The sequence below is a fragment of the Erythrobacter aurantius genome (assembly GCF_023823125.1).
GTDB lineage: Bacteria > Pseudomonadota > Alphaproteobacteria > Sphingomonadales > Sphingomonadaceae > Erythrobacter > Erythrobacter aurantius.
In genome coordinates this window covers 2,214,123-2,270,604 of record NZ_CP090949.1, presented here as the reverse complement: position 1 = coordinate 2,270,604, position 56,482 = coordinate 2,214,123, and the positions used below count along the sequence as shown (strand labels likewise).

Here is a 56,482-nt window from a genome sequence, read left to right as displayed (position 1 = left end):
GCCCCGTAGGTGCGCTCACCTCGCGCCCCTATGCGTTCGAGGCGCGTCCGTGGGAATTGAAGCGCACGCTGAGCATCGACGTTTCGGACGCCGTGGGCGCGAATATCTCGCTGCATTCCAAGGGCCGCGAAGTCATGCGCGCACTGCCGCGCATCAATGACGACGTGAACGAGGAGTGGCTGAGCGACAAGGGCCGCTATCAGGTCGATGGCCTGACCAAACGGCGTCTGGACAAGGTTTTCATCCGCAAGGGCGGAAAACTGCAACCTGCAGGCTGGAGCGAGGCGTTCGACACGATCGCCACGCATCTGGGGGCGGACACCACCTCCATTGCGGCGGTTGCAGGCGACATGGTCGATTGCGAGACCATGTTCGCGGCCAAGGCGCTGCTCAATTCGTGTGGTTCGACCAAGCTGGAAGCGCGTCAGACCGGCATGACCTATGACGTGTCGAACCTTGCGGCGGTGAATTTCAATTCGACGCTCGCCGGGATCGAAACCGCCGATTGCATCCTGATCGTGGGCAGCCACATCCGCTGGGAAGCCGCACTGGTGAATGCACGCATTCGCAAGGCTGTGAAGCACGGCGCGAAGGTCTACATCATCGGCCCCGCATGGGAGACAACCTATCCGGCGACCTTCCTCGGCGAAGATCTGAAGGTTCTGAACCGCATTCCCAAGGATCTGGGCGACGCCATGAAGGCGGCCGAGCGTCCCGCGGTGATCCTCGGCGGTGCGGCGCTGGCCAAGGGCGCATTGGCCCCGGCGCTCAAGCTGGTGGACAAGTTCGGCCTCGTTAGGGATGGCTGGAACGGCTTCAACGTGCTGCACATGAGCGCGGCACGCATGGGTTCGCTGATGCTCGATTTCACCGTGCCGGGCGGCATGGCCGAAATCGCCTCCGCCAAGCCCAAGGTGCTGATCAGCCTTGGCGCGGACGAGATGGATTACGAACCCTTCGCCGACAGCCTCAAGGTCTACATCGGCCACCACGGCGACAAGGGCGCGCATGCGGCGGACGTGATCCTGCCCGCAGCTTCCTATGCCGAGAAAGACGGCACCTACGTCAACACCGAAGGCCGGGTGCAATTCGCGGAGAAAGCCGTGTTCGCGCCGGGTGACGCGCGCGAAGACTGGACGATCCTGCGCGCGCTGGCCGATGCGCTGGGCGTTGCAGTCGGCTTCGACAGCTTTGGCGAGCTTCAGGCCGCGATGATCAAGGCGGTTCCCGCGCTGGGTGAAGAAGGCCTCGCGGATTACGGCGCGCTGCCCAAGGCGGACAACAAGGCCAAGGCGGACGGCGAAATCACCACCTATCCAGTCAAGGATTTCTACCTCACCAACCCGATCGCCCGCGCAAGCGCCGTAATGCAGCAATGTTCGGCCGAATTGCTGCACGGCGACGAGATGAAGGAGGCTGCGGAATGACCGCGTTCTTCCAAGGCTTTGGAATGCCCTATGAATGGGCTTGGACTGTCTCGACGCTGGTCGGGATCATCGTGATTTCGCTGCTCGTGATGTTCAGCGTCGCGATGGTGATCTATGTCGACCGCAAGGTGCTGGGCGCGATCATGCTGCGTCGCGGACCCAACGTGGTCGGGCCGTTCGGGCTGCTCCAGTCATTCGCGGATGGCCTCAAGGTCTTCCTGCAGGAAACGATCATCCCGAGCGCTGCGAACAAGGGCATCTTCCTGCTCGCGCCGATCATCACCTTTACCGTCGCGCTCGCGGCCTGGGCGGTGATCCCGTTCGATGAGGGCGTGCTGGTCTCGGACATCAATCTTGGCCTGCTGTACATCCTCGCGATCAGCTCACTGGGTGTTTACGGCGTGGTGATGTCCGGTTGGGCGTCGAACTCGAAATACCCGTTCTTCTCCGCAATGCGCGCCGCTGCACAGATGATCTCTTACGAGGTCTCGATCGGCTTTATTCTCGTTTGCGTCGTGCTGTGGACCAAGAGCTTCAACATGACGGACATCGTCATGGCTCAAAAGGGGCACGGTCTCGGCTTCGTGAACGGGTTTTACTTCAATCTGCTGCTGTTCCCGATGTTCGTGGTATTCTTCATTTCGGCACTGGCCGAGACGGCCCGCGCGCCGTTCGACCTGACCGAGGCGGAATCGGAGCTCGTTGCCGGTTATCAGACCGAATATTCGAGCATGGCCTTCGCGCTGTTCTGGCTGGGTGAATATGCCAATATCCTGCTGATGTGCTCGCTGTGCACGCTGCTGTTCTTCGGCGGATGGCTGCCCCCGGTCGAATGGGCACCCCTCTATTATGTGCCGGGGATCGTGTGGTTCCTGCTCAAGACCTTCGGTTTCTTCCTGATCTTCAGCTGGATCTGGGCGACCGTGCCGCGGTATCGCTATGACCAGCTGATGCGGCTTGGCTGGAAGGTGTTCCTGCCGATGAGCCTGATCTTCGTTGCTGCAATTTCCGGCTACCTGATGGCCACGGGACATTTCGCATGACCTCCGCAACCCAGCTCTTGAAATCGTTCACCCTGTGGGAATTCCTCAAGGCGCACGCGCTGACCTTGAAGTATTTCTTCAAGCCCAAGGTGACGATCAACTACCCCTTCGAGAAGTCGCCGCTTTCGCCGCGTTTCCGTGGTGAACACGCGCTGCGCCGTTATCCCAACGGTGAGGAACGCTGCATCGCGTGCAAGCTGTGCGAGGCTGTGTGCCCGGCACAGGCGATCACGATCGAGGCCGAACCGCGCGAAGACGGCAGCCGCCGCACGACGCGCTACGACATCGACATGACGAAGTGCATCTATTGCGGCTTCTGTCAGGAAGCCTGCCCGGTCGACGCCATCGTCGAAGGGCCGAATTTCGAATACGCCACCGAAACCCGCGAAGAGCTGCTTTACGACAAGGCCAAGCTGCTCGCGAACGGTGACAAGTGGGAACGGGCCATCGCGGCCAATCTTGAAGCTGACGCACCCTATCGTTAAGGGCGCGCGGCAAGGGATACCGGGGACGGATAAACAGGGATCATGATACAGACACTCGCCTTCTACCTGTTCGCAGGGCTGGTCATCGCGAGCGCCGTGATGGTCATCATGTCGCGCAACCCGGTGCACAGCGTGCTGTGGTTGATCCTCGCATTTTTCAACGCTGCCGGGCTGATGGTGCTGGTGGGCGCGGAATTCATCGCGATGCTGCTGGTGATCGTTTACGTCGGCGCAGTCGCCGTGCTGTTCCTGTTCGTGGTGATGATGCTCGATATCGATTTCGCCGCCATGCGCGCTTCCTTCATCAAGAATTTCCCACTGGGGATTGCGATTGCGCTGATCCTTCTGGCTGAACTGCTGCTGGGCCACGGTGCCTATAACGCAGGCGGTCTGGCGCTGGGTACGCCCGACGCAATGGGCGCTGCGCGCACCGACGTTAGCAATATCGAGGCGATCGGCGCGCTGCTTTACGGCCCTTATATCGTGCTGTTCGAAATCGCGGGGATCATCCTGCTGGTCGCCATGATTGGCGCGATCGTCCTCACCTTCCAGCCGCCGCCACCGGGTATCCGCGCGCGTCAGGACGTGGGCAAGCAGATCAGCCGCCGCCCGGAAGAAGCAACCGTCATGAAGAACCCGCCAGTCGGGCAAGGGGTCGAACTGTGACCATCGGCATCGAACATTACCTTACCGTAGGCGCGATCCTGTTCGTGCTGGGCGTGCTGGGGATTTTCCTCAACCGCAAGAATGTGATCGTGATCCTGATGGCGGTCGAACTCATTCTGCTGTCGGTGAACATCAATCTGGTCGCCTTCAGCGCCTTTATGCAGGATCTGGTGGGTCAGGTTTTCGCAATGATGGTGCTTACCGTCGCGGCGGCAGAGGCGGCCATCGGGCTTGCCATCCTCGTCATCTATTATCGTGGCCGCGGCACCATCGCGGTCGATGATGTCAACCGGATGAAGGGATAAGCATCCGTGGACCCGATACTCATCATCGTTTTCGCGCCCTTGGTGGCGTCGATCATCGCCGGGCTGGGCAACCGTGCGCTTGGCAACACCGTTACCAAGTCGATCACGACCGGAGCGCTGTTCCTGTCTGCCGCACTTGGCTGGCCGATCTTCTGGGGTTTCCTCACGGGGACCGAGAGCGAGCGTGTTGTGCAGGTGCTGCAATGGGTGCAGTCAGGCTCGCTGACGTTCGATTGGGAATTGCGCGTTGATGCGCTTACCGCCGTGATGCTGGTGGTGATCAACACGGTTTCGGCGCTCGTGCACCTGTATTCCTGGGGGTACATGGAAGAAGACCCGGATCAGCCGCGCTTCTTCGCTTACCTGTCGCTTTTCACCTTCGCGATGCTGATGCTGGTGACGGCGGAAAACCTCGTCCAGATGTTCTTTGGCTGGGAAGGCGTGGGCCTCGCGTCTTACCTGCTGATCGGTTTCTGGTTCAAAAAGCCGAGCGCGGGTGCCGCAGCGATCAAGGCTTTCGTGGTCAACCGCGTGGGCGACCTCGGCTTCATGCTCGGTATCTTCGGCACCTATCTGGTGTTCCAGACGACTTCGATCCCGGAAATCCTTGCCGCTGCGCCGGGGATGAGCGGATCGACGATCACATTCCTCGGCATGCGCCTCTACACCATGGATATCCTGTGCATTCTGCTGTTCATCGGCGCGATGGGCAAATCGGCGCAGCTGGGCCTGCACACCTGGCTGCCTGACGCGATGGAAGGCCCGACGCCGGTGTCCGCGCTGATCCACGCGGCAACGATGGTGACGGCGGGCGTGTTCATGGTCTGCCGTCTTTCGCCCATGTTCGAAACCGCGCCGACCGCGCTGATGATTGTCACTATCGTCGGGGCATCGACCTGCTTCTTCGCCGCGACCATCGGCACGACGCAGTGGGACATCAAGCGTGTGATCGCCTATTCGACCTGCTCGCAGCTCGGCTACATGTTCTTTGCAGCCGGTGTGGGTGCCTATGGCGTTGCCATGTTCCACCTGTTCACGCACGCCTTCTTCAAGGCGCTGCTGTTCCTTGGCGCGGGTTCCGTCATTCACGCCATGCACCACGAACAGGACATGCGGTATTACGGCGGCCTGCGTAAGGAAATCCCGATCACATTCTGGGCGATGATGGCGGGTACGCTGGCTATCACCGGCGTCGGCGTTCTTTATGTCTTCGGCTTTGCCGGCTTCTACTCGAAGGACGCGATCCTCGAAGCGGCCTGGGCGCGGGGCACCGGTACGGCGCATTTCGCTTTCTGGGCTGGCGCTATCGCCGCTTTGCTCACGAGCTTTTACAGCTGGCGCCTGATGTTCCTTACCTTCTGGGGCAAGCCGCGCTGGATCGAGAGCGAACATATTCAACACAGCGTCCACAAGACGCCTGAGGAAGCGGGCGAGGACACCACCGGCGGCTATCACCCGCACGAAAGCCCGGTTTCGATGCTGATCCCGCTGGGTGTGCTGACGCTGGGCGCTGTTTTCGCCGGTTTCGTGTTCAAGGGCCCGTTCGTGGACAGCTTCCTGATGGGTAGCGACGCACAAGCCTTCTGGGGCAATTCGCTCTACTTCAACGAAAACCTCGTCCATGCGCTGCACGTCGTGCCGTACTGGGTGAAGCTGACCGCGACATTCGTGATGCTGGTGGGGCTTGCAGGGGCGATCTACGCCTACATTCTCAAGCCCGAAGTCCCGGCCAGGTTCGTTTCCAGCTTCGGTGCGCTTCACAACTTTGTGTACCGCAAATGGTATTTCGACGAGCTCTACGATCGTATTTTCGTCAAGCCTGCCTTCTGGTTCGGACGCCAGTTCTGGAAACTGGGCGACATCGGCACGATTGACCGCTTCGGCCCGAACGGGGTTGCCTGGGCAGTCGTGCGCGGTTCCGTCGCGGCCAAGACCATCCAGTCGGGCTATCTATACACCTATGCGCTGATCATGCTTCTCGGCCTGATTGCCGCTGTCACTTACGTGCTGCTCTAGGGGGCTGGCAGAGCAATGGACTTTCCCATCCTCACAACCATGATGCTGGTTCCGCTCACAGGGGCGGTGCTGTGCCTGTTCACCGGGGCAGGGGCTGCCCGCGGCATTGCGCTGGCAAGCACGCTTGCGACCTTTGCTCTCGGCGTACTGCTGTGGAGCAATTACGAAATCGGCGGCGCGCAGTGGCAGTTTACCGAGCGCTATGATCTGTTCGCGGGCTTCAATTATGCCTTGGGCATCGACGGTATCGCCCTGATGCTGATCATGCTCAGCGTGTTCCTGATGCCGATCTGCATTCTCGCCAGCTGGGACGCTATCCAGAAGCGCGTGGGCGAATACATGGCGGCCTTCCTGTTCATGGAAGTGCTGATGATCGGTACCTTTGCGGCGCAGGACATCTTCCTGTTCTACATCTTCTTCGAAGCCGGCCTGATCCCGATGTACCTCATCATCGGCGTTTGGGGCGGGGACAACCGCATCTACGCGAGCTACAAGTTCTTCCTGTACACGCTAATCGGTTCGGTGCTGATGCTGATCGCGATGTTCTGGATGGTGGCAACCGCCGGCACGTCGGACATTCCGACGCTGATGCAGTACGATTTCCCCGTCGGAGCCCAGACCTGGCTATGGCTTGCCTTCTTTGCGAGCTTCGCAGTCAAGGTGCCGATGTGGCCGTTCCACACTTGGCTGCCCGATGCGCACGTGCAGGCACCGACGGCAGGCTCGGTCATTCTGGCCGGCGTCCTGCTGAAGCTGGGCGGCTATGGCTTCATCCGTTTCAGCCTGCCGATGTTCCCCGAAGCAAGCGCCGATTTCGCATGGTTCGTCTTCATCCTGTCGATGGTCGCCGTGGTCTACACCTCGCTCGTCGCGCTGGTGCAGGCCGACATGAAGAAGCTGATTGCCTATTCCTCGGTCGCGCACATGGCGATTGTGACGGTCGGGCTGTTCGCTTTCAATGTGCAGGGCCTCGAAGGCGCGATGATTGTCATGCTGAGCCACGGCCTCGTTTCGGGCGCTTTGTTCCTCTGCGTCGGCGTGATCTACGATCGCCTGCATACCCGCGAGATCGAGCGTTACGGCGGCCTGTCGATAAACATGCCCTATTACGCGATCTTCTTCCTGCTGTTCACGATGGCCTCCATCGGCCTTCCGGGAACCAGCGGCTTCGTCGGCGAGTTCCTCTCGCTTGCCGGCATCTACCAGTCATCCAGCCTCGTGGCGCTGATTTGCACCACCGGGATCATTCTTGGCGCTGCCTACATGCTTTACCTCTATCGCCGCGTTGCCTTTGGCGACCAGAAGAACGCCGATGCCGCTGCGATGGCGGATATCACCCCGCGTGAATGGGCGATGATGGCCCCGATTGCGGCCGTGGTGCTGTGGATGGGTGTTTACCCCGAAAGCTTCCTTGCACCGATGCGCGCCGATATCGCGGTGCTCGACGCTCAGCTGGCCGCCGCTGCGCCTGCGGGTGATGCCGAGTTGGCAGCGGGTGCCCCGCGCGAAGAAATCGCCAATGCGATGGAGCATCAGGCGGAGGGAGAGCACTGATGGATTTCACGGCTTCCCTCGCGCTCATCATGCCTGAGCTTATTCTGACCGTCGCAGGCCTTGCCCTGCTGCTGGTTTGCGCTTGGGGTGGAGACAAACTGGCTCGTCCGGTTGCCATTCTTGCCGTCGCTGCGCTGTTCGGCGCAGGTTTCGTGATTATGCCCGGCGTCCATTTCGGAACCGGCCCGGTGGTCGATGCCTTTGGCGGGCTGATGAAGATGGACGGCTTTGCGCTCTTCGCGAAGGCGTTGATCTATCTCAGCGCGATTGCCTGTCTGATTGTCGCCCCGGCATTCTTCAACAGCGAGGCTGCAGGCAGCGAAAAGGGTATGCGCGCCGAATATCCGGTGCTGATCCTTTTTGCGACACTGGGCATGAGCATCATGGTTTCGGCTGCCGATTTCATGACACTTTATCTCGGGCTAGAACTGAACTCGCTGTCGGCTTACGTACTCGCCGCGATCCTGCGCAAGGATCAGCGGTCTGCCGAAGCGGGGCTCAAGTACTTCGTGCTGGGCGCGCTCGCCTCGGGCATTCTGCTCTACGGCATGAGCCTGCTCTACGGCTTTACCGGCGCGACCGACTTTGCCAGCGTGCGTAGCGCGCTTTCGGGTGAACTCAGCACCGGGCAGTTGTTCGGCCTGATCTTCGTACTCTCGGGTCTGGCTTTCAAGATCGCCGCTGTGCCGTTCCACATGTGGACGCCGGACGTTTACGAAGGCGCGCCAACCCCGGTGACTGCGTTCTTCTCGACCGCGCCCAAGGTGGCTGCCGTCGCCTTGACGGCGCGCGTCGTTTTCGAGGTCTTTGGGGGTCAGGTCGACGCATGGCAGCAGATCGTCATGTTCACCGCGCTTGCTTCGATCGTGTTCGGCGCGCTGGGCGCGATCGGGCAGGAAAACCTCAAGCGGCTGCTGGCCTACTCGTCGATCAACAACGTCGGCTTCATCCTGCTGGGTCTGGCCGTCGGTACGGCTGCGGGTGCGAGCGCGATGCTGGTTTACCTGTTCATCTATGTCGCCATGAGCCTCGGCAGCTTTGTTGCTCTGCTGATGCTGCGCAGCGAAGACGGCAATCTCTACGAAACCTTCGCCGACATTCGCGGCCTTGCCGTGACCCGTCCTGCGATTGCATGGGCGTTGCTTTTGTTGATGTTCAGCCTTGCTGGCATCCCGCCGCTGCTCGGCTTCTACAGCAAGTTCGTGGTGTTCCAGGCAACCGTCGAAGCGGGGCTGGTGGCGTTTGCCGCCATCGCCATCGCAGCCAGCGTGATTGGCGCGTTCTACTACATCAAGTTCGTCAAGGTGATGTTCTTTGACGAGCCTGCCGGTGTGGTGACGGGCAAGAGCGGTGCGGCACACTGGGTGCTGCTGGCATTGACCGCAGCCATCATTTCGCCGCTTGGCTATCTGATGACGCGCTCGCTGACGGATCTCGCTGACAAGGCGGCGTCATCTCTGTTCCTGCTGCCTTGATAGAGATCTTCGCCGAAACCGGTTCGACCAACGCAGATATCGCCGCGCGGTTGCGCGCAGCAGAAAGCATTGCCGAAGGGTACTGGCTCGTTGCGCGTCGACAGACTGCCGGGCGCGGACGCCAAGGCCGGACATGGTTTGACGGGGCAGGCAATTTCATGGGTTCGACGGCCGTCGCCATTCGCGCGGGTGATCCGCCGCCAGCCAGCCTGAGCTTCGTGGCGGCGCTGGCGGTGGCAGATGCTGCTGCGGAGGCTTTGCCCGTGCCCAGTCAGCTGAAGCTGAAATGGCCGAACGACGTCATGCTCGACGGAGGAAAGCTTTCGGGCATCCTCCTCGAAATGGTGGGGCATCACGTGGTGGTAGGGATTGGCGTTAATCTCAAACGCGCTCCGGAGCTTTCTGATCGCAAGACTTCGGCGATTTCCGAGCATGGCCCAGCGCCGGAGCTTGAATGGTTTGCCGACATACTGGCACGAAATTTCGAAAACCGGGTGCGCGATTGGCGCGAGCGAGGACTTGGTTCGATCCTTGCTGATTTCCTGGCAAGCTCGATCCATGCGCCGGGATCTCCGGTTAAGGTCCACGATACCGATGGAACCGTGCTCGAGGGCACCTTTGCCGGGCTTGAAGAAACCGATGGCGCGCTGCGCTTGCGCTTGGCGGATGGCTCGGAACGTGTCATTCGGGCGGGCGATATCTCTTGAGGAGCGAACACATGCTGCTGGCCGCAGATGTCGGAAACACCAATGTCGTCTTTGCCCTGTTCGAACCGGATGGGGAGGGCGGATACACGACGCGTGCGCGCTGGCGCATCGCCACCGATCCGCGCCGCACCGGCGATGAATACGCCGTCTGGCTGCTGCAACTTCTCAATATCGAAGGCGTCGCGCGCGAGGAAATCACGCAGATCATCTTCGCATCTGTTGTCCCCCGTGCCGATCACAATCTGACGGTTCTCAGCCAGAAGTATTTCGGCATCACTCCGCTTAGGGCGGGTCACGGTGAAGCAGCATGGCGCTTTACAATCGACGTTGATCAGCCGAGTTCGCTTGGGGCTGACAGGGCTCTCAATATTCTCGCCGCGCATCACAAATATGGCGGCGATCTGATCGTGATCGATTTTGGCACCGCCACCAAGTTCGAAGCAATCGACTTTAACGGCACTTACAAGGGCGGTTCGATTGCTCCGGGGATCAACCTTTCGCTTGATGCATTGGTGGGCAAGACGGCCAAGCTTCCGCGCATCGCGATCCGTGCGCCGGAAAGCACCAGCGTTATCGGGCGCAACACCGAAGACCAGATGCTGATCGGCGTATTCTGGGGCTATGTCGCGATGATGGAAGGGATCGTCGCGCGGATGAAGGCTGAAATAGGTCGTCCGGCGAAAGTTGTCGCAACGGGTGGTCTCGCCATCCTTTTCGACGATGCCACCGATATCTTCGATGTCGTTGACGCCGATCTGACCATCGAAGGGCTGGCGATCCTTGCCCAGCAGGCGGCAGGCTGAACGGGCCCGTTTCCAGACCACAAGAGATTGCGTGAAAAAGAATTACACTCCTGAAGACGAGTTGCTGTTCCTTGCCTTGGGCGGGTCCGGCGAAATCGGCATGAACGTCAACCTGTACGGTTGCGACGGGAAATGGCTGATGGTTGACCTCGGCATGACATTTTCAGGCGGGGAATATCCCGGCGTCGATCTGGTGTTTGCCGATCTCGAATTCATTGAAGAGCGCACGCGGGATTTGCTCGGGATCGTGCTAACGCACGCGCATGAAGATCACATCGGTGCCGTCCCCTATTTTGCCGGGGAGCTTGGGGTCCCGCTCTATGCAACGCCGTTCACGGCCGATCTGGTCGCGCGCAAGCTGGAAGAGGCCGGCCTGCTCGGGCAGGTGGAACTGAACATTATCGAGGATGATCACGGCCAGATCGACATCGGCCCGTTCAGCGTGACCTATCTGCCGCTGGCGCACTCTATCGCCGAAGGCAACGCGCTGCTTATCGACACGCCGTATGGGCGGGTATTCCACACCGGCGACTGGAAGCTGGACGAAGACCCGATCATCGGCGAGCCCACCACGGAAGAGGAACTGCGCGCCATTGGTGATGATGGCGTGCTGGCGCTGGTGTGTGACAGCACCAATGTCTTCAATCCCAATCCGTCGGGTTCCGAAGGTGCGGTTCACAAGGGATTGATGGAGGAGATCAGCCGGCATGCCGGCAAACGGGTGTTGGTGACGACTTTCGCCAGCAATGTCGCACGGCTCCAGACCCTTGGCGAGGTTGCACGGGAAACCGGGCGGCAGATTTGCGTTGCCGGACGCTCGCTCGATCGCATTATCGAGGTCGCGCAGGACAATGGCTATCTCGAAGACTTCCCTACACCCGTCGATTTCGACACTGCGATGCGGCTGCCTCGCGGTGAAGTCCTGATCCTTGCGACAGGCGGGCAGGGTGAACCTCGTGCGGCGCTGGCGCGGATAGCGGAAGAGAACCATCCGCTTGAACTCGTCAGTGGGGACGTCGTGCTGTTTTCCTCGCGCCAGATCCCTGGAAACGAGATAGCGATTGGCAAGATGCAGAACCAGCTCGCCCGTCGCGGGATCGAAATGGTGACTGATCGCCAGAGCCTGATTCATGTCTCCGGCCATCCCGGTCGGCCAGAGCTTGAAGCGCTATACAGCTGGCTGCGGCCGGACATTCTGGTGCCTGTCCATGGCGAGATGCGTCATATGGCGGAGCAGGCACGGCTTGGTAAATCCTGCGGCATTCCCGCCAATGTCGTGCAGGCAAATGGCGATATTGTCAGGCTTGCACCGGGTGAGCCGGGCAAGATTGCCGAGGTCCTCAGCGGACGCCTCGTTCTCGACGGCGACATCATTGCGCCTGCGGACGGGGAAGCTGTCACCATGCGCCGTCGGATCGCTCAGGAGGGCATCGTCCTTGTCGTGCTCGCCCGCGCAGAGGCTCCGGTGATCGAGGCCATCGGCCTGCCATTGGATGAGGACATGGCAGACTTCGTCGCGGAAACGCGCGATGACATATTGAAGGCCATTGGAAAGCTGCGGGGCCGCGATGCGAAGGACCCGGCATCTGTCCATGAGGCCGCTCGACTCGCAGCACGAAGGGCTGCGCGGCGCTGGTCAGGCAAAAACCCGCAAGTCAGGGTCATAATGCCCGGCTTGACCAACCGGAGCGACGATTGATGAAAGTCACCTCGATTCTGGCGATCTATTTCCTGTTCTGGGTCATGTCGGCATTCATCATGCTGCCATTTGGCGTGCGCACGGCCGATGAAGCCGGGGTGGCGAAGGTGCCCGGTCAGGCGGACAGCGCACCGGTCAATTTCCGTCCGGGCAAGATCGTGATCCGCGCGACCATCGTCGCCAGCCTGCTGACCGCGCTTTTCGTGGCGAATTTCGAATTCGGGTGGGTCACTGCGGAGGACATCAATGTCTTCCCAAAACCGCCGTCCCCGCTGGCGCCGCGTTGATCCCGCTTACTGCCGGAATCGTTCGATCGCCTGGGCCAGCACGACGTAAAGTTTGCCCATGTCCGAACCGAGTATGGTCACGCCCAGAGCATTGCCGTCCCGTGTCGACAGCATGGCGCGCAGCATGGCTTCGAAATCGTGGATGTAGCGGCTGACATTGGCTTTGAAGGTTTCGTCGCTCTGATACAGATCGGCGATCTCTCGCGCTTCGGTGTTATCCAGGAGTCGCACCGCGCGCCGGGTGAAAATGCCGCGATCACCTTTGAGGTAGGCATCCCAGGATGTATCTGTAACCTCGGTTGAAAGCGCGCTGGCGATGTCGATGGCGTTTGAATTCAGGCTGTCGGTAATCAGCGCCATCCGCCGGGCGAAATCATTGCTGACCTGCTCTTCTGCCAGTTCGCGCGCCCGTGCAATGCGTCGTTCGAGATTGACGGTCAGTTCGTTGACCTTGGCAAGCTGGTCTCGCAACTGCGCGGTTGCATCGCGGCCAGCGTCCGATGCCTTCGCCGCCGCGGTATCCAGTCGGTCAATCGCCTCCGAGGTATCATTGCGCAAAGAGTCTTCGAGCGTGCTCACCGCCTCCTTCGAGAGATCGGTTGCGATTGCCCCGATCCGCTCGCGAGCACCGCTTTCGAGAGTCGCGAAGGCATTTTGAGTTGCTGTCTCCAACTGCTCCAGCGCGCTCCGCAGGTTGCCTTGCGTGTCTTCGGCAAAGGCCTCGCTTTGCTTGGCGAGCCGGCTGAAGCTGCCCCGCAACCCTTGTAGTTTGGCCAACGCCTCTTCGGTTTGGCTTTCCAGCTTGGAATGCAGCGCCTCGATCGAATTGTCGGCGGTTTCGATCCGGTTCTGCGTCTCGATCAGATATTCGCCAAGACCTTCTGCCTGCTTGTTCGCGGTGAACATTGCCCCTGAAAGCTGCGCAGCGCGCTGTTCGACTGAGAGGAGTGCGTCCGATGCAGTCGTGATCGATTTCGGCAAGTCTTCTCGGCTGAACTTGGCGCCCGACTGGATGATCTCGAGCAAGCGAATGCCCGATTCGGTCAGGTCGCTGATCTGCTTTTCCGTCTCCGCCAGTTCCTTGCGCTTTTGGGCCAGATGTTCGCCAAGTGCCCCAAGGCCTGTTTCGAGAGTGCCTTGAGCCTTTTCGCTTTGCGCGGAAATGTCCGCAATCAACGAAGACAACTGGTCAAGCTGGGCGGAAATTGTCTTGCCGTGTTCAACCAGCTTTTCGGTTTCTCGCGTTTGCGCTTCACGCCGTTCGGCCAACGCATCATCGAGGTCGGCAAGCCTTTGCGCCAAAACTTCGCTTGCCTGGGCTTCACGCGTGGAGAATTCTTCCTGCCGCCGGTTGATTTCCTCGATGAATTTGCGGTCGCGCACTTCCAGCTTTTCGTCAAAACGCGCCGCTTCCTCGTGCAGTTCTTTGATCCGCTTCTGCGAGGTGGCGATGGCGTGAGCGTCAAGACGATCGAGCGATTTGACAGTGCTGGTCACGTCAGCTTCGAAGCGTTCGCGCGACAGGCGGAGTTGTTCCATCGCTCCCGCTTCGGCTTCGCGCAGCTTGCCGCCGATCGCCTTGGCCTCGGTCTGGAGCATCGCCATCCGTTCGCCCAAAGCGGCCAGAGCCTTGGATTCGGCGTCGTCGACAGCGCTACGGTATTGATCGGCCTTCTGCTCAACTTGATCGAGGCGCGTGGCAATCACATCGCCGACGCGGGCAAGCTGCGATTCAAACCCGCTGAGGATTTCGCCTACCCGTTTGTCGAGCATTGAAACCTGATTTTCGCTCGCCTTGCCGAACTGGTTGAGGCGCTCAAAGCCGCTCACCAGCTTTTCGAGCTGTTCATGCGCTGTGCGACCAGCGTTACCCACCTGATTGGAAACATCGCGGGCAGAGGTCGCAATCACCGGCAGATCGTCGCGCAGGTGCTTCATGTTTTCGAGAGCGGTTGTACTGGCCGAGCCGATGGCTTCGACTTGCGCTCCATTGTTCTGGATGAGAGCCTGTAGCTCCGTCGCATGGCTGGACAGACGCTCACTCGCTATCCGCCCGAGCGATTCCAGTTCGCGCGACTGAGCGCCCAGAAATTCGCGCGCAAGGCTCAATTCCCGGTTCACCACGGTCAGCCGGGATTCCAATTCTCGGCTTTCGTGCGAAAGCAGGGATGCAGTCTGAGCGAAGCGTTTTGCTTCCGCACGCGAATGCCGCATGGTGAGCAGCCATCCGACGCATACCAGCAACACCGGTACAGACCAATCGATGATCCAGCGCACCCATTCGCTTGGTGCGGCATTGGCTGCATTGATCAGCGAAGCGCGCATGGCGTAGATGTAAAGGGCGCTCCAACCAAGGATCAGTGCCACCGCAATTGTCGGGGCGACAAAGCCAAACCTGTCGGAAGCAGGGGCGTATTCGTCCTCCGGCGTGTATTCGGTAAGGTCGAGTTCCTCTTCGAATTCCACGGCTGCGCTCAAGTCGTCGACGGCATCGGGCTGATCGCTCCCGGCCTTTGCAGCGGTTTCCCCTTGCGCATCCTGCGCGGCGCCTTGGCCCACGGCCCTGATATGGTGTCCACCCGACATGGAGCATAGATACCACAGCCCCGCTCCGGATAAACCCTGCTTTAACCTTGCGTGGTGTATCGCGCCTTCATGGCTTTTGAGAATGGTGCCCTTGACGCGACTTTGGCCGCAGCAGCGGGGAATGATCCCGCGCTTGTGACAGAGCTTCGTGGCGCCTTCATCGAAAGCGCATCACGGCAGCTGGATCTGCTCAAACGCTCGCGTTGCGACGGCAACTGGAACGTGGCGGCTATGCGCCTCAAAGGGTTGGCAGCCAGCTTTCATGCCGAAGACTTGTTGATCGCAGCCGAAGTGGCGCTTGAGTCAGCTCCGGGCGAACCCGCCGCAATCCGCGGGATCGAGACAGTGCTGGCACGCTTTTCGGGCAACGTTCCGCACCGCTTTTAGACCTTATAGTCGATAATCAAGGGATTTGCCTTGCGGAGCGCTTGAAGAAGCGGACGCTCCGGCCTTAGCTATCATTTGCGCAAGAAAGGCGCAGTTGATTGCGACGGATTTTCGACATTTGCTAACCGCGCTTATTTCATCTCTCCGCTCGACCGAGACGGGCGATTTGCGCGCAAGCCTGTCGCTTGCCGGTCGATCAGTGCTTTCCTGGCAGGTTGACACGGCCCTTTCACTTGGTTGTGAACGGATCATCTGCCTGTGCGAGGGACCTGCCGAACACATTCTCGCGGCTCAACGAGAAGTTGAACGAGCAGGCCAAGAATTCCATGCCATACGCAGCAACATCCAGATCGCGGCTTTGGTCAGGGCCGACGATGAGATTGTATTGCTTTCCGACGGACTTCTGATTTCGAAACAGGCCGCTGGAGAATTCGTGCTGGAATCGGGCAAGCGTCAACGCGGAATTGCGACCCTGCCAGCGAACCATGCACTTGCAGAACGTCACCCGGAAGACTTCGAGAGGATCGATCGTGACCGGCACTGGGCAGGTCTGGCGCTAATCCGCGCGCGGCAGGTGAAGGAACTGGCTGAATTGCCTCCTGATGGCGACGCGATTTCGCTGTTGCTTCGCCTGGCCTTGCAAGCGCAGGAGCCGTGCCGTCCGGTCAAGGAAAGCTGGCTGCAAGGCGATGATTGGCTGCTTGCCGTCGATGCCGCTGATCTTGCAAACGCAGAACGGACACTGGTTGGTGGGAGTCTTCCGGCACTTTCGCCATTTGCGCCAACTGGTGCGCTTGCGATCTTCGCCGCAAGAGCAATCCCGCCGGGAAATATCGGTTTGTCCGGCAAACTTGCCGGGGCAGCGGCAATGGTCTTGTGGTTGGGCGCAATGGCCCTTGCGCTGGCTGGCTGGCCTACGAGCGCGCTCGCATGCGGCGCAGTCGCTGTCCTTGCTGCAGACGTTTTTGTCATGATGCACCATCTGCATTCGCGATTGGCTTCGGTTGAGCCTGCCCGGATGTGGCTCTCGGCGGTGTTCGGGGTGGTGTTTGCAGGAACGACCGGGTTGCTGATGCTCGCACCCGGCATCGGATCGGTTGCCGCCAGTCAATTGGGCTTGCCGGTTATTGCCTTGGGCCTCGCCATTGTTTGTTCGCGGGCTGGCAAATTGCGCCACGCCGCCGTCTGGAATGACAGGGCGCTGCATCTGGCGTTCTTTGCCGTCGCCGCCGGACTGGGGCTCCTGAACGAAGCATTGGTTGCTTTTTCCCTTGCGGCGACGCTGCAATTGCTGCTGCAGCGTGGCGATTAATGGGCTAACCCGGGCTTAACCATGGCTCGGATAAAGGGTATTCCATGGCCGACTTGGCATTGGACCGTACCGAAACTACCTCGGTGGAAGCCATCCTGCGGGATGAGCTGACGCGCGCAAACCGCGCGCTGTCCGGTGTTGCCCCGGTTATTTCGCACCTGCTTGAAAGTTCTGGGCAAACGCTCGTCAGCGATGCGACCATGGCGCGACTGCGCGGGATGCTGCACGATCTTTCACGGCAATTGTCAGAAGCCGTTCTGGGTGTGCAGGCGGCGCACGAAATCGATCCGTTTGTGATTGATGATCTGGCCGATGCCCTCGCATTGAATGCCGAGTTGCTCCATCATCTTTATGCTCTGGCGATCGAAGGCCAACTGACCGAACGACTGGGGCAGCAAAGTTCCATCGACCCTGTCCTTTCGCCGCTGGTTCAAGAGCTCGTCGCATCCGATCAACCCGATGTTGCCGAGCTGGCCATGGCTGCGCTTGCGGCCCAATCGCGCTTTATCCAGCATCAGCGGCGCATGAGCTTGCCTATCGGGGAATTGCCGGCAGAACTGTTTTTGTCCGCGCTTCAGGCAATGCGCAAATCCGCGCTTTTCGATGATGACGAGGCCAAGCGCGCGGCAAAGGCACTCAAGAAGGCCTTTGACGAAGCGAACGGCAGGTTGGCTCTTCATGCCCGGCTTGTGACATCCATGCGCTCAGGCGCAATTGCCGCGCTAAACCTCGAACATTCCGGCTTTTGCCTGTTTGCGACGGCCCTTGCCAGCTTGACCGGCCAATCTCGCGAGATTGCCGTTGTTGCATGCCACGAGCGTCAGGCAGCCCGTTTGGCGCTTAGCTTGAGAGCGGGAGGGCTGGCTGCTGAAAGTCTGGAGCGCCAGTTCGGCATACTTCAACCCGGTTATCTGCTGCCGGAGGGTGTCAGCACCCTTCCGCAAGAGCGTGCCACAGCACTTCTGGCCAATTGCGCGATGGCCGGTTTCGGTGCGGATCACGGAGGGCGGGGGGCGTGAACCGTCAGCAAACCCTGCTGGCCGCACAGGGCATTACCGATGACAATGATCGGTTGTTGAGTGCCGACGGTCCGCTTGCTCAGTTGCAGGAAAGCTGCGGCGGGATCATTCCTGGCGTGCTGGCAATTCCGGAGTTGCTGGCTCTGGTGCGGCAGGCCCGCCACAGCGGCCTTCGGATCGCACGGGAATTCAGCGCTTTTGACGGCGAAGACATGGTCAGCGGATTTGCCCGAATTCACCCGCTTGAAGACGAGGCAGGTGGGGGTTGCGAGGTGCTGGTTGAGAACTGGCATCGCGCGCTCAAACCCCCGGCCAGTTCGCATGAGCAGTCCGAATGGCAGGATGCCGTCGACCGCGCGACTTGCGAGGTTTCCGCAAGGCTCGACGCGGCGCAGCGGGTGCAGATCCTTTCGAGCGCGGCGGCCGATGCGTCAGAGCTGCAGGAACTGTTCGACGCCTCTCCGGGCAAGGTCTGGAGCGAATATGTGGAATTGCAGGATCTGGCGCATAAGCAGCCTCTCCACTGGCGTTTGCTTGACGGCTGCAAGTGCATGATCCCCGGTTCGCACCGCCACTGGCGGGCGCGGCTGATCCCTATCGGAGTTGCAGGGGCAAACCCGCGCGGCTTTGAACTGCTGCTTGTCGCTGATGAGCCTCTGGTCGCGGGTGTTGCTCCGCCGGTCGAGGTGGAGGAAGCGGCGCATTCCCGTCTGATCGGCAGTGCACTCACTCCGGTTCTGCGCCAACCCATTGCCCGGATCATTGCAAACGCAGAAACGATCCGCACGCGTCTGGCAGGGCCGATCAAGGCCGAATACAGCGACTATGCCGGCAGCATCGCCGCAGCGGGACAGCATCTTTCGAGCATGCTCGACGATCTGGCCGATCTTGAAGTGGTTGAGGCCCCCGGCTTCAAGACCGCCAGGGATCATGTCGATCTGGCGGACGCTGCGCGTCGTGCGGCGGGTATTCTGGGCGTGCGTGCACAGAACCGCGGGATTTCCATCACTCTGCCCAATCCGGACAAGCCCGTTATTGCGGACGGCGAATTCCGGCGTGTCCTCCAGATCCTGATCAACCTGATCGGCAATGCGATTGCCTATTCGCCAGAGAACAGCACAGTCACGGTCGTGATCGACGAAAACCTTGGGGATTTGGCCTCGATCAGCGTCCGAGACGAAGGTCACGGCGTTGATGCAGATCAGGCGAAACGCATTTTTGAGAAATTCGAACGGCTTGGCCGCGATAGCGACGGCGGCAATGACAGTGGTTCGGGCCTCGGCCTCTACATCTCGCGCAAGCTTGCACTGGCGATGGGCGGGGACCTTGAAGTCGTGGCGGCCAGTGACAAGGGCGAGGGGGCTGAATTCCGCCTGACGCTGGCCCGGATTAACGATTGATCCGCGTCGACACCAGCATCAGTACCAGTCCGATTGCAGCCGTGACCGCGCCGTAAAGCGTCCAGCTCCGGTCTGCCAGCATGAAGCTGCCGGCGGGCCAGTTCAGTATTCCGGCACCCTGCAACGCCCAGATTGCCCCCAAAATGAAAAGCGCGACCCCAAAGCCGCCTAGCAACAGCTTCAGGATCGCGCTCATTCGGTGAATGCCCGATCAGCGATTGGCGATCGGAACGTAATCGCGTTCAGTGGGGCCGGTGTAGAGCTGACGCGGACGTCCGATTTTCTGGCCGGGATCGCTGATCATCTCGTTCCACTGTGCCACCCAGCCAACGGTGCGGGCCAGAGCGAACAGCGCGGTAAACATGGTGGTGGGGAAACCGATCGCCGAAAGGATGATGCCCGAATAGAAATCGACGTTCGGGAACAGCTTCTTCTCGATGAAGTAGGGATCGTTCAGTGCGATCTCTTCCAGCTGAAGCGCGGTTTCGAACAGCGGATCGTTGACCTTCAGCGCATCGAAAACCTCGCGCACGGTCTTCTGCATCACGGTCGCACGCGGATCGTAGTTCTTGTAGACGCGGTGACCGAAGCCCATCAGGCGGAACGGATCGTTCTTGTCCTTAGCACGCTCGATATAGTGCGGAATCTTGTCGGGCGTGCCGATTTCCTTGAGCATGTTGAGCGCAGCTTCGTTCGCACCGCCATGCGCCGGACCCCAGAGACAGGCGATCCCAGCTGCGATGCAGGCAAACGGATTGGCGCCCGAAGAACCGGCAAGACGCACGGTCGAAGTCGAGGCATTCTGTTCGTGGTCTGCGTGGAGGATGAAGATCCGGTCCATTGCGCGTTCCACTGCCGGAATGACTTCGTATTCTTCAGCCGGAACGCCAAAGGTCATGCGAAGGAAGTTGCCGGTGTAGGACAGGCGGTTGTCCGGATACATGAACGGCTGCCCGACCGAATATTTGTACGCCATTGCCGCAATCGTGGGCATCTTGGCGATCAGGCGGTGTGAGCTGATCTTGCGGTGTTCCGGATCGGAAATGTCGGTGCTGTCGTGATAGAACGCTGACAGCGCGCCGACGACGCCGCACATGATTGCCATCGGGTGCGCGTCGCGGCGGAAACCGCGATACAGCACCGAAAGTTGTTCGTGCAGCATGGTGTGCCGGGTGATGGTGTAGGTGAAGTCGTCGAGCTCTTCCTGGCTCGGCAGTTCGCCATTCAGAAGCAGGTAGGACACTTCCATGAAGCTGGAATGCTCTGCCAGCTGGCCGATCGGATAACCGCGGTGCAGCAGAACGCCTTCGTCGCCGTCGATATAGGTCAGCGCGCTTTCGCAGCTTGCCGTCGACGTAAAGCCGGGATCGAAGGTGAAAGCGCCGGTCTGCCCGTAAAGCTTGCGAATATCGACCACATCCGGGCCGGTGCTTCCTGAGAGAACGGGAAACTCGTAGGATTCGCCGTTCAGTTCGAGTTTCGCCTGCTTGTCTGCCAAGGTCTGTCTCCTGCCCAATTGTTGATCTGGCTTGGCCGCTTACGCCGCTTGTGCGTCGAGCCGCGCCAGGGATTCTTCCCGTCCCAGAAGGACCAGAACATCGAAAATTCCTGGGGACGTTGTCGTCCCGGTAAGCGCCGCACGCATCGGCTGCGCCAGCTTGCCAAGGCCCAACCCCAGTTCCTCCGCAAGCGCCTTCGTAGTGGCTTCGAGTGCCTCGCTTGTCCAGTCATTTTCCTGCGAAAACCGGTCCGACAATAGTCGCAGATTCGAGCGACTGTCCGGATCGAGCAGCTGAGCTGCCTTTTCGGTCATTTCAAGGGGTCGCTGCGCGAACAAAAACCCTGCGCCATCAGCAAGTTCGTTCAAATTCTTTGCGCGCGGTTTCAACACAGGAATAGCCTGCGTCAGCAATTCGATATCGACATTGCCGCCAATCCGGGGAGCAACCAGCATTGCAAGTTTCGCATCATCGCTTTCGCGAATGTAATGTCCGTTCAGATTTTCGAGCTTTTTCAGGTCGAAACGCGACGGGCTCTTGCCCACGCCGCCCAGGTCGAACAGCTCGATTGCTTCAGTGCGGGTAATCTCTTCGCGATCACCATGGCCCCAGCCAAGGCGCAGCAGGTAATTGAACAGTGCCTCTGAAAGGATGCCCATTTCATCACGATAGGCCTCTACGCCCAGCGCGCCGTGGCGCTTGGACAGCTTTGCACCGTCCGAACCGTGGATCAGCGGGATATGCGCATAGACCGGATCGTTCCATCCGCCTTCGATCTGGTCCATCGCGTGGTAGATCGGCAATTGGCGGAAGGCGTTGTTAAGGTGATCGTCTCCGCGAATGACGTGGGTTACGCCCATGTCGTGATCGTCGACAACCGCTGCGAGCATATAGGTCGGCGTACCGTCAGCGCGCAGGATGATGTAATCATCCAGTTCCATGTTCTTGACAGAAACGCGGCCCTGGACCTTGTCGTCGATCGTCGTTTCGCCATCCACCGGCGTCTTGAGCCGAACGGTAAAGGGGGCGCCTTCCGGAGCCTGCGAAGGATCGCGATCACGCCAGCGTCCGTCATATCGCATCGGCTGTTTGTTTGCGCGCTGTTCGGCGCGCATGGCCTCAAGCTCTTCAGGCGTGGCGAAGCATTTGTAGGCATGGCCTGCCTCGAGCAGCTTGTGCGCGACTTCGGCATGACGTTCGGCGCGCTGCGACTGGAACACCGGAGCTTCGTCATAATCCAGACCCATCCAGTCGAGCCCGTCGATAATCGCGTCGATCGCTTCCTGAGTGGAACGCTTGCGATCCGTATCCTCGATGCGCAAAAGCGCCTTGCCGCCATGATGCCGTGCAAACAGCCAGTTGAACAGGGCTGTACGCGCCCCGCCGATATGAAGGAAGCCGGTGGGCGAGGGGGCAAAGCGGGTGACCACCTGACCGGTGCCGGGACTTTGTGCCGCTGGACTTGCCATAAGCGCTTATTTCCTATTCACTTGCTGCATCCGAAAAGGCCGAACCCAAGGGGCACGATGGCCAATGGCTGATGCGCCGATAATTCCGATTGCGGGCGATGCCGATGGCGGATCAATCGCCGTGGGCGGCGTACCGTCAGGGCTGCAAAAGCCTGCAACGCGCCTGTGGCAAAGGGGCGGCGGATTGTCCAGCGTCACGCACATGGCGGCAGCCGGTGCGGAGCGCTTTCTTGCGAACTCCGGCTTTGACCGCGCGCCATGGCTGGCTGTGGTGTTTTCCGCAGGCATCCTCGCCTGGTTCGCCTTGCCCGGCCCATGGCAATGGACTTCAACCATGGGGCTGGCGGCGCTCTTGGCTCTGGTTGCACTGGCGCTTTGGCTTGATCGGCCCGATCGCGATCACCTTCGCCGCTCAGTCATCGTCTGCTCGTTGGTCTTCGCGATCGGCATGGCGGTGATCTGGGCGCGGTCGGAGATTGTCGGGGCACCAGCGATTGAACGGCCTGTTGTCGAGCGGATTCAGGGCTATGTGCTCGAGCGTGAAGATCAGCCTGCGCAGGATCGCATCCGGCTGACATTGGCGGTGAGGGACGCGGAAACGGCCCAAAGCCGGAAGATCAGGGTGAATGTTCCACTAGATGCCTTGCCCTTTGGTCCCACGCAGGCGACCACGGCCTCTCCGGCCATGGTTGCCGAAGGCGCTGTTGTAAGGATGCGTGTCCGCCTGATGCCGCCGGCGAGCCCCATGTTGCCCGGTTCATACGATTTCGCGCGCGCCGCATGGTTCAAGGGGCTCTCCGCCACCGGAAGCGTTATCGGTTCGGTTGAGGTAGTCGAGGCAGCACCTAGGGCGACTGGCCTCGCTGCAGTCCAACGCTGGTTGGCGGCTCATGTTCGCGCGAGAGTGGACGGCTCAGCCGGGACGATTGCAGCGGCGTTTGCCAGCGGGGACAGAGGGGCGATCTTCGAAAGCGATGAAGACGCGATGCGCGATGCCGGGTTGACGCACCTGCTTTCGATCAGCGGGCTGCACGTCAGCGCCGTGATTGCGGCAGGTTATCTGGTTGCGTTGAAGCTTTTGGCGTTGTTTCCGGCCGTAGCTTTGCGGGTTCGATTGCCCGTGGTTGCTGCTGCGGTCGGGGCGGTCGTCGGAATTGGCTACACCTTGCTCACAGGAGCGGAAGTTCCGACGGTCCGAAGCTGTGCTGCTGCCATGCTGGTCTTGATGGCGCTGGCCCTGGGGCGGGATGCGCTTTCGCTGCGCATGGTGGCTGTGGCTGCGGTCTTCGTGCTGCTGCTGTGGCCTGAAAGTGTGATCGGCCCGAGTTTCCAGATGAGCTTCGCGGCTGTGATTGCGATTGTCGCCTTGCACAGCAGTGGTCCGGCGAAGGCATTTCTCGCACCGCGTGAGGAGAAGTGGGTGAAGAGGGTGCTTCGCGGCGCCTTCATGCTGTTCGTGACGGGGATGGTGATCGAAATCGCGCTGATGCCGATCGTCCTTTTCCACTTCCACAGGGCGGGGCTTTACGGTGCCTTTGCCAATGTGATCGCGATTCCGCTGGTCACGTTCATTGCGATGCCGTTGATCGCGTTGGGATTGTTGTTCGATCTGATCGGCATGGGCGGGCCTTTCTGGTGGCTGGTGCAAGCCTCGCTCGATCTCTTGCTCGGGATCGCGCATTTCACAGCCGAGCAGCCGGGTTCGGTGAAGCTGATGCCGCAGATGAGCGGGCTTGTGATCGCGTTGTTCACCGGTGGAGGGCTGTGGCTGGCGCTTTGGAGCGGGCGGGCGCGTTTGCTGGGCCTGATCCCTGCTGTCGTCGCAACCATGATGTTGCTGGCGACGCCGATCCCCGATGTTCTCATTGGCCGTGACGGTCGGCATGTCGGCATCACGGTGCCTGGCGCCGATGGGAGTCGGGAACTGCTTTCGTTGCGGGATAGCAACTCGTCCTATTCGCGTGACAATCTGATGGAGTTGGCGAGTGTTGCGAGCGAACCTGTTCCTCTTGTGCAGTGGGAGGGGGCGCGCTGTTCTCCCGAGTTCTGCGTGATGACTATTCAGCGCGGTGGACGCGACTGGACGTTGTTGCTCGCGCGGAACCGTGAACTCATTGAGGAACGCGCACTGGCGGCTGCTTGCGAACAGGCGGACATCGTTGTTGCGGACCGGTTCCTGCCACGATCCTGCAAGCCGCGCTGGCTCAAGGCGGACCGGCGCTTGCTCGAGCGAACCGGCGGTCTGGCGCTCAACCTGTCATCCGGACGCGTTACCAGCGTCGCCGAAGCGCAGGGCGAACATGGCTGGTGGCGCGGTGCAGGCAGATAGCCCGCCATCTCACCGCGCCCCGCAGCAATCAGTGGTACCGCCGAAGCAGCCCTGCCAGCTTGCCTTGAACCTGGACTTCATCCGGGCCGTAGACCTGCGGATCATAGGCAGCGTTTGCCGGATCGAGCCGGACCATTCCGCCATCCTTGTAGAGATACTTGAGCGTCGCTTCCTCGCCGCGGACCAGCGCAACCACGATTTCGCCATCGCGCGCGGTGTTGGTGCGGCGAACCAGCGCGAAGTCGCCGTCGAAGATGCCGGCTTCGATCATCGAATCGCCCGAAACCTCAAGTGCGTAATGCTCTCCGGGGCCGAGTAGCGCGGCGGGCACAGGCAATGAGCTTTGCCCTTCGAGGGCTTCGATCGGGGCACCTGCAGCGATCCTGCCGTGCAAGGGTATCTCGATCACGTCATTCGCCGGGGAGGGCATGCTCGGGGCCTTGGGCATGACGACAGGCGCGGCATCATTGGCCGGCTTCGTCGAGCGCGGCGCAGGGGTCGCATCCTCTGGCTGACGGATCACTTCCAGTGCGCGCGCACGGTTGGGCAGGCGACGGATGAAGCCGCGTTCCTCAAGCGCGGAGATCAGGCGGTGGACGCCCGACTTGCTCTTGAGATCGAGGGCTTCCTTCATTTCCTCGAAACTGGGTGAAATGCCGGTTTCTTCCAGCCTTTGCTGGATGAAGCGGATCAGTTCATGCTGCTTTGCGGTCAACATGGCAAACTCCGTTTAGGCGCACCTTGGCGCACGGCATCCTTGCCGCACGGTGCTGGAATGGCGCGCTCCCAGAGGCACGCCTTCCCAACGAGGGGCAGGGTGCGGTGCGAAGCACTGTTCGCGCACCGATATGGTGAACGAATGCGGAACGAATAGGCAACCTGTTCCGCCAAGTCAAGCACACATCGTCCGCAAACCCTCAGAACTCAGCCATTCTGGAGGTTGTACACAGGAACAGACGTTCCCGGTTTGGTTTCGGGAGAACCCGCAGCCCGGTCGATCAGGCAATTGGCCTGAGCCAATGCGAACAGGGCGCTCGAATCCTGTGATGCCGCCAGCCGCACCTTGCCGCCTTCGCTTACCCCGCGCAGGAACTCGCGGCGGCTCCCGGTTGCAGGTAATGCTTCCGCGCAGACCGCTTGCGAAACGCGGGGCAAGGGAGAGGCAGCGCCCATCGCCTTGCGCACCAGCGGCAGCGCGAACAGGAAGGCGGTGACGAAGCTCGACACCGGATTGCCCGGGAGGCCAAGCACAACGGTTTCCCCGCGCGTTGCCACCATCAAGGGTTTGCCCGGCTTGATTGCCACCTTCCAGAACGCAAGATCGGCACCCCAGTCCTTCAGTGCCTGCTGGATCAGGTCGTGGTCGCCCACCGAAGCACCACCGGAGGTGATAAGGATCTCGTGCCCCTCTGCCTTGGCCAGCGCGTCCGCCAGCGCCGCCGGATCGTCCGCCACAGGACCGAGCGCGGTCGTTTCCCCGACCAAGGCTTGCAGCATTGAAGCGATCATGACGCCGTTGCTTGCCGGTATCTGGTCCTCTCTCACCTCCGCACCCAGCGGCGCAAGTTCGTCTCCGCTGTCGAGCACCGCCACGCGCGGCGGCGTGAGCACGGGGACCTGCACATGACCCGCTGCGATCGCGAGTGCGATTGCGCCGGGCGTGAGCTGCGTGCCGACCTTCAGCACCGTGTCGCCAGTGGAGAAGTCGAACCCGGCCTTGCGCACATGCCGCCCCGCCGTCGGCAAGGCCTCACCCGGAGTAAGCGCGACGCTGGTTCCGGCAATCTCCGCGTTCTCCTGGATGAGGATGCGGTCCGCGCCGTCGGGCACATGCGCGCCGGTTGAGATGCGGGTGCATTGACCGGGGGCAAGTGTCCCTTCGAAAGGGCCGCCAGCGCGGCTTTCACCCACCCGCTCCCATGGCCCTTCGCCTGCAATCGCATATCCATCCATCGCCGACAGGTCCGCCGGGGGCTGGGTGCGCAGAGCCTTGAGATCGCTGGCGAGATAGCGGTTTGCCAAGTTCGGCCCGATCTCCACCGTGGTGGCGGGAAGGGCAGGCGCCAGCGCCAGCAGCCGCTCCTGCGCTTCCTCCAGCGTCAGCAGCGCGCTCATGCCTCGTCGGCCTTCCAGTGGCCGGATTTGCCGCCGCGCTTCTCGATCAGGCGAACCTCGCCGATCATCATGCCCTTGTCGATCGCCTTGGCCATGTCATAGACGGTCAGCAGCGCGGTGGAGACGGCCACCATCGCTTCCATCTCCACCCCGGTCTTGCCCGTCAGCGAAGCGGTGGCGGTGGCGCGGATCCCGTCTTCCTCGAAAGCGAAGTCCACATTCACCGCGTCAAGCGCGAGCGGATGGCACAGCGGGATCAGTTCCCCGGTGCGCTTCGCCGCCATGATCCCGGCTATCCGCGCAGTGCCGAGCACATCGCCCTTGGGCGCGTCGCCCGAGCGGATCGCCTCCAGCGCGGCAGCGGACATGGCGATGCGTCCCGAGGCGATGGCCACCCGGTGAGTCGCGGACTTCCCGCCCACATCCACCATGTTCGCCGCACCGTCCGGGCCGATATGGGTGAGGCCGCTCATGCGCCAAACCCTACAGGATGGAACAGGTGGAACACTGTCCTGGAGAAAAAAACTGCACCGTCAGGCGCACGGGTGCCGCTCTGCCGGATCAAAGCCATGGGGAAACGCTTGCTCATGCGCGGGTTTTTGCATTTTTGGCCCCTGTAGGACAGGCCGAAAAATGATGGCACACAAAGTGTCACCCTTGCGAGGAAAGTGTCATCTTTCGCGCCAAAGTGTCACCTTCACAGGATCGGACTGTCACCTTTCGCACCACCGCTTTGTCACCCTTGCAGCAGGGTCCTTGTCGCCGCCGCGACATCATCGGCGCGCATCAGGCTTTCCCCGACAAGGAAGGTGCGCACCCCGCTTTTCGCCAGCCGTTCCAAATCGGCATGGGTGTTGATCCCGCTTTCCCCGACCAGCAGCGTCCCTTCCGGTGCGAGCGGGGCGAGCCTTTCGGTTACCGCGAGGGACGTGGTGAAGGTCTTGAGATCGCGATTGTTGACCCCGATCAGGCGGCTTTGCAGATGCTTGGCGGCGCGTTCCAACTCGGCCTCGTCATGCACTTCCACCAGCACGTCCATGCCATGATCACGCGCAGCGGCCTCGATTTCGGCCATGGCGGTGTCTTCCAGCGCCGCGACGATGATCAGGATCGCGTCCGCACCGATGGCGCGTGCTTCGAGACATTGCCACGGATCGACCATGAAATCCTTGCGCAGCACGGGCAGGGCGCAGGCAGAGCGGGCTTCAACCAGATAATCCTCATGCCCCTGGAAAAAAGGGGCGTCGGTCAGGACGGAGAGGCAGGCAGCGCCGCCCGCTTCATAATCGCGGGCGTGCTGTGCAGGCTGAAAATCGGCGCGGATCAGCCCTTTTGACGGGCTCGCCTTCTTCACTTCGGCGATCAGGGCAAAGCCGGTTTCAGCGCGCGAGCGCAAGGCAGCTTCAAATCCGCGCGGAGCGGTGCGGGTCGCGGCGGCGGATTCGAAATCGGCACGAGCAATCGCCGCCTTGCGAGCGGTGACGATTTCGCGCTTTGCGGAGCAGATTTCTTCGAGCTTGTTCATTGCAAATACCAAGGGTGCTGGGTCACGCCGCCATCCTGATCCAGTCGGCCAGCAGATCGCGCGCCTTTCCGCTGTCGAGTGCCTCTGCCGCCATCGCCGCGCCTTCGGCCCAGTCAGCGGTCTTGCCGGCGACCACCAGCGTGGCGGCGGCATTGAGTAGCACGGCATCGCGATAGGGGCCGGGGGTGCCGTCCAGCAGCGCCTTCAGCGCCTTGGCATTGTGGACAGCATCGCCGCCGCGAATCGCCTCAACCGGGGCATGCGGCACGCCCACCGCGCTCGCGTCGATACGCCGCATCTCGAAATCATTGCCGATGACATCGGCCAGCTCGTTCCCGCCCGCCAGGCTGAGTTCGTCCAGTCCTTCGTCACCTGAGACGATGAAGGTACGCTCTGTCCCCAGCTTGGCCTTGGCCTGCGCGTAGATCGGGACATAGCCGGGGCGGGCAATGCCGATCAGTTGGCGGGTAACACCAGCCGGATTGGACAGCGGCCCCATCAGGTTGAAGATCGTCCGCTTGCCAAGCCTTTGACGGATGGGCTGGATGCGGCCCATCGCCGGGTGGTGGTTCTTCGCGAACAGGAAACAAATGCCGATTTCCGCGAGCGTCTTTTCCGCCGTGCGTCCGGCCGCGTCCATGCCGAGGCCCAGCGCCTCGAGCGTGTCCGCTGCGCCCGATTTGGACGATGCGGCGCGATTGCCGTGCTTGGCAACGGGAACGCCGCAGGCCGCGACCACAAGGCTGACGGCGGTCGAAACGTTGAGCGTATGGTGTCCGTCGCCGCCCGTGCCGCAGCAATCGACCGCGCCTTCGGGGGCATTGATCGGGATGAGCCGCGCGCGAAGGGCCCGCGCCGCTCCCGCGATTTCATCAGCGGTTTCGCTCCGCTCTGTCATGGCGAGCAGGAACCGCGCGATTTCCTCGTCAGTCGCTTCGCCGTCGAGGATCCAGCCGAAAACTTCCTCGGCCTCGGCTTCGTTCATGTGCGGAACGGCAAGGGGGAGGGTCTTCATGCCTTGAGCCTTTCGGGCAGTTGCGTGTCGATCCCGCAAATCTTCAGGAAGTTGGCGAGCAGCGAATGGCCGTGCTCGGTCGCGATGCTTTCCGGGTGGAATTGCACCCCGTGGATCGGCAGCTCGGCATGGCGGAAGCCCTGAACGTGATTGTCGTCAGAGCGGGCATTGACGCTGAGGCAATCGGGAATGTCCTCAACGATCAGCGAGTGATAGCGGGTCGCGGTGAAGGGCGAGGGGACGCCTGCGAAAACGCCCGTCCCGTCATGCGTAACCGGCGAAGTCTTGCCATGCATCAACCCGCCGCGCACCACCTTGCCACCAAAGAACTGGCCGATCGACTGGTGGCCGAGGCACACGCCCAGCAGCGGCTTTCCCGCATCGGCGCAGGCCGCCACCAGATCGAGGCTGATTCCGGCCTCGTTCGGCGTGCAGGGGCCGGGCGAGATTAGGAAGCCGTTGGCATTGGTGGCCAGCGCCTGCGAGGCGGACAGTGCGTCATTGCGTTCCACCCGCACTTCTGCGCCTAGCTCCATCAGATAATGGACCAGGTTGAAGGTGAAGCTGTCGTAATTGTCGATGACGAGAATCATTACCGGGGCTTTCGCGGAATTGCGCGGGGGGTTCAAGGCTGTGTGCTTGCCCGATGTCGTTTGCGCCATGCCCTGTCAGCCACAAGAGCCAGAACGGCACCGGCAGCATAGGCAACGATATCGCCCCAGCTGAACGTCGTGCCGAGGACGGTGCGGGCAACAGGATTGTGCTCCAATCCGAGCGTAGTCAGCGCGTCGAGATACTGCATCGCTTCGATGACGACACCCACCAGGAATGCGAACACGGCGGCAAAGGCGCGCGGAAGATCGACAATCGCCAGCACCGCGCAATAGACCAGCATGACCGCCAGAACATCACCCAGAACGGGCCTCACGAAGTTGTCCCTGACGAACAGCGCAATCACGATTTCGACAAGCAGAAGCCCTGCCGCGGCAAAGGCGAAGCCGCGATCGAGCCTCACGCTATTTGCCCGCAAACTTGTCCGTCGCGCGCACCAGGCCGTCGGTGATGCCGGGTTCGCTCGCGGCGTGACCGCCGTCGTCGACGATCCAGAGTTCGGCCTTGGGAAGCACTTTCTTCAGCGCCCATGCGCTTGTCGGCGGACAGCAGATGTCGTGGCGGCCCTGCACGATGATCGTCGGGATATGCGCGATCTTGTCCGCGTCGCGCAGCAATTGGGCTTCCTCAAGGTAGAAATCATTGAGGAAATAGCGCGCGCAAATGCGGGCGAATGGAACCGCCTTGGCTGGATCGGCGAAATCGTCGAGCAGTTCGGGATTGGGCAGCACGGTTGCGACCGATCCTTCCCACAGCGACCATTCACGCGCCGCGGCAAGGCGGGTCGCCTCGTCATCGCTGGTCAGGCGATCGTGATAGGCCTTCACCAGATCGTCGCGTTCATCCTCGGGGATGAGGCCGATGAAGCTGTCCCACTGTTCCGCCATGATCTCGCTCGCGCCCTTGACGTAAAGCCAGTCCTTCTCGGTCTGTCGGGCAAGGAAGACACCGCGCAGCACCAGTTCGGTCACGCGGTCAGGGTGCGCCTGGGCATAGGCCAGCGCCAGCGTCGCCCCCCAGCTTCCGCCGAACACCTGCCACGCCTCATGCCCGCACATTTCGCGCAAACGTTCAAGATCGGCGACGATGCGCCACGTGTCGTTGTGCTCGATCTCGGCAAAGGGCAGCGATTTGCCGCAGCCGCGCTGGTCGAGCAACAACACGTCATACAGCGCCGGGTCCCACTGGCGGCGATGCGACGGCGCCATGCCGCCACCAGGGCCGCCGTGCAGGAACACCGCCGGTTTCGCCCCCGGAGTGCCGACGCGCTCGTAATAGATCTGATGCCCTTCGCCGACATCGAGCATGCCCGTCTCGTAAGGCTCGATCTCGGGATAGAGCGTGCGGTCGTAGCTGCGGATATTGCCCGGGATCATCATTTCTTCTCCACCACGATCAGCGGCCCGACCCGGCCGCGATCCATTCGGCCTCGTGCCGGGTCCCACAAGGACGAGGTTCGCGCATCAAGAAACAGCGCGCTTTCGACCTTCAATTCATCCCGGAAATACCGCGCCAGCTTTCCATAGCTGAGCGGTTCCTGCGAAATCACGAAATGCGCCTTTCCGTCGGCCGATACGCCCACGCCGTTGCGGATTGATCTGGACGGGCCATCATCCTGAATCTCCGGGTGCAATTCGCCGTTCAGGACCAGCATCGGCCCCGATTGCGTGCCGAATTGCGGGCGATCCCCAACAGTGCGCAGGAAAGTCTCGGTATCGAGAATGCGCCAGTTCCCGTCCGAACCGAAGAACACGCCATTGGGTTTCAGGAAGAAATTGCCCGATCCGTCCGCGCGGTTCAGTTCGACGAGACGGTCCGAATCCTGCACGAAATAGCCGAGCGGCTTCAGATCATCGCCATAGGCCCCGCCATTCATCACAAAGGCGATGGCACCTTCGTTCTTGCCTGCGGCCCAGCCTTCGATCGTACCTGCATTGTCCCCGCTCACGGGAGCCAGCGCGGCAGAGATGCGGTGCAATTCAGGGTCGGCAATGCAGTGGATCAGCGGCACATCTTCGAAAGTGGCAGGGGAACAGGCTGCCCCGGCGATCGCCTCTGCCGGAGCTGACTGAACGATCTCCTCGACCATATCGACCGGGATCGGCTCGCCCAGCTCGGTGCGAACCACCGGCTCGCCCTCGGGCTGGGGTTCACACGCGCCAAGCGCCAATGCGCCCAGAATTACAAACGCGAACCTCATGGCGTGATCTTTCGTACAAGATAGGCTGCGTTGAAGGCGCCGGAATTGGCGAAAACCAGATCGGGGACGGTGTCCCCGTCGAAATCGCCAATGGCAATGCCATAGCTGTTGAACGGGTCTTCCTCGACCTGCACCTGCGCAAATCCGCCGCCCGCCTGCTGCAAATACAGGAAATTCGGGCGCTCCGAATTGGCAACGGCGATATCGCCAAGCCCGTCGCCATCGAAATCGGCCGCGGCCAGCGAATAGCAACCATCATCCGCCGCACCAAAGCGCTCAGCGATGCGATAGTCTTCGCCGTCACGCCGCAGCACCGCGTTGCTTGCTTCGAGGCTGCACGAGACGAGCTCTTGCTCCCCGTCGCCATCAAGATCGGCCGCGACAAGTTCACGGCTAGCGCCCAGAAGCGATGGCAGAGCCAGCTCGGTAAACTGGCCCGCTCCATCGTTGCGCATGACCACGCTTGTCTGCCCGTCGCGCCGGGCAAACAGCAGATCGGGATCAGCATCCCCATCGATGTCGGATATGTTCACGCGGATCGAAGCGGTGTCATCGGCGCCGATAATGCGCGGACTGGCGAATGCGCCCTCTGCGGTGCCTGAAAGCAGCAAATCCGGATCGCCGCGTCGGGCGATGACAAGATCCAGCAACCCGTCACCATCGATATCGGCGAGCGCGCCGCCGCGCGAATCTCCTCCGGTGCCGTCAATTTCAAACGCGAGCGTGAAATTGCCCCTGCCATCATTTTGGAAGGCGCGCGCCGGCACCGCATCATGGATGGCCACCAGATCAAGATCGCCGTCGCGATCAAGGTCGCCAGACAAAAGCTGATATGTCGGCAGGGCAACATCACCAATCGGGCGGGCCTCAAGCATTCGACCATTGCCGTGGTTGAGATAAAGCCGGTCCTGCTGCGGCCAATGGCGCCCGTTGGATACCGCGATATCCAGATCGCCATCGCCATCAAAATCGGCGAGCGTCACATGCGCGGAAAGCTCCTCCGCCCATTCGAACACTAGGAAGGGCGATGCGATGACCCGCACGGAATTGCGGCTTTCGCCCGGTTCTTCAGCAATTGCTGGCGCACCGAAAAGCGTTACCGCGATTGCGGCAAGGGCGCGCCTCATTGGCCAAACCCCGGCTCGCTCGCGACCCGCACAGCCTCACGCGCGGCGGCGATCAGCGCGCCCGCCTTGGCCCGGCATTCGGCAAGCTCGTAATCGGGATCGCTGTCGGCAACGATGCCTGCACCGGCCTGAACATGCATCACCCCGTCCTTCACCACGGCGGTGCGCAGCACGATGCACGAATCGACCGATCCGTCTGGCGCGAAATAGCCGACACCCCCGGCGTATGGCCCACGCGTTTCCGGCTCCAGCCCGGCGATGATCTCGCAGGCCCTGATTTTCGGGGCGCCCGATACGGTGCCCGCCGGGAAACCGGCGAACAGGGCATCAAGCGCATCTTTGTCTTTGGCGAGGCGACCCACCACATTCGATACGATGTGCATGACATGGCTGTAGCGTTCGATGGTGAAGCTGTCAGTCACTTCCACGGTTCCGCGCGCCGCCACCCGGCCGACATCGTTGCGACCCAGATCCAGCAACATCAAATGTTCGGCCAGCTCCTTGGGATCGGCCAGCAGCGAGATCTCGTTCGCTTCGTCCTGCGCGCGGGTTGCGCCTCTGGGACGGGTTCCCGCAATCGGGCGGATGGTCACTTCGCCGTCGCGCACCCGGACAAGGATTTCGGGCGATGAACCGACAATCGCGAAACCGGGCAGATCGAGGAAATAGAGGAACGGGGAAGGGTTGACCCGCCGCAGCGCGCGATAAAGCGCCAGCGGTGGCAGTTCGAACGGGCAAGTGAAACGCTGTGCCAGCACCACCTGAAAGATGTCGCCTGCGACGATGTAATCCTTCGCCCGCGCCACCATCGCTTTGTAATCGTCTTCCGCCATGACGGGGGAAAGTGTCGGCTCGGCAAGATCGCACGTAGTTCGCGGCTCCGCCGGGCGCGGCTGCGCCATTGTGCGCAAAGTCTCGTCGATCCGTTCACCCGCAGCGGCAATCGCGGCAGTGGGATCATCGGCGCTCCAGATCGGCGCGATGCAGAACAGTTCATCCGAAAGCCCGTCAAACACCAGAATGACGGTTGGCCGGACAAACAGCATGTCAGGCAGCGCCAGCTCGCTGGGGGCAGCGCGGGGCAGGGTTTCGACCAGCCCGATTGTCTCATAGCCGAAATAGCCGACCAGACACGCCAGCGCCGGGGGCAGGGGGTTTTCGGCCTCGGGCGGGGTGTTGATCCGGCAGGCATTGGCGAGCGCACGCAGCTCGCTCAAGGCATCGCCATCGCACGGGGTGAAGGCGTCGCGGTCGCTCTGCCAGCGGCTGTTGATCGCTGCGGTGCCTTCGCTTGCGCGGAACACCAGATCGGGATCGAGCCCCAGCAGGCTGTATCGCCCGCGCACTTCGCCGCCTTCGACCGACTCAAGCAGGAAGTCTCCGCGCCCTGGAACGATCAGGCGGCGTGCCGCGCCAACGGGTGTGTCGCTGTCCGCAACCACCCTGCGCCAGACAAGCGCGGGCCGTCCTTCCGCCAAGGCGGCGGCGGCATCGGCAGCGTTTTCAAGTCCGGCGGGGAAGGGCGCTTTCTGGGTCACTCAGTGGTCTTGATTGCTTTTGCAGGCCGTATCAGCTCTCGCCGGCCAGTGCCTTGCGCAGCGCCTCGATCGCTTCCTCGTTCCGCTCGACACCGACTTCGGCACGGATCGCCCGGGCAAGCTGGGCGGCGTATTCATTGGTCAACGCCGGGGCGAGCTGGGCACGGGTTTGCGCCAGAAGGCCCGAGTTTTCCTCGATCGGATCGGTTTCGATCGTGTCGAGATCAACGACGTACCAACCCAGATCGTTCGAATCCTCCAGCACCTTGGTCGAACCGCGCGCCATCGAGAACATCAGCACCAGCGGAGCGGGAATGCTGCGGTTCTGGCCCGAAAGCAGTTCGGTGCGACGCAGGTTGATGTTCTCGATCTGGTTCAACCGCGCATCTTCCTCGCGCATTGCCTCGTTCAGCGACTTGCCACCGCGAACAGCGGCGAGGATACGGTTGGCCACATCCTTCGCCTTCTTGTTGCCCTCTGCCCGGCGCCACGCGGCGGTCACTTCCTCGCGCACTTCGGCCAGCGGCGGAGCGGCGCTTTCGGTGATTTCCTGCACGTCGAACACCAGGAACTGCGCGCCGGGGACCAATTCGGCCAGCTGCGGCTCGCTCTCGTCCATCTGGAACGAAACGTCGAGGATCGGGCGAAGACCCTGCGGAATACCCTGTCCGGGCAGGCCGAAGAGGCGGCCATCGGCGGTAACTCCGGGAATGGCTGTGACTTCGAGCCCGAATTGCTCCGCGACATCGGTGAGCGAGGTTCCGGTGTCGACCATCTCCTCGATCCGGCTGCTCAGGTCGATCAGTGCCGCAGCGCGGGCTTCCTGCTGAAGCTGGGCGGCGATATCGTCGCGCACATCGGCAAGCGAACGCGCGGCGATCTTTTCGACATCATCGACCCGCGCGACATACCAGCCAAGGGTCGACTGCGCCGGTTCGGCAATAGCGCCTTCATTGGCAGTGAAGACTTTCTCCATCACCGCGAAACTGGTGGCCGAAGACATTTCGTCACGGGTGCGCAGCCCGCCGGTCGAAACCTCGAAGCCCGCTTCGCGTGCCGCCGCTTCGAGCGAGACGCCACCGCGGATCCGTTCGACCAGCGCCTTTGCCGCCTGTTCGGTCGGCACGACAAAGGAGGAAATCGCCCGCCGTTCGCTCGCGGCGTATTGCGCCTTGTCCTGTTCGAAGCGCGCGGCGATCTGCTCGGCGGTCGGGGTGATGTCCGCGTCGACGCTGTCCGCACCGAATGCCGCGAAACGCAGCGTGCGGCGTTCGGGCAGGATGTATTTGGAGCGTGTCTCGCTGTAGAATGTGTTGAGCTGTTCCGCCGTGGGATCGGCCTCCGGGGCGAATGCCATGCTCGGGATCAGGCCGATCTGGCCCTTGCGCCGTTCGAGCACCAGTGCGGCGTATTGGCGCGCGGCGGCTTCGGGCATTTGCGGTGCGCCAAGGGCGGAACGCAGCACCATCTGAGCGAGCAGGCCGTCGGCGATATCCTTGCGCAGGATGGCATCGGTGATGCCCTGACGGCGCAGCGCGGCCTGATAGGTCTCTGGGTCGAATTCGCCGGTCAGGTTGCGGAAGGCGTTGATCTTCAGGATTTCGCTGTTCACCAGATTTGCGCCCGCTCGCAGGCCGTACTTCTGGGCAAAAATCCCGGTCGAATAACGATCGATCAGCAGGTCCAGCTCATTCTCGAGCCCACCCTGCGCGACGAATTGCGGCATGGTGATCGTCGGGTTCTGATCGCGCGCCCGGGTCAGCGCATTATTCATCGTGCCGGTCATTTCGACCGTGGTGATGCCCTCGTCGCCAACAACGGCCACCTTGTCATCACCGGCCAATCCGCCAAACGTCGCCGAGCCGGAAATATCGCTCGCAGCGAAGGCCAGCGCGACCACCACGAGAAAACCGATGAAGATCGGCAGGCCGATTTTCGACTGAAAGAATTTCCGAAAGAGCGAAATCATCTGTGCGTTTTCCCGGTATCCGTATTCGCGCGGAACATTTGTGCCGTCCGAACGAAAGTGCGGACTTGTCTTGAGCCGACCGAAACCGTGGGATTGTCCAAGGCGGGTCCCTGATCGCGGTCTGGAGCAGCGCTTTATCTGCCCTGCGACCTCCCGGCAACAGGTCAGAGCACGTTTTGACTAAAGTGATCCACTCGGCTAGCGGACGCGGCCCCTCGACCCTACATCGGGCCCTCGGATTCGTATCATCCCAAGTAAAAGTTCAGGAAGTTCAGATGCCCCAGCGGCCCTACATCGTTGGAAACTGGAAGATGCACGGCACCCGCGCCATGCTTTCCGAAGCCCGCGCCATCGATCGCGCGGCTCAGCGCCATATGAAGGTCGAAGTCGCCATCGCGCCGCCTTACACGCTGATTCACCCCGTCCACCGCGAAGCGGAACAGATCGCTGTGGGGGCGCAGGATTGCCACCACAACGCGAGCGGAGCGCATACCGGCGACATCTCGGCGGCGATGATCGCCGACGCCGGAGCGAAGTTCGTGATCCTCGGCCACAGCGAGCGGCGCCAGAACCACGGCGAAAACGATGCGCTGATCCGGGCGAAGGCCGAATCCGCGCTGGCGGCGGGCCTGCGCATCATCATGTGCTGCGGCGAAAGCGAGCAGACCCGCGATGCTGGCCGTGCGGTTGCCTTCGTCAAGAAGCAGCTCAAGGCTTCGCTGCCGGAAGAGATCGAAAACGCAGCTGAGCGGCTCACCATCGCCTATGAGCCGATCTGGGCGATCGGCACGGGCAAGACGGCGACCGTCGAAGATATTGCCGAAATGCACGCAGAAATCCGCGCCCTGCTGATCAAGCTGCTGGGCGAGGAAGCTGGCAGTGAAGTCCGCATTCTTTATGGTGGTTCGGTCAAGCCGGAAAACGCTGCCGAAATCCTTTCCACTCCCGAAGTGGGCGGGGCTTTGGTGGGCGGTGCAAGCCTTACTGCCGACAGCTTCATGGGCATCGCACTGGCTGCAGGCGACCCCGACGAAGGATAAGGCGTGGCTATCCGCGCTTGCCCTTGGGGCTTTGCATCCCTAAGTGCGCTTCACCGTTTTACGTCTATCAGAAGAAAACCATGTCGCTGTTCATCATCCTCACCGTGATTCAGGCCATTGTCGCCGCCGCTCTGGTCGGCGTCGTACTGATGCAACGTTCGGAAGGCGGCGGCCTTGGTATCGGCGGCAGTCCCTCGGGTGCACTGGGTGCGCGCGGTGCGGCCGACTTCCTGACCCGTTCGACCAAGTGGCTGGCAGTAGCATTTGTCACCCTTTCGATCCTGCTTGCGGCACTGGCGGTTAGCCAGTCGAGCGTAGGCGATGTGACCACCACGCTTGATCGTGACGTCGCGGCGCCGACCTCCGGCGATCTTCTGGGTGGCCCGGCTTCTGGCGCACCGGAAGCGGGAGCGGCATCGGCGGATGATCTGCTTGGCGCACCGGCCGGCGAAACGGCTCCTGCGGGCGAAGAACCCGCCGCCGAATAAACCGCTCAGCGGTTTTTCGTTTCATCATTGTGGATGGGGCGCATTTGACGCCTCAATTCGCTTGCCCCGAATCCAACAAAACGCTTAAGGCCCAACTCCCATGGCGCGGTTCATTTTCATCACCGGCGGCGTGGTCTCCTCGCTCGGCAAAGGTCTCATGGCTGCCTCTCTGGCAGCGCTCCTTCAGGCACGCGGGTACAAGGTACGCATCCGCAAGTTCGACCCCTATCTCAATGTCGATCCGGGCACGATGAGCCCGTATCAGCATGGTGAGGTCTATGTCACTGATGATGGGGCGGAAACCGATCTCGACCTTGGCCATTATGAACGCTTTACCGGCGTATCGGCGCGGCAGAGCGATAACATCACGTCGGGCCGGGTCTATCGCGACATCATCGCCAAGGAACGTCGTGGCGATTATCTGGGTGCGACGGTGCAGGTGATCCCGCACGTTACCGACGCGATCAAGGAATTCGCGCTGGCCGACAGCGAAGGCCATGATTTCATCCTGTGTGAAATCGGCGGGACGGTGGGTGACATCGAATCGCTGCCTTTCATGGAAGCGATACGCCAACTGCGGAACGAGCTTGAGCCGATGCAGACGCTGAGCGTGCACGTCACGCTTGTCCCCTACATCGCCGCTGCGGGCGAATTGAAGACCAAGCCGACTCAGCATTCGGTGCGTGAACTGGCGAGCCTCGGGATCAAGCCTGACGTGCTGCTGTGCCGCGCAGAGCATCCGATTCCCGATGGCGAACGCCAGAAAATCGCCAATTTCTGCAACGTGCGCAAGGAAGCGGTGATCCCCGCGCTCGACGCGCCGTCGATCTATTCGGTTCCGCTGCAGTATCACGAAGAAGGGCTTGATGCGGAGGTCCTGCGCGGCTTCGGCATTACCGACGCACCTGCGCCTGATCTTTCCGCGTGGAACGATGTGACCGATCGCTACTTCAACCCCGAAGGCGAAGTCACGATCGGTGTGGTCGGCAAATATGTCGGCCTGCCCGATGCCTACAAGAGCCTCAACGAAGCGCTGATCCACGGCGGCCTTGCCAATCGGGTCAAGGTCAACATCAAGTGGATCGACGCCGAAATCTTCGAAGGCGAGAACGAAAGCGAGATCGTTTCCGCGCTCGAACCGATGCACGGCATTCTGGTGCCCGGCGGCTTTGGCGAACGCGGCAGCGAAGGCAAGATCGCCAGTGTCCGCTTCGCACGCGAACGCAAGGTTCCGTTTTTCGGCATCTGCCTGGGCATGCAGATGGCCTGTATTGAAGGTGCACGGGCTGCCGGTTTTGAAAAGGCATCCTCGACCGAGTTCGGCGAGACGAGCGAACCTGTCGTCGGCATCATCAGCGAATGGATGAGCGAAGAAGGCCTGCAGCAGCGCGAGGAAGGCGGCGATCTGGGCGGCACAATGCGTCTGGGTGCCTATGAGGCGAAGCTTTCAGGCAACAGCCATACCTCGCGCATGTATGGCGAGGCGACCACCATCTCGGAACGTCACCGCCACCGCTATGAAGTCAACAGCGCCTATATCGAGCCGCTGGAGCGGCAAGGGCTGGTTTTTGCCGGCATGTCACCCGATGGATTGTTGCCCGAAATCGTGGAGCGCCCGGATCATCCGTGGTTTGTCGGCGTGCAGTTCCATCCCGAACTGAAATCCAAGCCGTTCGACCCGCACCCGCTCTTTGCGGGCTTCATTGCAGCTGCGCTGGAGCAGTCGCGACTCGTGTAAGTTCGCCCGGCTAACGATCACTCATGGTCTGCTGTCGCCCGTCGTGCTTAGCATACGGTAAAAATGCGAGCGGGTTGAAAGGCTTCCGGCTTTTCAGCCCAATTTGGGCAGGTTTTTGTGTCGCATTTTTACAAGTTTATGAAATACCACTTGCGTCGAACGCGCCATCGGGTTTAGCCAACGCAGGCTACAGGTTTTAGTAAGGGGTAGGGGGGTATGGTATCCTTGTCCTTGATTGGAGCCTAAGCAGGGTTTCGCAGCAGGCCAGGTATCTGGCGCTTTACAGCAAGGCTGCAACGAGCTCGCACCGGAGTTGACCGTCTTCTGCGACCCGGACGGTCATATTCGGTCGAGGCGACCATGTGTCGCGGGGGCTTGTCCGAAAGGACAGCCCCCACTTAATTTCAACTTCGATTGTGAATTGGCAGCATCAAGATATTGATGCGCGTGCCTTTTGCAGGTCAGGCCGCGTCGGCGGCGTCCTTGCCTTCGGCATCCTTCGCGTCGCCATTGCTGGTCGGAACCGCGGTCAGCCGGGTGCCGCCGTTCACGGCGATCTTCTTCGGCTTCATCGCTTCGGGCACTTCGCGCACCAGATCGATGATCAGCAATCCATCGGCCAGATCGGCGTTTTCGACCCGGACATAATCGGCCAGTTCAAATCGGCGTTCAAATCCGCGATTGGCGATGCCGACGTGCAGCAATTCCGAACCGTCGTCGACTTCCTCGCGCTTCTTGCCTTGCACGGTCAGCAGGTTCTGCTGCGCGGTGATATCGATATCCTGAGGACGGAAACCGGCGACTGCCAGAGTAATGCGGTAATTGTCCTCACCACGGCGCGCGATGTTGAAAGGGGGATAGTTGTCGCCCGTGTTCGCGCGCGCCTGATTTTCGAGCAGGTCGAAAAGCCGGTCAAAACCGACGGTGCTGCGGCGATAGGGGGTGAAATCAAGACGTGACATAATTCAAATCCTCTTCATCTGAGCAATTTGTTGGTTGCGGACCTGCCTCATGCAGCATCCGCATTGTGCCACCGGTAGCTGTTCCCCAAACACTGGCGGAACCCGGCGACAGGTCTTAATTAGGTGTGGTACAAAGGCTTTCAAGAGGTCCTGAGCCGGGGCCGAACGGGATGGAATATGAGCACGCCGACAATCGACATCTACACCAAGTTCGCCTGCCCCTTTTGCGTCCGGGCCAAGCACCTGCTGCAAAGGAAGGGCGTCGAATTCAACGAATACGACATCACCCTTGGCGGGCCGAAACGCGAAGAGATGCTCGCCCGTGCACCGCAAGCGCGCACCGTGCCGCAGATATTCATCGGCGATACCCATGTCGGCGGATCGGACGATCTCGCCGCGCTTGAAGAAGCGGGTGAACTCGACGCGCTTCTGGCGGGCTGAATGGTAAAAATCGCCGTTCTTCAGATGACCTCGGGCATCGACCCGGAGGCAAACATTGCCGCCATCATTGTTGCGATACGCCAGGCGGCAGAGAACGACGCCGAGGTGCTGTTCACTCCGGAAATGTCGGTCTTGCTGGACCGTGATCGGCGGCGTGGAGCGCAGTGGATCAACGAAGATTACGAGCAATCCATTATCGACGAATTGGCCCTGATGTCTGCCAAGTGGCAGATCGACTTGGCTCTTGGTTCAATGGCTGTTCCGTTCTGCACCGGAAAATCGGCGAACCGGTCGCACTATTTCCGGCAGGACAACCAAAATCCCGTCACTTACGACAAGATACACATGTTCGACGTGGACCTCGCCAATGGTGAAAGCTGGCGTGAAAGCAACGCCTATCAGCCGGGTCAGGAAGTGGTGACGATCGACGGCACACCTCTGGGCCGCCTTGGCCTCACCATCTGTTACGACCTGCGCTTCCCCGATCTGTTTTCCGCACTGGGAAAGCTGCGCTGTGATGCGATTGCGGTGCCGGCCGCTTTCACCCGTCCTACTGGCGCCGCGCATTGGCACGTCATGCTGCGCGCCCGCGCGATCGAGGCGCAGGCCTTTGTCATCGCCGCCGCGCAAGTGGGCCGTCACGAGGACGGGCGCGAAACCTATGGCCACAGCCTTGTCGTTGATCCGTGGGGAGAGGTGCTGCTCGACATGGGCGGGGAAGGGCCGGGCCTCGGTTTCTGCGACATCAACCTTGGACGCATCGCCGAAGTGCGCGCGCAGGTTCCCAGCCTTGCCAATGCCCGCAAAATTCCCAATTAGCGCGGCATGATCGTTTTCGACCTTCATTGCCCCCATGGCCACCGGTTCGAAGGGTGGTTCGGCTCCTCCTCGGATTACGAGGAGCAGCAGGCGCGCGGGCTTGTCACCTGCCCCGAATGCGGATCGGCAGAGGTCGGCAAAGCGCCCATGGCCCCAGCCGTCCCGGTAAAGGGCAATCAGCGCAGCAATACTCGCCCGGTGCAGGCCCCTGCGGAATCCGGTGACAGCATGATGGCGGGCGGCTCGATCCCGCCCGAAGTGCTGAAGGCGATGCGCGCTCTGGCGGAGGCTCAGGCAAAGGCTTTGAAGCAAAGCCGTTACGTCGGAGACAAACTCGCCGATGAAGCGCGCGCCATGCATTACGGCGACAAGGATCTCGAAGCGATCCACGGCAAGGCGACGCTGAAGGAAGCGCAAGAATTGCTCGACGAAGGCGTGCCCGTCGCCCCGCTGCTGGCCCCATTTACTCCCCCTGACGAACTGAATTGAAGCCCTTGTTTGTATGTTCGCCCATCTGGGCGACCTCCTCGCTAGGCGCGCAGCAGAGCTGCGCCCGCTGCGGGCGCGCATTCACGCTTGCGGTCGCTTGCGCGACCGATTGGTAATGCTATTGGAGGCCTCGGGACCCCGTAGCTCAGCAGGATAGAGCATCAGATTCCTAATCTGAGGGCCGCGCGTTCGAATCGCGCCGGGGTCACCAACTATACGTTTTCGTGCCGCCGCAACGCTATCCAGCTGAGCACCAGGACGCTGCATGAAATCGCCATCAACAATCCGCACGTGCCGATCCATCCGCCCCAATCGTAGATCGCGGTGCCGAGAATACTGCCGATCGCACCGCCGATGAACATCATGACGATATAGCTTGTCGTCAGTCTGGTCCGGATCGCCGGATCGAGCGACAGGATCGTCATGCGCCCGGTCACGTCCACGCTAGGCCCGACAATATTGACCAGCAGCAGCGGCACCAGCACCGTCCACACGCTCCAGCCCAGCGGATACATCAGCATGGTGCCGACAAGCTGGACGCAAGCCGCGATCAGGCGCGCACGGCGCGGCCCTACTCGGTCGGCCCATTTGCCGAGGCGCGGCGTAGAGAAAATGCTGATCGCCGCGATCCCGGCCAGATAGCCGACGGTATCCACACCATATCCCAGTTCGTCGCTGGTCAGATGCAGTGCGAGCGCCAGCCATGTCGCGGTGAAGGATGCGAAGTTGAACCCCTGTATCACCGCCGAAATCATCACGTCGCGATTGGCCCGGCTCAAGGTGAAGACCGACACGAGCAATTGGCCGTAACTGCTGCTCGGCACCTTCGCGGCACTGCCTTCACTGCGCAGGGTGATCGGCAGCAACAGGGTGACGGCCACCATCAGAGCGAAGGCGCACCAGTACACCGTGCGCCAGCCAAGGGCCTCGGTGACGATCCCCGATCCTACCCGCGCCACCAGAATGCCGAAAATCACCCCGGCGGTGAGCAGGGCGGTGACTTGGCCCAACCGCTCCGGTGCAACGCGCTTCGATGCGAAGGCGGGGATCAGGTAAGGCGCAATGGTGACGAACCCGAGAAGGGTCGAAGCCAGCGTGAACAACGCAAACCCTTGCGCCACAGCCATGCCCAGCAGGAACAGCGTTTGCGCACTGACAAATGCGATGCACAGCGTCTTGTTCGAATATCGATCGCCCAGAGGCAGCAGCAGCAGAATGCCCAATGCCAGTGCCAGCTGGTTGAGCGCGGGCACGATCCCGATCTCGGCCTCGCCCACGCCAAGCCCGCGCGCGACTTCGCCGATGATCGGGTGGATGTAATAGGCATTGGCGGTAACGACCGCGACCGTAACCGCCAGCGCATATTCCTGCCCCCGGCTCAGATAACAGGGGTTCGTTTGGGCATTGCTCGCGTTCAGAGGAAGCCCGCCTTCTTCGCGGTTTCGATCATCCCCTGCGCCAGTTCGGCGGGGCGATCTTCCTGGCTGAAGTGGCCGCAGATGGACAGCATTGCATGGGGCATCCCTTCTGCACCCTTGATCCGGCCAGCCAGCAAGGGGCCTGCCTTGCCCAGCACAGGATCATCTTCGCCGAACAGGGTAAGGAAAGGCTTGTCGAAAGCGGACAGTCCTTCCCATGCGGCCTTGTTGGCAGCGACGCCGGGCTTGTCATCCTCTACCGGGACAAGCTGCGGGAAGGCTCGCGCCCCGGCCTTGGATGCTTCGTCGGGGAAGGGGGCGTTATAAGCCGCGACCTCGGCTGCGCTGCGTTCGGTCTGGGTGGCCCGCTGAAGGATGTCGCCGATCACGAAATCGGGTGAGACACGCGCAAATTCCCGCCATGCGAGGAAACCGGGCGAAGCCTGACCCCCGCCGGTCGGCAGGAAAGTGTTGCTGGCAACCACGCAGGAAAACCTGTCCGGCTCTTCGCCGACCATGCGCAGGCCCAGCAACCCGCCCCAATCCTGACAGAACAGAGCCGCCGTTTGCGGCACCACGGCATTGCGCCACTGCTTTTGCCAACTGATATGACGATCATAGCTGTAGAACGCCTGATCATCGGGCTTGTCGCTTTTGCCGAAGCCGATCAGGTCCGGCGCAAGGCAGCGGAAGCCTGCATCCACCAGCAGCGGGATCATCTTGCGATAGAGGAAGCTCCAGCTCGGTTCGCCATGAAACAGCAGCAGCGGCGGCGCGTCTTTCGGGCCTTCGTCGAGATAGTGCATCTGTCCCGAGAAACCTTCGCCCAGATCGATGGTGATCCAGTTTTCGGCAAAGGGATAGTCGGGAATATCGGCGAAACGCGCCAGATCGGTCTTCAGCACTTGCATCGGAATCGTCTCCTGTCTCTCGCGCAAATGGGTAGCATGAAAAAACCTATCGGCTAGGGCAGAAACCGATTAGCAAATCGATCAGGTGGACTTGGCGCGATGCTCCGGGCAAGCAGCCAGGGCCAAGTGAATGAAGGATCGCGATGAAAGCCGAAAGCGAAGAACTCGCCGAAATCCGCCGCGCCGTGCGCGCCCTGTGCGATGATTTTCCGGGCGAATACTGGCGCACGAAGGATGCAGCGCGCGAATATCCGGGCGAATTCGTCGATGCTTTGACAAAGGCCGGTTTTCTGGCCGCGCTGATCCCGGTGGAATATGGCGGCAGCGGGCTCAGCCTCGATGCGGCGGCGGTGATCATGGAGGAAATCCAGGCATCGGGCTGTAACGGGTCGTCGGCTCATGCGCAGATGTACATCATGAACACGCTGCTGCGGTATGGCTCGGACGAGCAGAAGGCGCAGTATCTCCCTCGCATCGCCAGCGGGGAATTGCGCCTTCAGGCCTTTGGCGTGTCCGAACCTACCAGTGGCACCGACACGCTCAGCCTGAAAACGCGCGCGGTGCGGGACGGGGATAAATATGTGATCTCGGGCCAGAAGATCTGGACGAGCCGGGCCGAACATTCCGACCTCATGCTGCTGCTCGCCCGGACAACCCCGCGCGACAAGGTTGAAAAGAAGACGGAGGGCCTGTCGATCTTCCTTGTCGACATGCAGGCCGCGCTGAAGAACGGCATGAGCATCAAGCCGATCCGCACGATGATGAACCATTCTTCGTGCGAGGTGTTCTTTGACGATCTGCGCATTCCAGCATCCGCTCTGGTCGGAGAAGAAGGGAAGGGCTTCCGCTACATCCTTTCAGGCATGAACGCCGAACGCATCCTGATCGCGGCGGAATGTATCGGCGATGCCAAATGGTTTATCGAACAGGCGCGGACCTATGCCAGCGACCGCACCGTCTTTGCCCGGCCCATCGGACAGAATCAGGGCGTGCAGTTCCCGATCGCGCGTTGCTATGCGCAAATGCGGGCCGCCGAGCTGATGGTGCACCACGCGGCGCAGGTTTACGACGAAGGCGGCAATCCGGGCGAAGAGGCGAACATGGCCAAACTGCTCGCGTCCGAAGCAAGCTGGGCGGCGGCTGACATGTGCGTGCAGACCTTCGGCGGCTTTGGCTTTGCCGAGGAGTATGATGTGGAGCGCAAGTTCCGCGAGGCGCGCCTGTATACGGTTGCACCGATCTCGACGAACCTGATCCTGTCCTATCTGGCTGAGCATGTTCTCGGCCTGCCGCGCTCTTACTGAACAGAAAATCAGACGATTTTGCACTGCCCGGCGCATTTTTCTTGCGCGGCGGGGTTAACTATGATTCTGTCTGATTGGATCAGGGGCTCGGAAAAATGCACAGACCGCCAAGGGAACACGTGAAGCAGGCACTGGCGCTTGCCGTGCTCGTTTTCCTGACCGTGGCCGCGATTGCCGGGCCTACGGGTCTGCTATCTTGGGCCGAAAATGCCGAGGCGCTGGAACAGCGCAAGGCGCGGATCGCGGTGCTCAAGGAAAAGCGCGACGCATTGCGCAACCGGGTCGAACTGCTTGATCCGGAGGGTGCGGACCCTGACCTCGTCAGCGAACTGGTGCGTAAGGATCTTGGGGTTATCCATCCGGACGAAATCGTCATCACGCTTGAAGACGAGTAACCGCTTTTTCCCGGCGGTTTTTCCAATCTAACCAGATCGGTAAATTACACGGCCAACCCGCTGGTTGCCGTTGCGTCACGTGCGAAACCGTAGTTATAGGAACCTTGTGAGGGCCGCGTGCAACCTCCTCCCCGGACTGCGCGCGCGAACACGAGAGAAGGGATCATATCTTGGCCAAGAAACCAGCAGCCAGCAGGGCCGCCGCGAAAAAGGCGACCCCGGCGGCATCCGCCGCACCATCTGACGATCCGGATTTCATCCTGCATTCGCTGCAGGAAGAATTCGAAGCGGCAAAAACCTTCGCCGCGAGCAGCGAGCAGATGCTCGAATTCTATCGCCAGATGCTGCTGATCCGCCGGTTCGAGGAAAAGGCAGGCCAGCTTTACGGGCTCGGCCTGATCGGCGGTTTCTGCCACCTGTACATCGGGCAGGAAGCGGTCGCGATCGGCCTTCAGAGCGCGCTCGACAATGATCGTGACAGCGTCATCACCGGATACCGCGATCATGGTCACATGCTGGCCTATGGCATCGATCCCAAGGTCATCATGGCCGAACTGACGGGCCGCGAAGCCGGGATTTCCAAGGGCAAGGGCGGCTCGATGCACATGTTCAGCACCGAGCACAAATTCTACGGCGGCCACGGCATCGTCGGTGCGCAGGTCGCGCTGGGCGGAGGTCTTGCGTTGGCGCACCAGTACAACGAAGACGGCGGGCTGTGCCTTGCCTATTTCGGAGACGGCGCGGCCAACCAGGGGCAAGTCTACGAAACCTTCAACATGGCCGCGCTCTGGAACCTGCCGATCGTGTTCGTGGTGGAAGATAACCAGTACGCGATGGGCACCGCGACCAAACGCAGCTCTGCCGAAACGCGCTTTTACCGCCGCGGCACCGCGTTCCGGATCCCGGGGATGGAAGTAGACGGCATGAACGTCCTCGAAGTGCGCGCCGCCGCCGAAGTCGCGTTCAAGCATGTCCGCGAAGGCAAGGGCCCGGTCCTGATGGAACTCAACACCTATCGCTATCGCGGCCACTCCATGTCTGACCCGGCAAAATACCGCACCCGCGAAGAAGTGCAGGAACAGCGCGACCATTACGACCCGATCGAGCGCCTGAAGAAAACGCTGATCGAAGCCGGTCATTCGGAAGATGACCTGAAAGCCATCGACAAGGATATTCGCAAGATCGTGTCAGAAGCAGCCGACTTTGCCGAAAGCTCGCCCGAGCCGGAGCCCTCCGAACTCTACACCGACGTTCTGGTGGAGAACTACTGATGGCTATCGAACTCAAGATGCCCGCGCTTTCGCCGACCATGGAAGAAGGCACGCTCGCCCGCTGGCTGAAGTCGGAAGGCGATACAATCGAACCCGGCGATATCATCGCCGAGATCGAAACCGACAAGGCGACGATGGAATTCGAAGCCATCGACGAAGGCGTGCTTTCGAAGATCCTCGTTGCCGAGGGTACCGAGAACGTCACTGTCGGCACGGTGATCGCATATATGGAAGGCGAGGGCGATGACGCTGGCGAAGCGGCGGCGCCCGCTCCGGCGGAAACGCCTGCTCCCGCTCCGGCACCTGCTGCAAAGGCGGAAAAGCCCGTCAGCGCAGCTCCTGCGAGCGACCCTGAAATTCCCGCCGGCACCAGCTTCACCAGCACCACGGTTCGCGAGGCGCTGCGCGACGGCATGGCCGAAGAAATGCGCCGCGATCCGCGCGTGTTCGTGATGGGTGAGGAAGTCGCCGAATACCAGGGCGCGTACAAGGTGACGCAGGGTCTGCTCGCCGAATTCGGGCCGAAGCGCGTGATCGACACCCCGATTACCGAATACGGTTTTGCCGGTATCGGTGCGGGCGCGGCGATGGGCGGCCTTCGCCCGATCGTGGAGTTCATGACCTTCAACTTCGCGATGCAGGCGATTGACCACATCATCAACTCGGCTGCCAAGACCAACTACATGTCGGGCGGCCAGATGCGGTGTCCGATCGTGTTCCGCGGCCCCAACGGCGCAGCAAGCCGCGTGGGCGCGCAGCACAGCCAGAACTATGGCCCGTGGTACGCCAGCGTTCCCGGCCTGATCGTGATCGCTCCCTATGACAGCTCCGATGCAAAGGGACTGATGAAGGCCGCAATCCGTTCAGAGGACCCAGTCGTCTTCCTTGAGAACGAGCTGGTCTATGGCCGCAGCTTCGACGTTCCTGATGTCGATGATCACGTCCTGCCCATCGGGAAGGCGCGGATCGTGCGCGAGGGCAAGGACGCAACCATCGTGACCTATTCGATCGGCGTCGGGCTTGCGCTCGAAGCCGCAGCGGAGCTGGCCGAGCAGGGCATCGATGCCGAAGTGATCGACCTGCGGACGCTGCGTCCGCTCGACAAGGAAACCGTGCTTAAGAGCCTTGCCAAGACCAACCGTCTGGTGGTCGCGGAAGAAGGCTGGCCGACCTGTTCCATCGCCAGCGAGATCATCGCGATCTGCATGGAAGAGGGCTTTGACCACCTTGATGCGCCGGTGCTGCGCGTCTGCAACGAAGATGTGCCGCTGCCCTATGCAGCCAATCTCGAAAAGCTGGCGCTGATCGACACGCCGCGCATTGTCGAGGCGGTGCGCAAGGTCTGCTATAAATAAGGGAGTGCCGGGAGGCGTCCGCTATCGGCGCGCCTCCCGCGAATCCTCAATCAGCTAGGACGGTCAGCCGAGTAAACGTTGCAGCTCGCCACCGGTGAGGCAGGGTTTGTCTGATACAGCTGCGTCAGATCGCGTGAATCGCGAATGTTGAATGCAGCCGTATATTCGATCTCGGTCGGGCCGAAGAAGTCGATCGGCGTGATCGGCTCATAGGTGTAGGACACCTCCACGAACATCACAGCCGTTCCCGAACTCGCACGGATGCGCGGAGAGCCCATGCCGAGAAAGCTTGTCCCGCTGGCGCCAGTGCCCTGGGTGCCGTATTCCGACTGGAAATTCTTCGCACCACGGCAACGTTGCCATGCGATCCACTGCCCGCCATCTGAGTTCATCTGCAGGCTCGATACGACGATCCGGCCGTTCTCAAAAATGGCATAAGGTGCACCAAGCTTTTCGGCACCCACGAAAGCTTCGTTGATGTCGCGTTCGTAAACCTTACGGGCGACAAGCACATCGGTTTCGCCGACACGCGAGGTGTTGTCTGCCACCTGCATCGCGACCTGGCTGATCATCATGTGCGTGATCGTGAAATTGGCGGTTTCCGTGCCCATCAGGCCGAGGCTGAGCACGATTGGCGCGGAAAAGGCGAATTCCACCATCGCCACGCCCGACGTGCAATCGCGCAGATCAGACGAAATGCGGCCCATGGCCCGCTTGCACGAGCCGATGCGGTTCATGATCTTCTTCACGGGCAGTTTCCTGTAGCTGTAGAGCGGTTCTGCTCGTCATAAGGCTGGTTACGAAGCACGGTCGAAGCTCGCAGCGTCACGTTCTGCGGCAGACCGGCAAGGCCATACATCGGGAACAGGCGTGGGTAGGTGACGACAGCGGTGTAGAGCACGGCATCGCGCGCACCACCGATGCCGGTCTGCCCGCGGTCTGCATCCCATTGGCCGTTCTCGTTTGCATCCGCGAAGACTTCGTTGTCGTTGCAGACGCCGTCGCCGTTGTCGTCGGCAAATTCCTCGGCCTCGCCGATATCGCTAAAGTCGTAGTGCGAGAGCTTTTCCAGCGTGACTGTCGCAGTTCCCGGTGTCACATCTGCTACCGCATCAATGACGCGCTGATCGATATTGGATTGCTGGCTGCCTGCCGTTTCGAGCGTCAGGTCACGCGCAGCCTGCTGCATCGCGCCATTCATAAGCGCCGAGGTGTATTGCGAATGCGCCATGTCGAAGATGCCCATGATCATCATGATCAGGATGGGGGCGACGAAACCGAATTCGGTCAGCGTCGCGCCCTCTTCGTTGCGGAGCAGGCGATTGATGAAATTTCCTGCCATCATTGCGTAAGCCTCAGTGCTGCGATGCGCTGCGCAATCTCGCGGAAAGTCGTCTCCAGCGCGGCTGAATCGTCTGCGGAGAAGGCCCGGCCGGGACTGGCGCAATCGATCAGGTTTTGCGTCAGATTGGTGCCGAAGGCGACAACCCAGACCGAGATGTTTTCCTGCCGGGCAGCGCGGCAAGCAGCCTGGAAGCGCTCGGCGTGATTGTTGAAGATTTGGGTGCTGTCAGTGCCGTTGTGGATGCGGCGATCCCACCATTGCGTCCCATAGGGTGTGTAGACGGTCGTGGAGGGAGAAAGCTCGCCATCGGTCATGAAAATGATGTGCCGTGCAATCGCGTCACCGTTGGGAGCTGTCGCATTGTCTGCGGCGAAGATGCCCCGCGGTGTGATGAAACGCGCACCCCAAATCATGCCGATGTCATGATAGGTTGCACCGTTCGGGCGCAGCCCGTTGACATAGGTTTCCAATTCCGTGCGAGTCAGGTCATCAAGACGGAACGCGGGTTCTGGGCAGTAATAGCCCGGACGCGGTTCATTGTTCGTCCTTCGGACTTCGTCGAGCGTATAGTTGTTCGAGCCGTTACGCCGCATCCAGACAATGTTTCTGAGCGCCGGCTTCCATCTTTCGGAATCGTTGGAAGGCACCAGGTTGATGTTAAGGTCCTTGGCCCCGGAAGGGATCGGATTGAAATTCGCTACGGCGACGGTGCTGGCTTCCTCGATGCAACCTTCCCAGGTGACGGTTTCGTTGCCGAGGTTCCACCCTGTGGGGACTTGCATCGAATTGTCATCGTAGAGCGAAGTCAGGTTGAACGTGACAGGCTTGTACACCCATTCAAACGTCTCTTCGCGCTCTTCCGTTTCGACGATGTTCGAGTTTGCATCATAGAGCCAATGATCAAGTCTGATCCGGCACCTACCGTCGCTTGAGCGATAGGAAGAGTTGCCGACATCCCAGTAATATTCATAGGTCACGACGCCGGTATAGTTCGTCGTCCGGGGGTTGCTTCCGGTCTGCGACACCTGTGTCCAGGTGTTCGAATTGGACGAATAATAGATATCGTACCGCGTGGCGATCGCGGCCTGGCATTGGCTCCACGACCAACCATAGCGCGTCTCGCTATATTCGCCTTGATATCGCCAGTTGAAGGCGCCGCTGGTGCGGTAATAGGCTGTCGAGGTCGTTTCGTACGGGCCGAGCACATAGTCGCCTTCGCGCGACTGATACGTATGGCTCGATGCCATCCAGCTCGGATTGGCTGCCATCAATTCGTCGCCGACGTTTACCGACGAGGAATAGGGCACGATGCCGTAACGCACTTGAGCACTGTTCGAAGTGGCGTCTTCGACCGTGTCATAGAAAGTCATGACCGCGCTTCGTAGGCCGGACATGCGTGACCCTGTACACTCCGTCCAGAAACCACCCGCGCTGCCGCAGTTGGTGCCGTCCGGTCGCCAAGCCATCGAACCCGTGGTGTCGAGCACGAACATGATATCCGTGTTCGAAATGTTGATGTCGGCGGTGCATTCGACTGAAATGTTGAATTCGTCATAGCCGAACGCCCCCATGATGGTGGAGGGCAGTTTGACACTCGCTGTGCCGTTCACTTCGCCGGCACTGGTGCCAACATAGCGGCGGGTGCGGTCCGTCGATCCGAATGTGCCGTTGGGAAAGTTCTGGTTGAAGAACTGGTTGCCGATGGTGCGATGCTCGGTCGTGAACGTATCATCCGCCATCGCGCGACGGGCAGCAAGTGCGCCGGCGTCACAAGCGGCCTGAAGCCGGGATTCCGCCATGTAGTAACGGCTCGCATCGACGCCTCCGCCGACCATTGCCATCAGCGGGACGAGCGATGCAGCTGAGATTGCCATCGTGTTTGCCGTCGCGTCCTTGGCGATCCGGCGGAAGAACGATTGGCGTTCGGTTTCGTGGCCCATGGGTTGCGCGTCCTCAGGTCTGTTTTCGGCACACAAACATGCAGAAATATCAAACAGACCGAGGGCTCTAGCGCATTGCTGGTAAGCACTTTGCGAAACAGCATGGTAAACGCAATGTTACCATGGGGGTAGAGGTTTAACTTCCGCGGAATGCGGAGGTTAAGCGTGGAGGATGCTTGACAAGACCCGTCTACCGAAGGCTAGCAGCCCGCCTGATGGTTGATAATTCTTCCGAGAGCCTACCCGTCGAGGCGCAGTTGGCAGTGGCCCATACGATAGTGGAATGGCGGCCCGCGTTAACGATATTCCTTGAGCTCGATATGCGTCTTGCCCGGATCGTGGCGGGCACGAACGAGCCAATGCTGGGCCAGATGCGCCTTGCGTGGTGGCGCGAGCAGCTTGGCAAGAACCGAGAGGCTCGGCCTGCAGGTGACGCGGTTCTCGATGGGATCAGCGTGCATTGGCAAGGGCGCGAACATGCGCTGATCGCTTTGGTGGACGGGTGGGAATTCATGCTCGCCGAGGAATTGGACGAGGCAGGCGCATCGGCCTTCGCGCAAGGACGCGCGGCCCCGTTTGTCGCGATGCGACAGATGGCCGAAACCTCGAATGCAAGTTCGGTCGATGCCGCCGCACAGCGCTGGGCATTGGTGGATGCAGCGGTCCACATACCCGATGGAACCGAGCGAACGATGCTGCTCGATCTTGCCAGCGCAAATCGTGAAGCGGCGCGCCTGCCCCGGTCCTTGCGCGGGTTGGCTGTACTCGACGCGCTTGCCCGGCGTTCGCTCAGGCGCGGAGGACGACCCTTGATGGAGGGAAGGGGAGCCTCCATTGCCGCTGCTCGGGCGGCTATCTTCGGCCGCTAAATACGTGTATTCCCTTAGGTCTACTGGGTCGCGAGGGTCTAATGCGTCAAGCTGTCTTGGGGGTTTTCGTTGGGCTGTTGCTGGCCGGGGTCGGTGTGTTCTGGTGGCAGGGCCGCGCACAGGTGGAAATGAACGCACCGGCGCCGCCCGATGCCGAAGAAGCAGCGCCCGATCCCGACCAGCTTCCAGCCGCTGATCCGGGCGAAATGATTGGTCCGGCTCCACCCGAGGCCAGCGAACTCACGCGTGAGGAGCGGCGCTTCTTCCGCTATGATCGTAACCGCGACCGGATCATTACCCGAAATGAAATGCTCTCGACCCGGGCAGATGCCTGTCGCAGGCTCGATACCGACGGCAACAACCTGCTCACATTCGAGGAATGGGCGATCACCACGTCGGAACGCTTCCGCGAGATGGACGCGAACGGCAATGACGAACTGACCCCGGCAGAGTTTGCAACCTCCGCGCCCCGACCCCAGAGGCGAGCACCTGCTTGCCGGTGCTGATCTAGGCCGGAACAGGCTCGCTGTTGGCGTTGATCCATTGCTGCAAGTCGGCCTTTGCCCTGTCGGTATAGGCCTCCTTGCGCTGCTTCTTCTTCACATCGTGCAAGGGCGGGAACAGTCCGAAATTGACGTTCATAGGTTGGAACGTTTCAGCTTCGGCATCACCGGTAATGTGGCTTAGCAGTGCGCCGAGCGCCGTGGTGGAGGGCAGGGGGCTCCATTCTCGCCCGCCCAGTTCCGCAGCGGCCATCATGCCTGCGACCAGCCCGATAGCCGCGCTTTCGACATAGCCTTCGCATCCCGTCACCTGTCCGGCAAAACGGATATGCGGAGCGGCGCGGAGGCGAAGCTGCCGATCCAGAACCTGAGGGGAATTGAGAAATGTGTTGCGATGCAATCCCCCGAGCCGAGCGAATTCCGCATCTTCCAAACCCGGAATGGTACGGAACAGCTCTATTTGTGCGCCATATTTCAGCTTCGTCTGGAAGCCGACCATGTTCCACAGCGTGCCCAGCTTGTTGTCTTGGCGCAATTGCACCACGGCATAGGGCCAACGTCCCTGCGGGTGTTCGAGCGTGGTGTCAAAGGGATTGTCGAGTCCAACGCCCTTCATCGGCCCGTACCGCAAAGTCTCGACGCCCCTGGCGGCCATCACCTCGATCGGCATACAGCCGTCGAAATAGGGCGTGTCTTTTTCCCATTCGCGGAATTCGGTTTTTTCGCCATCCATCAATCCCTGATGAAAGGCGAGGTACTGCTCCTTAGTCATCGGGCAGTTGATGTAATCGCCATCCTCGTTGGATGCCTCAGTGCGCTTGTTCCAGCGCGACTGGATCCAGCATTTCGACATGTCGATGCTGTCGCGGTGGACGATGGGAGCAATGGCATCGAAGAAGGCGAGCCGTTCCTGCCCTGTCGCAGCAACTATGCTCCGTGCAAGTGCCTCTGCCGTGAGCGGGCCGGTGGCGACAATCGTCAACCCGGCGTCAGGCAGCGTGTCGATCCGTTCGCGCACGATGGTGACATTGGGATGTTCGCTCAGCGTCTTTTGCACTTCGGCGGAAAACACATCGCGGTCCACCGCCATCGCGCTGCCTGCGGGCACCCTTGCGACTTCGCCTGCGCGCATCACGATGCTGTCGAGTTCGCGCATCTCGTGGTGCAGAAGGCCGACCGCGTTTTTCGTATCGTCGTCCGAGCGGAAGGAATTGGAGCACACCAGTTCAGCCAGGCCATCGGTCTGGTGCGCTGGTGTCATCTCCCCGCTGCCGCGCATTTCCGAAAGCCGCACGCGCACACCGCGCCGCGCCAGTTGCCACGCCGCTTCGGATCCGGCCAGTCCGCCGCCGATAATGTGGACATCGTAGCTTTGATCAGTCTTGGTCATGGAGCGCGAGGTAATTGCGTGGTAGCGCCGCGGCAAGGACGCAGTTGCGGGAAGGGAGACATTTTGGCCAAGCGCGCTCTCATCGAACATCGCCCATGGCTGCTCGCAAGCCTCGCTGCGTCGATTGCCTTTTACTTTGTCACCGGCAGCGCGCTGGGCGAATTCTGGCAGATATTGTTCAAAGGTGCCGGGGTCGGTTTTCTGGCCGTCTATGCATGGCAACGCACATCCGGAATAGATGGCGCGGTCCTTACGCTGGTGCTGGCATTGTCGGCTGCGGCGGACATGACGCTGGAACTGGCGTTTGATGTGGGCGGGGCGCTTTTCGCGGCCTCTCACGCGGTTGCCGTCGTGCTATACCTGCGCAACCGGCGTGATCGCACAAGCCCGAGCCAGATGATGCTCTCGCTGGTCTTGCTGGTCGCCACACCGACTGTTTCATACCTGCTGAGCGGGCGGATCGACATCGCCGTCTATGCCCTGTTCCTCGCAGTGATGGCAGCAGCCGCATGGAGCAGCCGTTTTCCGCGTTACAGGGTCGGGGCAGGGGCCGTGCTGTTCGTGATCAGCGACTGGCTGATCTTCAGCCGGATGGGCAGTTTCGATCTGGGTGTGCTGCCCGATTACCTGATCTGGCCGCTTTACTACTCGGGCCAGTTCATGATTGCGACCGGCGTAGTCCAGACGCTCAGAGGCGAAAACGCGGCGCGCTGATCCCGCTCAAGCTGCAATCGTCGTGCGGTGGAGCTCGCGGCGATACCCCTCGTAACCTCCCGTCGCGCGGTGATTTAGGCAGCGGTTGTCCCACATCAGCAGCATTCCGGGCGCCCATTTGTGGCGAAAGACAAACCGTTCCTGCTCGCACCATTGATGCAGTTCCAGAGTCAATGCCATCGCTTCGGATTCGTCCATTCCTTCGAACCCGATGGTGTAGGCAATCGAGAAGAACAGTACTTCCTCGCCCGTTTCGGGGTGCACCCGGACAAGCGGGTGCGAATGTGTGGCCATGGCGGCTTCACCGGGGCGGATTGCCATGCTGCGCCCTTGGTCCTTGTCACCATAAACCCCGTCCGGCGCATAACCCCGGCGCGCGGAATGGATCGCGGTGATCGCCCGCAGCTCTTGCTTGCGCGCCTCTGGCAAGCCGGCAAAGGCCATCGCCTGATTGCTGAACAGCGTATCCCCGCCGACCGGGGGAATATCCACGGCCATCAGGCAAGTGGCAGACGGCGGTT

General features: G+C 61.1%; 54 protein-coding genes and 1 tRNA gene (2 of these 55 only partly in view). 31 read left to right on the top strand and 24 right to left on the bottom strand.

Annotated features, from left to right (window positions below):
• The 12 genes in view from nuoG to L1K66_RS10790 are tightly spaced (at most 42 nt apart) and all read left to right on the top strand, a layout consistent with a single transcriptional unit that may run on beyond the window.
• On the top strand, positions 1 to 1,427 hold the 3' portion of the coding sequence (gene nuoG, locus L1K66_RS10845; RefSeq protein WP_252257899.1) for an NADH-quinone oxidoreductase subunit NuoG. 589 nt of this gene lie to the left of the window's left edge; the window shows 1,427 of its 2,016 coding nt (coding positions 590–2,016); its start codon lies off the left edge, out of view; the stop codon is at positions 1,425 to 1,427.
• On the top strand, positions 1,424 to 2,470 hold the full coding sequence (gene nuoH, locus L1K66_RS10840) for an NADH-quinone oxidoreductase subunit NuoH (RefSeq protein WP_252257898.1): 1,047 nt from the start codon (positions 1,424 to 1,426) through the stop codon (positions 2,468 to 2,470). The genes nuoG and nuoH overlap by 4 nt, the downstream gene beginning before the upstream one ends.
• The gene (gene nuoI, locus L1K66_RS10835) at positions 2,467 to 2,955 is read left to right on the top strand and encodes an NADH-quinone oxidoreductase subunit NuoI (RefSeq protein ID WP_252257897.1); all 489 of its coding nucleotides are present in this window, start codon (positions 2,467 to 2,469) and stop codon (positions 2,953 to 2,955) included. Before nuoH ends, nuoI begins: the two co-directional genes overlap by 4 nt.
• Before the next feature lie 42 nt (positions 2,956 to 2,997).
• The gene (locus L1K66_RS10830) at positions 2,998 to 3,621 is read left to right on the top strand and encodes an NADH-quinone oxidoreductase subunit J (RefSeq protein ID WP_252257896.1); all 624 of its coding nucleotides are present in this window, start codon (positions 2,998 to 3,000) and stop codon (positions 3,619 to 3,621) included.
• Positions 3,618 to 3,926 (top strand): NADH-quinone oxidoreductase subunit NuoK, encoded by a 309-nt coding sequence (nuoK, locus tag L1K66_RS10825; protein ID WP_034954143.1) that lies wholly within the window; start codon positions 3,618 to 3,620, stop codon positions 3,924 to 3,926. Before L1K66_RS10830 ends, nuoK begins: the two co-directional genes overlap by 4 nt.
• Positions 3,927 to 3,932: 6 nt before the next feature.
• A complete protein-coding gene (nuoL, locus tag L1K66_RS10820) occupies positions 3,933 to 5,942 on the top strand; it encodes an NADH-quinone oxidoreductase subunit L (protein WP_252257895.1) in 2,010 nt (669 codons plus the stop codon).
• Between the two features lie 15 nt (positions 5,943 to 5,957).
• A complete protein-coding gene (locus L1K66_RS10815) occupies positions 5,958 to 7,496 on the top strand; it encodes an NADH-quinone oxidoreductase subunit M (RefSeq protein WP_252257894.1) in 1,539 nt (512 codons plus the stop codon).
• The gene (gene nuoN / locus L1K66_RS10810; RefSeq protein ID WP_252257893.1) at positions 7,496 to 8,971 is read left to right on the top strand and encodes an NADH-quinone oxidoreductase subunit NuoN; all 1,476 of its coding nucleotides are present in this window, start codon (positions 7,496 to 7,498) and stop codon (positions 8,969 to 8,971) included. The genes L1K66_RS10815 and nuoN overlap by 1 nt, the downstream gene beginning before the upstream one ends.
• On the top strand, positions 8,968 to 9,678 hold the full coding sequence (locus tag L1K66_RS10805) for a biotin--[acetyl-CoA-carboxylase] ligase (RefSeq protein ID WP_252257892.1): 711 nt from the start codon (positions 8,968 to 8,970) through the stop codon (positions 9,676 to 9,678). The genes nuoN and L1K66_RS10805 overlap by 4 nt, the downstream gene beginning before the upstream one ends.
• A gap of 11 nt (positions 9,679 to 9,689) precedes the next feature.
• Entirely contained in the window at positions 9,690 to 10,481 is a 792-nt protein-coding gene (locus L1K66_RS10800) for a type III pantothenate kinase (protein ID WP_252257891.1), read from the top strand.
• 31 nt (positions 10,482 to 10,512) lie between these two features.
• A complete protein-coding gene (locus L1K66_RS10795) occupies positions 10,513 to 12,180 on the top strand; it encodes a ribonuclease J (protein ID WP_252257890.1) in 1,668 nt (555 codons plus the stop codon).
• On the top strand, positions 12,180 to 12,467 hold the full coding sequence (locus L1K66_RS10790) for a DUF1467 family protein (protein WP_252257889.1): 288 nt from the start codon (positions 12,180 to 12,182) through the stop codon (positions 12,465 to 12,467). Before L1K66_RS10795 ends, L1K66_RS10790 begins: the two co-directional genes overlap by 1 nt.
• A gap of 6 nt (positions 12,468 to 12,473) precedes the next feature.
• On the opposite strand, the gene L1K66_RS10785 is transcribed toward L1K66_RS10790, so the two are convergent.
• Complete coding sequence (locus L1K66_RS10785; protein WP_252257888.1) at positions 12,474 to 15,053, bottom strand: ATPase; 2,580 nt, start codon at positions 15,051 to 15,053, stop codon at positions 12,474 to 12,476.
• Between the two features lie 69 nt (positions 15,054 to 15,122).
• On the opposite strand from L1K66_RS10785, the gene L1K66_RS10780 reads away from it, so the two are divergent.
• The 4 genes from L1K66_RS10780 to L1K66_RS10765 all read left to right on the top strand — a co-directional run bounded on the left by L1K66_RS10780 (position 15,123) and on the right by L1K66_RS10765 (position 19,171).
• A complete protein-coding gene (locus L1K66_RS10780) occupies positions 15,123 to 15,440 on the top strand; it encodes an Hpt domain-containing protein (RefSeq protein WP_034954813.1) in 318 nt (105 codons plus the stop codon).
• 118 nt (positions 15,441 to 15,558) lie between these two features.
• Positions 15,559 to 16,752, top strand: a complete 1,194-nt coding sequence (locus tag L1K66_RS10775) for a hypothetical protein (RefSeq protein ID WP_252257887.1) — start codon at positions 15,559 to 15,561, stop codon at positions 16,750 to 16,752.
• A gap of 44 nt (positions 16,753 to 16,796) precedes the next feature.
• Entirely contained in the window at positions 16,797 to 17,771 is a 975-nt protein-coding gene (locus L1K66_RS10770) for a hypothetical protein (RefSeq protein WP_252257886.1), read from the top strand.
• Positions 17,768 to 19,171, top strand: coding sequence for a sensor histidine kinase (locus L1K66_RS10765; RefSeq protein WP_252257885.1), 1,404 nt, complete (start codon positions 17,768 to 17,770; stop codon positions 19,169 to 19,171). The genes L1K66_RS10770 and L1K66_RS10765 overlap by 4 nt, the downstream gene beginning before the upstream one ends.
• Here the strand turns inward: L1K66_RS10765 and L1K66_RS10760 are convergent.
• The 3 genes from L1K66_RS10760 to gltX are packed head-to-tail and all read right to left on the bottom strand — an operon-like array spanning position 19,161 to position 22,139.
• A complete protein-coding gene (locus L1K66_RS10760; RefSeq protein WP_252257884.1) occupies positions 19,161 to 19,367 on the bottom strand; it encodes a hypothetical protein in 207 nt (68 codons plus the stop codon). The genes L1K66_RS10765 and L1K66_RS10760 overlap by 11 nt on opposite strands.
• Positions 19,368 to 19,382: 15 nt before the next feature.
• Positions 19,383 to 20,669, bottom strand: coding sequence for a citrate synthase (locus L1K66_RS10755; RefSeq protein ID WP_034954129.1), 1,287 nt, complete (start codon positions 20,667 to 20,669; stop codon positions 19,383 to 19,385).
• 39 nt (positions 20,670 to 20,708) lie between these two features.
• The gene (gene gltX / locus L1K66_RS10750) at positions 20,709 to 22,139 is read right to left on the bottom strand and encodes a glutamate--tRNA ligase (protein WP_252257883.1); all 1,431 of its coding nucleotides are present in this window, start codon (positions 22,137 to 22,139) and stop codon (positions 20,709 to 20,711) included.
• A 64-nt stretch (positions 22,140 to 22,203) separates the two neighbouring features.
• Between gltX and L1K66_RS10745 the strand changes: the two genes are divergently transcribed.
• Complete coding sequence (locus tag L1K66_RS10745) at positions 22,204 to 24,468, top strand: ComEC/Rec2 family competence protein (protein ID WP_252257882.1); 2,265 nt, start codon at positions 22,204 to 22,206, stop codon at positions 24,466 to 24,468.
• A gap of 28 nt (positions 24,469 to 24,496) precedes the next feature.
• Here L1K66_RS10745 and lexA read toward each other — a convergent pair whose 3' ends face one another.
• The 12 genes from lexA to L1K66_RS10685 all read right to left on the bottom strand — a co-directional run bounded on the left by lexA (position 24,497) and on the right by L1K66_RS10685 (position 36,569).
• Entirely contained in the window at positions 24,497 to 25,186 is a 690-nt protein-coding gene (gene lexA, locus L1K66_RS10740; RefSeq protein ID WP_252257881.1) for a transcriptional repressor LexA, read from the bottom strand.
• A gap of 206 nt (positions 25,187 to 25,392) precedes the next feature.
• Complete coding sequence (locus tag L1K66_RS10735) at positions 25,393 to 26,583, bottom strand: molybdopterin molybdotransferase MoeA (RefSeq protein ID WP_252257880.1); 1,191 nt, start codon at positions 26,581 to 26,583, stop codon at positions 25,393 to 25,395.
• The gene (gene moaC, locus L1K66_RS10730) at positions 26,580 to 27,056 is read right to left on the bottom strand and encodes a cyclic pyranopterin monophosphate synthase MoaC (RefSeq protein ID WP_252257879.1); all 477 of its coding nucleotides are present in this window, start codon (positions 27,054 to 27,056) and stop codon (positions 26,580 to 26,582) included. Before moaC ends, L1K66_RS10735 begins: the two co-directional genes overlap by 4 nt.
• Before the next feature lie 263 nt (positions 27,057 to 27,319).
• Positions 27,320 to 28,108: an indole-3-glycerol phosphate synthase TrpC gene (gene trpC / locus L1K66_RS10725; RefSeq protein WP_252257878.1), complete on the bottom strand. Its 789-nt coding sequence runs from the start codon at positions 28,106 to 28,108 to the stop codon at positions 27,320 to 27,322.
• A gap of 22 nt (positions 28,109 to 28,130) precedes the next feature.
• Positions 28,131 to 29,123: an anthranilate phosphoribosyltransferase gene (trpD, locus tag L1K66_RS10720; protein ID WP_252257877.1), complete on the bottom strand. Its 993-nt coding sequence runs from the start codon at positions 29,121 to 29,123 to the stop codon at positions 28,131 to 28,133.
• Positions 29,120 to 29,716: an anthranilate synthase component II gene (locus L1K66_RS10715; RefSeq protein WP_252257876.1), complete on the bottom strand. Its 597-nt coding sequence runs from the start codon at positions 29,714 to 29,716 to the stop codon at positions 29,120 to 29,122. Before L1K66_RS10715 ends, trpD begins: the two co-directional genes overlap by 4 nt.
• A 32-nt stretch (positions 29,717 to 29,748) precedes the next feature.
• Positions 29,749 to 30,138 carry a ribosomal maturation YjgA family protein gene (locus tag L1K66_RS10710; RefSeq protein WP_252257875.1) on the bottom strand — a complete coding sequence of 130 codons (390 nt, stop codon included), beginning with the start codon at positions 30,136 to 30,138 and terminating at the stop codon, positions 29,749 to 29,751.
• 1 nt (position 30,139) lies between these two features.
• Entirely contained in the window at positions 30,140 to 31,114 is a 975-nt protein-coding gene (gene pip, locus L1K66_RS10705) for a prolyl aminopeptidase (protein WP_252257874.1), read from the bottom strand.
• Positions 31,111 to 31,935: a phosphodiester glycosidase family protein gene (locus L1K66_RS10700; RefSeq protein WP_252257873.1), complete on the bottom strand. Its 825-nt coding sequence runs from the start codon at positions 31,933 to 31,935 to the stop codon at positions 31,111 to 31,113. Before L1K66_RS10700 ends, pip begins: the two co-directional genes overlap by 4 nt.
• Positions 31,932 to 33,062, bottom strand: coding sequence for an FG-GAP repeat domain-containing protein (locus L1K66_RS10695; RefSeq protein WP_252257872.1), 1,131 nt, complete (start codon positions 33,060 to 33,062; stop codon positions 31,932 to 31,934). The genes L1K66_RS10700 and L1K66_RS10695 overlap by 4 nt, the downstream gene beginning before the upstream one ends.
• Complete coding sequence (trpE, locus tag L1K66_RS10690; RefSeq protein WP_407931945.1) at positions 33,059 to 34,600, bottom strand: anthranilate synthase component I; 1,542 nt, start codon at positions 34,598 to 34,600, stop codon at positions 33,059 to 33,061. Before trpE ends, L1K66_RS10695 begins: the two co-directional genes overlap by 4 nt.
• Before the next feature lie 31 nt (positions 34,601 to 34,631).
• Positions 34,632 to 36,569, bottom strand: coding sequence for a peptidylprolyl isomerase (locus L1K66_RS10685; RefSeq protein ID WP_252257871.1), 1,938 nt, complete (start codon positions 36,567 to 36,569; stop codon positions 34,632 to 34,634).
• Between the two features lie 275 nt (positions 36,570 to 36,844).
• On the opposite strand from L1K66_RS10685, the gene tpiA reads away from it, so the two are divergent.
• From tpiA to L1K66_RS10670, 3 genes are all read left to right on the top strand, one after another.
• Positions 36,845 to 37,609, top strand: a complete 765-nt coding sequence (tpiA, locus tag L1K66_RS10680; RefSeq protein ID WP_034954114.1) for a triose-phosphate isomerase — start codon at positions 36,845 to 36,847, stop codon at positions 37,607 to 37,609.
• Positions 37,610 to 37,689: 80 nt separating this feature from the next.
• The gene (gene secG / locus L1K66_RS10675) at positions 37,690 to 38,097 is read left to right on the top strand and encodes a preprotein translocase subunit SecG (protein ID WP_252257870.1); all 408 of its coding nucleotides are present in this window, start codon (positions 37,690 to 37,692) and stop codon (positions 38,095 to 38,097) included.
• A 100-nt stretch (positions 38,098 to 38,197) separates the two neighbouring features.
• Complete coding sequence (locus tag L1K66_RS10670; protein ID WP_252257869.1) at positions 38,198 to 39,835, top strand: CTP synthase; 1,638 nt, start codon at positions 38,198 to 38,200, stop codon at positions 39,833 to 39,835.
• Between the two features lie 461 nt (positions 39,836 to 40,296).
• On the opposite strand, the gene L1K66_RS10665 is transcribed toward L1K66_RS10670, so the two are convergent.
• Positions 40,297 to 40,797, bottom strand: coding sequence for an Hsp20 family protein (locus L1K66_RS10665; protein ID WP_252257868.1), 501 nt, complete (start codon positions 40,795 to 40,797; stop codon positions 40,297 to 40,299).
• A gap of 177 nt (positions 40,798 to 40,974) precedes the next feature.
• Here L1K66_RS10665 and grxC point away from each other — a divergent pair, with 177 nt between their 5' ends.
• From grxC to L1K66_RS10645, 4 genes are all read left to right on the top strand, one after another.
• Positions 40,975 to 41,238 (top strand): glutaredoxin 3, encoded by a 264-nt coding sequence (gene grxC / locus L1K66_RS10660; protein ID WP_252257867.1) that lies wholly within the window; start codon positions 40,975 to 40,977, stop codon positions 41,236 to 41,238.
• A complete protein-coding gene (locus L1K66_RS10655) occupies positions 41,239 to 42,057 on the top strand; it encodes a carbon-nitrogen hydrolase family protein (protein ID WP_252257866.1) in 819 nt (272 codons plus the stop codon). It abuts the gene before it with no gap.
• Between the two features lie 6 nt (positions 42,058 to 42,063).
• The gene (locus L1K66_RS10650; protein ID WP_252257865.1) at positions 42,064 to 42,546 is read left to right on the top strand and encodes a DUF1178 family protein; all 483 of its coding nucleotides are present in this window, start codon (positions 42,064 to 42,066) and stop codon (positions 42,544 to 42,546) included.
• A 134-nt stretch (positions 42,547 to 42,680) separates the two neighbouring features.
• Positions 42,681 to 42,757, top strand: a tRNA-Arg gene (locus L1K66_RS10645).
• 1 nt (position 42,758) lies between these two features.
• On the opposite strand, the gene L1K66_RS10640 is transcribed toward L1K66_RS10645, so the two are convergent.
• Together L1K66_RS10640 and L1K66_RS10635 are read right to left on the bottom strand one after the other, a co-directional pair.
• Complete coding sequence (locus L1K66_RS10640; protein ID WP_330221262.1) at positions 42,759 to 43,904, bottom strand: MFS transporter; 1,146 nt, start codon at positions 43,902 to 43,904, stop codon at positions 42,759 to 42,761.
• Positions 43,905 to 43,960: 56 nt separating this feature from the next.
• Positions 43,961 to 44,875 carry a haloalkane dehalogenase gene (locus tag L1K66_RS10635; RefSeq protein ID WP_252257864.1) on the bottom strand — a complete coding sequence of 305 codons (915 nt, stop codon included), beginning with the start codon at positions 44,873 to 44,875 and terminating at the stop codon, positions 43,961 to 43,963.
• 143 nt (positions 44,876 to 45,018) lie between these two features.
• Between L1K66_RS10635 and L1K66_RS10630 the strand changes: the two genes are divergently transcribed.
• From L1K66_RS10630 to L1K66_RS10615, 4 genes are all read left to right on the top strand, one after another.
• On the top strand, positions 45,019 to 46,179 hold the full coding sequence (locus tag L1K66_RS10630) for an acyl-CoA dehydrogenase family protein (RefSeq protein WP_252257863.1): 1,161 nt from the start codon (positions 45,019 to 45,021) through the stop codon (positions 46,177 to 46,179).
• 119 nt (positions 46,180 to 46,298) lie between these two features.
• Entirely contained in the window at positions 46,299 to 46,574 is a 276-nt protein-coding gene (locus L1K66_RS10625) for an FtsB family cell division protein (RefSeq protein WP_330221227.1), read from the top strand.
• 170 nt (positions 46,575 to 46,744) lie between these two features.
• Positions 46,745 to 47,845 carry a pyruvate dehydrogenase (acetyl-transferring) E1 component subunit alpha gene (gene pdhA, locus L1K66_RS10620; RefSeq protein ID WP_034954100.1) on the top strand — a complete coding sequence of 367 codons (1,101 nt, stop codon included), beginning with the start codon at positions 46,745 to 46,747 and terminating at the stop codon, positions 47,843 to 47,845.
• Positions 47,845 to 49,200, top strand: coding sequence for a pyruvate dehydrogenase complex E1 component subunit beta (locus L1K66_RS10615; RefSeq protein ID WP_252257861.1), 1,356 nt, complete (start codon positions 47,845 to 47,847; stop codon positions 49,198 to 49,200). The genes pdhA and L1K66_RS10615 overlap by 1 nt, the downstream gene beginning before the upstream one ends.
• A 50-nt stretch (positions 49,201 to 49,250) precedes the next feature.
• On the opposite strand, the gene L1K66_RS10610 is transcribed toward L1K66_RS10615, so the two are convergent.
• From L1K66_RS10610 to L1K66_RS10600, 3 genes are read right to left on the bottom strand one after another with little or no spacing between them, the layout of a single operon-like run.
• On the bottom strand, positions 49,251 to 49,949 hold the full coding sequence (locus L1K66_RS10610; protein WP_252257860.1) for a TadE/TadG family type IV pilus assembly protein: 699 nt from the start codon (positions 49,947 to 49,949) through the stop codon (positions 49,251 to 49,253).
• Entirely contained in the window at positions 49,946 to 50,545 is a 600-nt protein-coding gene (locus L1K66_RS10605; protein WP_252257859.1) for a TadE/TadG family type IV pilus assembly protein, read from the bottom strand. The genes L1K66_RS10610 and L1K66_RS10605 overlap by 4 nt, the downstream gene beginning before the upstream one ends.
• Entirely contained in the window at positions 50,542 to 52,485 is a 1,944-nt protein-coding gene (locus L1K66_RS10600; protein WP_252257858.1) for a Tad domain-containing protein, read from the bottom strand. Before L1K66_RS10600 ends, L1K66_RS10605 begins: the two co-directional genes overlap by 4 nt.
• A 215-nt stretch (positions 52,486 to 52,700) precedes the next feature.
• On the opposite strand from L1K66_RS10600, the gene L1K66_RS10595 reads away from it, so the two are divergent.
• Positions 52,701 to 53,354 carry a hypothetical protein gene (locus L1K66_RS10595; RefSeq protein WP_252257857.1) on the top strand — a complete coding sequence of 218 codons (654 nt, stop codon included), beginning with the start codon at positions 52,701 to 52,703 and terminating at the stop codon, positions 53,352 to 53,354.
• Between the two features lie 41 nt (positions 53,355 to 53,395).
• On the top strand, positions 53,396 to 53,860 hold the full coding sequence (locus tag L1K66_RS10590) for an EF-hand domain-containing protein (protein ID WP_252257856.1): 465 nt from the start codon (positions 53,396 to 53,398) through the stop codon (positions 53,858 to 53,860).
• A gap of 1 nt (position 53,861) precedes the next feature.
• Here L1K66_RS10590 and trmFO read toward each other — a convergent pair whose 3' ends face one another.
• Positions 53,862 to 55,247: a methylenetetrahydrofolate--tRNA-(uracil(54)-C(5))-methyltransferase (FADH(2)-oxidizing) TrmFO gene (gene trmFO, locus L1K66_RS10585; protein WP_252257855.1), complete on the bottom strand. Its 1,386-nt coding sequence runs from the start codon at positions 55,245 to 55,247 to the stop codon at positions 53,862 to 53,864.
• A 63-nt stretch (positions 55,248 to 55,310) separates the two neighbouring features.
• Here trmFO and L1K66_RS10580 point away from each other — a divergent pair, with 63 nt between their 5' ends.
• Complete coding sequence (locus L1K66_RS10580; protein ID WP_252257854.1) at positions 55,311 to 55,961, top strand: lysoplasmalogenase family protein; 651 nt, start codon at positions 55,311 to 55,313, stop codon at positions 55,959 to 55,961.
• 6 nt (positions 55,962 to 55,967) lie between these two features.
• Here L1K66_RS10580 and L1K66_RS10575 read toward each other — a convergent pair whose 3' ends face one another.
• Positions 55,968 to 56,482, bottom strand: the 3' portion of a protein-coding gene (locus tag L1K66_RS10575) for a TauD/TfdA dioxygenase family protein (RefSeq protein ID WP_252257853.1). 313 nt of this gene lie beyond the right edge of the window; only the last 515 of its 828 coding nucleotides appear in the window; the start codon falls outside the window, past its right edge; it ends in the stop codon at positions 55,968 to 55,970.

Excerpts from the sequence above, each read along its gene's own strand:
- L1K66_RS10650 (WP_252257865.1), top strand. The coding sequence starts at position 42,064 with ATGATCGTTTTCGACCTTCATTGCCCCCATGGCCACCGGTTCGAAGGG.
- L1K66_RS10615 (WP_252257861.1), top strand. The coding sequence starts at position 47,845 with ATGGCTATCGAACTCAAGATGCCCGCGCTTTCGCCGACCATGGAAGAA.
- nuoN (WP_252257893.1), top strand. The coding sequence starts at position 7,496 with ATGGATTTCACGGCTTCCCTCGCGCTCATCATGCCTGAGCTTATTCTG.
- L1K66_RS10785 (WP_252257888.1), bottom strand. The coding sequence starts at position 15,053 with ATGTCGGGTGGACACCATATCAGGGCCGTGGGCCAAGGCGCCGCGCAG.
- nuoI (WP_252257897.1), top strand. The coding sequence starts at position 2,467 with ATGACCTCCGCAACCCAGCTCTTGAAATCGTTCACCCTGTGGGAATTC.
- pip (WP_252257874.1), bottom strand. The coding sequence starts at position 31,114 with ATGATGATCCCGGGCAATATCCGCAGCTACGACCGCACGCTCTATCCC.
- L1K66_RS10760 (WP_252257884.1), bottom strand. The coding sequence starts at position 19,367 with ATGAGCGCGATCCTGAAGCTGTTGCTAGGCGGCTTTGGGGTCGCGCTT.
- nuoH (WP_252257898.1), top strand. The coding sequence starts at position 1,424 with ATGACCGCGTTCTTCCAAGGCTTTGGAATGCCCTATGAATGGGCTTGG.
- L1K66_RS10630 (WP_252257863.1), top strand. The coding sequence starts at position 45,019 with ATGAAAGCCGAAAGCGAAGAACTCGCCGAAATCCGCCGCGCCGTGCGC.
- L1K66_RS10665 (WP_252257868.1), bottom strand. The coding sequence starts at position 40,797 with ATGTCACGTCTTGATTTCACCCCCTATCGCCGCAGCACCGTCGGTTTT.
- trpD (WP_252257877.1), bottom strand. The coding sequence starts at position 29,123 with ATGAAGACCCTCCCCCTTGCCGTTCCGCACATGAACGAAGCCGAGGCC.
- L1K66_RS10790 (WP_252257889.1), top strand. The coding sequence starts at position 12,180 with ATGAAAGTCACCTCGATTCTGGCGATCTATTTCCTGTTCTGGGTCATG.
- L1K66_RS10590 (WP_252257856.1), top strand. The coding sequence starts at position 53,396 with ATGCGTCAAGCTGTCTTGGGGGTTTTCGTTGGGCTGTTGCTGGCCGGG.
- L1K66_RS10600 (WP_252257858.1), bottom strand. The coding sequence starts at position 52,485 with ATGGGCCACGAAACCGAACGCCAATCGTTCTTCCGCCGGATCGCCAAG.
- L1K66_RS10635 (WP_252257864.1), bottom strand. The coding sequence starts at position 44,875 with ATGCAAGTGCTGAAGACCGATCTGGCGCGTTTCGCCGATATTCCCGAC.
- L1K66_RS10780 (WP_034954813.1), top strand. The coding sequence starts at position 15,123 with ATGGCTTTTGAGAATGGTGCCCTTGACGCGACTTTGGCCGCAGCAGCG.
- L1K66_RS10815 (WP_252257894.1), top strand. The coding sequence starts at position 5,958 with ATGGACTTTCCCATCCTCACAACCATGATGCTGGTTCCGCTCACAGGG.
- moaC (WP_252257879.1), bottom strand. The coding sequence starts at position 27,056 with ATGAGCGGCCTCACCCATATCGGCCCGGACGGTGCGGCGAACATGGTG.
- L1K66_RS10700 (WP_252257873.1), bottom strand. The coding sequence starts at position 31,935 with ATGAGGTTCGCGTTTGTAATTCTGGGCGCATTGGCGCTTGGCGCGTGT.
- L1K66_RS10715 (WP_252257876.1), bottom strand. The coding sequence starts at position 29,716 with ATGATTCTCGTCATCGACAATTACGACAGCTTCACCTTCAACCTGGTC.
- gltX (WP_252257883.1), bottom strand. The coding sequence starts at position 22,139 with ATGGCAAGTCCAGCGGCACAAAGTCCCGGCACCGGTCAGGTGGTCACC.
- L1K66_RS10695 (WP_252257872.1), bottom strand. The coding sequence starts at position 33,062 with ATGAGGCGCGCCCTTGCCGCAATCGCGGTAACGCTTTTCGGTGCGCCA.
- L1K66_RS10735 (WP_252257880.1), bottom strand. The coding sequence starts at position 26,583 with ATGAGCGCGCTGCTGACGCTGGAGGAAGCGCAGGAGCGGCTGCTGGCG.
- L1K66_RS10770 (WP_252257886.1), top strand. The coding sequence starts at position 16,797 with ATGGCCGACTTGGCATTGGACCGTACCGAAACTACCTCGGTGGAAGCC.
- grxC (WP_252257867.1), top strand. The coding sequence starts at position 40,975 with ATGAGCACGCCGACAATCGACATCTACACCAAGTTCGCCTGCCCCTTT.
- L1K66_RS10685 (WP_252257871.1), bottom strand. The coding sequence starts at position 36,569 with ATGATTTCGCTCTTTCGGAAATTCTTTCAGTCGAAAATCGGCCTGCCG.
- tpiA (WP_034954114.1), top strand. The coding sequence starts at position 36,845 with ATGCCCCAGCGGCCCTACATCGTTGGAAACTGGAAGATGCACGGCACC.
- trmFO (WP_252257855.1), bottom strand. The coding sequence starts at position 55,247 with ATGACCAAGACTGATCAAAGCTACGATGTCCACATTATCGGCGGCGGA.
- L1K66_RS10830 (WP_252257896.1), top strand. The coding sequence starts at position 2,998 with ATGATACAGACACTCGCCTTCTACCTGTTCGCAGGGCTGGTCATCGCG.
- secG (WP_252257870.1), top strand. The coding sequence starts at position 37,690 with ATGTCGCTGTTCATCATCCTCACCGTGATTCAGGCCATTGTCGCCGCC.
- trpC (WP_252257878.1), bottom strand. The coding sequence starts at position 28,108 with ATGAACAAGCTCGAAGAAATCTGCTCCGCAAAGCGCGAAATCGTCACC.
- L1K66_RS10745 (WP_252257882.1), top strand. The coding sequence starts at position 22,204 with ATGGCTGATGCGCCGATAATTCCGATTGCGGGCGATGCCGATGGCGGA.
- L1K66_RS10800 (WP_252257891.1), top strand. The coding sequence starts at position 9,690 with ATGCTGCTGGCCGCAGATGTCGGAAACACCAATGTCGTCTTTGCCCTG.
- L1K66_RS10605 (WP_252257859.1), bottom strand. The coding sequence starts at position 50,545 with ATGATGGCAGGAAATTTCATCAATCGCCTGCTCCGCAACGAAGAGGGC.
- L1K66_RS10670 (WP_252257869.1), top strand. The coding sequence starts at position 38,198 with ATGGCGCGGTTCATTTTCATCACCGGCGGCGTGGTCTCCTCGCTCGGC.
- L1K66_RS10655 (WP_252257866.1), top strand. The coding sequence starts at position 41,239 with ATGGTAAAAATCGCCGTTCTTCAGATGACCTCGGGCATCGACCCGGAG.
- lexA (WP_252257881.1), bottom strand. The coding sequence starts at position 25,186 with ATGTTGACCGCAAAGCAGCATGAACTGATCCGCTTCATCCAGCAAAGG.
- L1K66_RS10595 (WP_252257857.1), top strand. The coding sequence starts at position 52,701 with ATGGTTGATAATTCTTCCGAGAGCCTACCCGTCGAGGCGCAGTTGGCA.